At 42.9% G+C, this 57671-nt stretch carries 61 protein-coding genes (1 of these 61 running past the window's edge); 3 read left to right on the plus strand and 58 right to left on the minus strand.

The genetic code is table 11. From position 1 onward, the window contains the following. From BUF11_RS22855 to BUF11_RS24540, 11 genes are all read right to left on the minus strand, one after another. The coding region (locus tag BUF11_RS22855; protein WP_139243491.1) for a hypothetical protein at positions 1-473 on the minus strand (473 nt) is incomplete at its 3' end. A 656-nt stretch (positions 474-1129) separates the two neighbouring features. After that, positions 1130-2188 (minus strand): M28 family peptidase, encoded by a 1059-nt coding sequence (locus tag BUF11_RS22860; RefSeq protein WP_073591192.1) that lies wholly within the window; start codon positions 2186-2188, stop codon positions 1130-1132. Between the two features lie 14 nt (positions 2189-2202). Continuing rightward, positions 2203-3540: a hypothetical protein gene (locus tag BUF11_RS22865; RefSeq protein ID WP_073591193.1), complete on the minus strand. Its 1338-nt coding sequence runs from the start codon at positions 3538-3540 to the stop codon at positions 2203-2205. Positions 3541-3638: 98 nt separating this feature from the next. Beyond that, positions 3639-4373, minus strand: a complete 735-nt coding sequence (locus tag BUF11_RS22870; protein WP_139243492.1) for a YkgJ family cysteine cluster protein — start codon at positions 4371-4373, stop codon at positions 3639-3641. A gap of 64 nt (positions 4374-4437) precedes the next feature. Then, the gene (locus BUF11_RS22875; RefSeq protein ID WP_073591195.1) at positions 4438-6450 is read right to left on the minus strand and encodes a PcfJ domain-containing protein; all 2013 of its coding nucleotides are present in this window, start codon (positions 6448-6450) and stop codon (positions 4438-4440) included. Further along, the gene (locus BUF11_RS22880; RefSeq protein ID WP_073591196.1) at positions 6447-7280 is read right to left on the minus strand and encodes a PcfK-like family protein; all 834 of its coding nucleotides are present in this window, start codon (positions 7278-7280) and stop codon (positions 6447-6449) included. The genes BUF11_RS22875 and BUF11_RS22880 overlap by 4 nt, the downstream gene beginning before the upstream one ends. A gap of 145 nt (positions 7281-7425) precedes the next feature. After that, positions 7426-9129 carry a YodL domain-containing protein gene (locus BUF11_RS22885; protein ID WP_073591197.1) on the minus strand — a complete coding sequence of 568 codons (1704 nt, stop codon included), beginning with the start codon at positions 9127-9129 and terminating at the stop codon, positions 7426-7428. 44 nt (positions 9130-9173) lie between these two features. Beyond that, the gene (locus tag BUF11_RS22890; protein WP_073591198.1) at positions 9174-10247 is read right to left on the minus strand and encodes a hypothetical protein; all 1074 of its coding nucleotides are present in this window, start codon (positions 10245-10247) and stop codon (positions 9174-9176) included. Positions 10248-10339: 92 nt separating this feature from the next. Beyond that, positions 10340-12646, minus strand: coding sequence for an SF1B family DNA helicase RecD2 (recD2, locus tag BUF11_RS22895; RefSeq protein WP_073591199.1), 2307 nt, complete (start codon positions 12644-12646; stop codon positions 10340-10342). A 68-nt stretch (positions 12647-12714) separates the two neighbouring features. Next, positions 12715-13770 carry a YqaJ viral recombinase family nuclease gene (locus tag BUF11_RS22900; RefSeq protein WP_073591200.1) on the minus strand — a complete coding sequence of 352 codons (1056 nt, stop codon included), beginning with the start codon at positions 13768-13770 and terminating at the stop codon, positions 12715-12717. A gap of 3 nt (positions 13771-13773) precedes the next feature. Further along, positions 13774-13932 (minus strand): hypothetical protein, encoded by a 159-nt coding sequence (locus BUF11_RS24540; protein WP_175562132.1) that lies wholly within the window; start codon positions 13930-13932, stop codon positions 13774-13776. 600 nt (positions 13933-14532) lie between these two features. Between BUF11_RS24540 and BUF11_RS22905 the strand changes: the two genes are divergently transcribed. Further along, a complete protein-coding gene (locus tag BUF11_RS22905) occupies positions 14533-16056 on the plus strand; it encodes a Y-family DNA polymerase (protein WP_073591201.1) in 1524 nt (507 codons plus the stop codon). Continuing rightward, the gene (locus tag BUF11_RS22910; protein WP_073591202.1) at positions 16053-16481 is read left to right on the plus strand and encodes a hypothetical protein; all 429 of its coding nucleotides are present in this window, start codon (positions 16053-16055) and stop codon (positions 16479-16481) included. The genes BUF11_RS22905 and BUF11_RS22910 overlap by 4 nt, the downstream gene beginning before the upstream one ends. A 302-nt stretch (positions 16482-16783) precedes the next feature. Here BUF11_RS22910 and BUF11_RS22915 read toward each other — a convergent pair whose 3' ends face one another. From BUF11_RS22915 to BUF11_RS23120, 42 genes are all read right to left on the minus strand, one after another. Next, a complete protein-coding gene (locus BUF11_RS22915; RefSeq protein WP_073591203.1) occupies positions 16784-17224 on the minus strand; it encodes a C-GCAxxG-C-C family protein in 441 nt (146 codons plus the stop codon). A 20-nt stretch (positions 17225-17244) separates the two neighbouring features. Then, positions 17245-17745: a GNAT family N-acetyltransferase gene (locus BUF11_RS22920; protein ID WP_073591204.1), complete on the minus strand. Its 501-nt coding sequence runs from the start codon at positions 17743-17745 to the stop codon at positions 17245-17247. Between the two features lie 15 nt (positions 17746-17760). Then, entirely contained in the window at positions 17761-18204 is a 444-nt protein-coding gene (locus BUF11_RS22925; protein WP_073591205.1) for a MarR family winged helix-turn-helix transcriptional regulator, read from the minus strand. A 108-nt stretch (positions 18205-18312) separates the two neighbouring features. Continuing rightward, positions 18313-18720 (minus strand): arsenate reductase ArsC, encoded by a 408-nt coding sequence (locus BUF11_RS22930; RefSeq protein WP_139243494.1) that lies wholly within the window; start codon positions 18718-18720, stop codon positions 18313-18315. After that, entirely contained in the window at positions 18710-19801 is a 1092-nt protein-coding gene (gene arsB / locus BUF11_RS22935) for an ACR3 family arsenite efflux transporter (protein WP_330393933.1), read from the minus strand. Before arsB ends, BUF11_RS22930 begins: the two co-directional genes overlap by 11 nt. A 17-nt stretch (positions 19802-19818) precedes the next feature. Continuing rightward, a complete protein-coding gene (gene arsD, locus BUF11_RS22940) occupies positions 19819-20193 on the minus strand; it encodes an arsenite efflux transporter metallochaperone ArsD (RefSeq protein ID WP_073591207.1) in 375 nt (124 codons plus the stop codon). A gap of 80 nt (positions 20194-20273) precedes the next feature. Continuing rightward, positions 20274-20564, minus strand: coding sequence for a mercury methylation ferredoxin HgcB (gene hgcB / locus BUF11_RS22945; RefSeq protein ID WP_073591208.1), 291 nt, complete (start codon positions 20562-20564; stop codon positions 20274-20276). A gap of 11 nt (positions 20565-20575) precedes the next feature. After that, positions 20576-21682, minus strand: a complete 1107-nt coding sequence (gene hgcA / locus BUF11_RS22950) for a mercury methylation corrinoid protein HgcA (protein WP_084558842.1) — start codon at positions 21680-21682, stop codon at positions 20576-20578. Between the two features lie 97 nt (positions 21683-21779). Further along, positions 21780-22091, minus strand: a complete 312-nt coding sequence (locus BUF11_RS22955) for an ArsR/SmtB family transcription factor (RefSeq protein WP_073591243.1) — start codon at positions 22089-22091, stop codon at positions 21780-21782. 280 nt (positions 22092-22371) lie between these two features. Beyond that, on the minus strand, positions 22372-22680 hold the full coding sequence (locus BUF11_RS22960) for a hypothetical protein (RefSeq protein ID WP_073591209.1): 309 nt from the start codon (positions 22678-22680) through the stop codon (positions 22372-22374). A gap of 83 nt (positions 22681-22763) precedes the next feature. Continuing rightward, a complete protein-coding gene (locus BUF11_RS22965; protein WP_073591210.1) occupies positions 22764-22964 on the minus strand; it encodes a DUF3791 domain-containing protein in 201 nt (66 codons plus the stop codon). 10 nt (positions 22965-22974) lie between these two features. Continuing rightward, positions 22975-23211, minus strand: coding sequence for a hypothetical protein (locus BUF11_RS22970; protein WP_073591211.1), 237 nt, complete (start codon positions 23209-23211; stop codon positions 22975-22977). Next, a complete protein-coding gene (locus BUF11_RS22975; RefSeq protein WP_073591212.1) occupies positions 23204-23704 on the minus strand; it encodes a DUF3990 domain-containing protein in 501 nt (166 codons plus the stop codon). The genes BUF11_RS22970 and BUF11_RS22975 overlap by 8 nt, the downstream gene beginning before the upstream one ends. Before the next feature lie 295 nt (positions 23705-23999). Continuing rightward, entirely contained in the window at positions 24000-24689 is a 690-nt protein-coding gene (locus BUF11_RS22980) for a hypothetical protein (RefSeq protein WP_073591213.1), read from the minus strand. A gap of 142 nt (positions 24690-24831) precedes the next feature. Continuing rightward, positions 24832-25212 (minus strand): hypothetical protein, encoded by a 381-nt coding sequence (locus tag BUF11_RS22985; RefSeq protein ID WP_073591214.1) that lies wholly within the window; start codon positions 25210-25212, stop codon positions 24832-24834. Positions 25213-25357: 145 nt separating this feature from the next. Beyond that, positions 25358-25879, minus strand: a complete 522-nt coding sequence (locus BUF11_RS22990) for a JAB domain-containing protein (protein WP_073591215.1) — start codon at positions 25877-25879, stop codon at positions 25358-25360. Positions 25880-25906: 27 nt separating this feature from the next. After that, a complete protein-coding gene (locus BUF11_RS22995; protein ID WP_073591216.1) occupies positions 25907-26875 on the minus strand; it encodes a DUF5688 family protein in 969 nt (322 codons plus the stop codon). 22 nt (positions 26876-26897) lie between these two features. After that, the gene (locus tag BUF11_RS23000) at positions 26898-27305 is read right to left on the minus strand and encodes a DUF6809 family protein (protein ID WP_073591217.1); all 408 of its coding nucleotides are present in this window, start codon (positions 27303-27305) and stop codon (positions 26898-26900) included. A gap of 14 nt (positions 27306-27319) precedes the next feature. Next, positions 27320-27799 carry a hypothetical protein gene (locus BUF11_RS23005; protein WP_073591218.1) on the minus strand — a complete coding sequence of 160 codons (480 nt, stop codon included), beginning with the start codon at positions 27797-27799 and terminating at the stop codon, positions 27320-27322. Further along, the gene (locus BUF11_RS24545; protein ID WP_175562133.1) at positions 27789-27929 is read right to left on the minus strand and encodes a hypothetical protein; all 141 of its coding nucleotides are present in this window, start codon (positions 27927-27929) and stop codon (positions 27789-27791) included. Before BUF11_RS24545 ends, BUF11_RS23005 begins: the two co-directional genes overlap by 11 nt. Positions 27930-28305: 376 nt before the next feature. Then, positions 28306-28845, minus strand: coding sequence for a sigma-70 RNA polymerase sigma factor region 4 domain-containing protein (locus BUF11_RS23015; RefSeq protein WP_073591220.1), 540 nt, complete (start codon positions 28843-28845; stop codon positions 28306-28308). A gap of 106 nt (positions 28846-28951) precedes the next feature. Next, positions 28952-29782: a hypothetical protein gene (locus BUF11_RS23020; protein ID WP_139243495.1), complete on the minus strand. Its 831-nt coding sequence runs from the start codon at positions 29780-29782 to the stop codon at positions 28952-28954. 43 nt (positions 29783-29825) lie between these two features. Then, the gene (locus BUF11_RS23025) at positions 29826-30905 is read right to left on the minus strand and encodes a DUF932 domain-containing protein (protein ID WP_073591222.1); all 1080 of its coding nucleotides are present in this window, start codon (positions 30903-30905) and stop codon (positions 29826-29828) included. Between the two features lie 35 nt (positions 30906-30940). Further along, positions 30941-31768 carry a hypothetical protein gene (locus BUF11_RS23030; protein WP_073591223.1) on the minus strand — a complete coding sequence of 276 codons (828 nt, stop codon included), beginning with the start codon at positions 31766-31768 and terminating at the stop codon, positions 30941-30943. Positions 31769-31871: 103 nt separating this feature from the next. Next, positions 31872-32294 (minus strand): single-stranded DNA-binding protein, encoded by a 423-nt coding sequence (locus BUF11_RS23035; protein WP_073591244.1) that lies wholly within the window; start codon positions 32292-32294, stop codon positions 31872-31874. Between the two features lie 258 nt (positions 32295-32552). Further along, entirely contained in the window at positions 32553-33062 is a 510-nt protein-coding gene (locus BUF11_RS23040; protein ID WP_242952445.1) for a hypothetical protein, read from the minus strand. 196 nt (positions 33063-33258) lie between these two features. Continuing rightward, a complete protein-coding gene (locus tag BUF11_RS23045) occupies positions 33259-33768 on the minus strand; it encodes a hypothetical protein (RefSeq protein WP_073591245.1) in 510 nt (169 codons plus the stop codon). 1 nt (position 33769) lies between these two features. Continuing rightward, positions 33770-34456, minus strand: a complete 687-nt coding sequence (locus tag BUF11_RS23050; protein ID WP_073591225.1) for a hypothetical protein — start codon at positions 34454-34456, stop codon at positions 33770-33772. A 54-nt stretch (positions 34457-34510) separates the two neighbouring features. Continuing rightward, positions 34511-35107, minus strand: a complete 597-nt coding sequence (locus BUF11_RS23055; protein WP_073591226.1) for an RNA polymerase sigma factor — start codon at positions 35105-35107, stop codon at positions 34511-34513. A 63-nt stretch (positions 35108-35170) separates the two neighbouring features. Beyond that, positions 35171-35572: a zinc-finger-containing protein gene (locus tag BUF11_RS23060; protein WP_242952446.1), complete on the minus strand. Its 402-nt coding sequence runs from the start codon at positions 35570-35572 to the stop codon at positions 35171-35173. Positions 35573-35667: 95 nt separating this feature from the next. Next, positions 35668-35991, minus strand: coding sequence for a hypothetical protein (locus BUF11_RS23065; RefSeq protein ID WP_073591228.1), 324 nt, complete (start codon positions 35989-35991; stop codon positions 35668-35670). Positions 35992-36086: 95 nt separating this feature from the next. Continuing rightward, positions 36087-36287: a DUF6133 family protein gene (locus tag BUF11_RS23070; protein ID WP_073591229.1), complete on the minus strand. Its 201-nt coding sequence runs from the start codon at positions 36285-36287 to the stop codon at positions 36087-36089. Positions 36288-36405: 118 nt separating this feature from the next. Continuing rightward, on the minus strand, positions 36406-41286 hold the full coding sequence (locus BUF11_RS23075) for an Ig-like domain-containing protein (protein WP_073591230.1): 4881 nt from the start codon (positions 41284-41286) through the stop codon (positions 36406-36408). Positions 41287-41664: 378 nt separating this feature from the next. After that, complete coding sequence (locus tag BUF11_RS23080) at positions 41665-42543, minus strand: hypothetical protein (protein ID WP_073591231.1); 879 nt, start codon at positions 42541-42543, stop codon at positions 41665-41667. 7 nt (positions 42544-42550) lie between these two features. Further along, complete coding sequence (locus BUF11_RS23085; RefSeq protein WP_073591232.1) at positions 42551-43471, minus strand: type II secretion system F family protein; 921 nt, start codon at positions 43469-43471, stop codon at positions 42551-42553. Between the two features lies 1 nt (position 43472). Beyond that, complete coding sequence (locus BUF11_RS23090; protein ID WP_073591233.1) at positions 43473-44840, minus strand: ATPase, T2SS/T4P/T4SS family; 1368 nt, start codon at positions 44838-44840, stop codon at positions 43473-43475. Continuing rightward, positions 44824-45567, minus strand: a complete 744-nt coding sequence (locus BUF11_RS23095) for a ParA family protein (RefSeq protein ID WP_073591234.1) — start codon at positions 45565-45567, stop codon at positions 44824-44826. The genes BUF11_RS23090 and BUF11_RS23095 overlap by 17 nt, the downstream gene beginning before the upstream one ends. Positions 45568-45662: 95 nt before the next feature. After that, positions 45663-46421, minus strand: a complete 759-nt coding sequence (gene cpaB / locus BUF11_RS23100) for a Flp pilus assembly protein CpaB (protein ID WP_084558845.1) — start codon at positions 46419-46421, stop codon at positions 45663-45665. A gap of 15 nt (positions 46422-46436) precedes the next feature. Beyond that, entirely contained in the window at positions 46437-46922 is a 486-nt protein-coding gene (locus BUF11_RS23105) for a prepilin peptidase (RefSeq protein WP_175562134.1), read from the minus strand. Then, entirely contained in the window at positions 46894-48594 is a 1701-nt protein-coding gene (locus BUF11_RS23110) for a hypothetical protein (protein WP_330393935.1), read from the minus strand. Before BUF11_RS23110 ends, BUF11_RS23105 begins: the two co-directional genes overlap by 29 nt. A 274-nt stretch (positions 48595-48868) precedes the next feature. Next, entirely contained in the window at positions 48869-49189 is a 321-nt protein-coding gene (locus tag BUF11_RS23115) for a type II toxin-antitoxin system RelE/ParE family toxin (RefSeq protein ID WP_073587538.1), read from the minus strand. Beyond that, complete coding sequence (locus tag BUF11_RS23120; RefSeq protein WP_073587537.1) at positions 49179-49442, minus strand: prevent-host-death protein; 264 nt, start codon at positions 49440-49442, stop codon at positions 49179-49181. The genes BUF11_RS23115 and BUF11_RS23120 overlap by 11 nt, the downstream gene beginning before the upstream one ends. Positions 49443-50542: 1100 nt before the next feature. Between BUF11_RS23120 and BUF11_RS23125 the strand changes: the two genes are divergently transcribed. Beyond that, positions 50543-50947 carry an accessory gene regulator B family protein gene (locus tag BUF11_RS23125; protein ID WP_073591236.1) on the plus strand — a complete coding sequence of 135 codons (405 nt, stop codon included), beginning with the start codon at positions 50543-50545 and terminating at the stop codon, positions 50945-50947. A gap of 366 nt (positions 50948-51313) precedes the next feature. Here BUF11_RS23125 and BUF11_RS23130 read toward each other — a convergent pair whose 3' ends face one another. The 5 genes from BUF11_RS23130 to BUF11_RS23150 all read right to left on the minus strand — a co-directional run. After that, a complete protein-coding gene (locus tag BUF11_RS23130) occupies positions 51314-52180 on the minus strand; it encodes a hypothetical protein (RefSeq protein ID WP_073591237.1) in 867 nt (288 codons plus the stop codon). 16 nt (positions 52181-52196) lie between these two features. Then, positions 52197-55634, minus strand: coding sequence for an RHS repeat-associated core domain-containing protein (locus BUF11_RS23135; protein WP_139243496.1), 3438 nt, complete (start codon positions 55632-55634; stop codon positions 52197-52199). A gap of 320 nt (positions 55635-55954) precedes the next feature. Then, positions 55955-56347, minus strand: coding sequence for a hypothetical protein (locus BUF11_RS23140; protein WP_139243497.1), 393 nt, complete (start codon positions 56345-56347; stop codon positions 55955-55957). A 5-nt stretch (positions 56348-56352) separates the two neighbouring features. After that, entirely contained in the window at positions 56353-57273 is a 921-nt protein-coding gene (locus tag BUF11_RS23145) for a ParM/StbA family protein (protein WP_073591240.1), read from the minus strand. A 216-nt stretch (positions 57274-57489) separates the two neighbouring features. Continuing rightward, positions 57490-57671, minus strand: part of the annotated coding region (locus tag BUF11_RS23150; RefSeq protein WP_175562135.1) for a fibronectin type III domain-containing protein (this coding region is incomplete at its 5' end). The annotated region continues 1756 nt past the right edge of the window; 182 of its 1938 annotated nt are in view.

Here is a 57671-nt window from a genome sequence, read left to right on the forward strand (position 1 = left end):
TTAGATGTTGAATTTTTTAAACATTCTGCTCCCTTTTGAACGCTGTATTCACTAATATTTCCATTCGCATCAGATAAATAGATATCTTCTAAAAAATACATCTCCTCATAGAAGAATTCTCTATCAAATGATAAAGTCACCGTTGTCTTTCCTGAATATAACGGATTTATTCCTTCATCTGGTGATGCCAAATACTGTAAAGACCTTATCTTTCCACTTTCTTGCCCTTTAAAAAAGATAATTATATTGTTTACGCCTACTCCGTCCTCTTTCAAATCAAAAGTGATTTTCATTCCTTTCTCCGTGTCAATATTATCTGCATTTGAGATTGTTAATCCATTCAGAATTGGCGCTGTTTTATCATATCCTGTATCCGCCTGTACTATAACAGAACTGCTAAAAATTTGTACAATGAAAAGTATTGCGATCAATAACATTCCTAATGATTTTTTAAGTATTCTATATGATCTCATAAAATTCTCCTATAAAGTTTATAATTTACTTTCTTAGACACAAACATTTCACACTCTTGAAATGAATGGTCCCTACAATTATAAAACAAACAACTACTTTAAAAAAGAGGATTATTAATCCAATAATTGTTTTCACATTAATATTGCTTTAATTAATCGCGTTGCTTCATCATAAACGCATAATAAAGCCCATAGAATGTAGACTATTTCAATCTGAGTTTCTTAAAGCTGAAGTACTTTAATAGACCTAATAACAGGCTCAAAAAATTTATTTAGACAAATTAAAATCTATGCACTTCTAACTGGAAATAAATGCATTCCAGTCTTTCCGTTTTGAATCTTGTTATGTAGTTTGTTTATGTTTCTCGCCATTGCAAGAAGTACACTTTCTGCCAGAACATTTGATATGCTTTGCTCAGATATCGTCTGAATTGCATATCCTGTTTTGTCAAATCAATCAGTAAATGGTCAAATTATATCAGAAAATGCGCCTACTAAAATTCAACCAAACGGTTATTTATGTATGAGTTTCCCAATACAAAAAGCGGAAGCAGCCGTCCATTTTGGACTGCATTACTTCCGCTTTCTGTTACGTGCCTTTACTCTGACTGTCCCAATCCGGTACAACCTGGTTCATTGCTGTGAACTATTCCGATCTACTGCAACAGTTCCAAGGCAGTTTCCAATGGAATGACGCTGGTTAGCCGTGCTTCTCCTATCTTGAATTTCAAAGATTGTCCGGCTTCGGAAATAGCTGTGGTATTTTCGGACAAAATAGCTGCATTCAGCTCCGGAATATAATTATACACCTTGCCTTGTGCATCAAGCATGTATCGACTGCATTCCGCCAGCAGCTGTCCATTGATCTGCAGCGTGGCAAAATCCGGCAGGGGCATCAGCTTTTTTGTTTCTTTCTTCTCCGGCTCTCGGTCGATATAATCCCAGAGGCTCATATCCTCAAAGGAATTCTGCCAGAGCCGTCCATAGAATTGCCGTTCAATGTACTCGAAGGCTTCACTGGGGGTCTGCACCATCTGACTGATTCTGGCTATGTTATGCTCCACCGCTTCCAGGTCAATGGATTCATGTTTGTGATGTTCATTATAATAGCCGGCGCTGATATTGACTGCCGCAATTCCCAGCCGGGGAGCAATCACAGAGATATCGCTGAAGGAGCCTATGGCCTCCTCAAAGCCAAAGCTGCAGACAAAATCCACGAACTCAGGGTTGGCGCAGTTATAAAATACTGCGTCATTGGAACCACGCCGATCCATTTCCACAATATAGTTCACGTTTGGCCGGATTTTGCTGTTTGCAAAGTCCCTGGCACCGTGGCCGCCGATTTCCTCATCTTCGCAGAAAAGGACATGGCAGGAATGATTTTGAATAATCTGCAGGATCATGTATACTCCGGCCCGATCATCGCCGCCAATGCCTTCCGGCGACATCATGACATTTCCATCACGGGAATAGCAAATGGTTTTTACAAATTTCTTATGTACCGTATCCAGGTGCGCCACCAACAGAACCGGTACTTCTCCCTGGGCATATACAAAACCATTGGGCGCTTTGATATCCCGATAGCCAAGCCTTTTCAGTTCTTCCGCAAGCTCCCGTTTGAGTGATTTCTGCGACATCCTAAGGATACGTTCCAAATTGTTTGCAAGCGGTCTTTCTGTCACGTTGGACAGTATTTGTTTTTTAATATGCTTCATTCTTCTACCTCCTATTAAGCTGCAATGGTTGTTCTTTGACAGTATCTGCCGCCACTGATTACCGAGCATACGGTGCGTACACCGCATACCTGGCACGGGGCAAGCTGTGCTTCATGGCAAACCGGGCATATCTGAACGGGATTACCATGACGGTTAAATGCCGGAAAGATTTCGCCATGAATCATCTGACCGCAGACCGCACAGATATGCAGGCAGGATCTGCAGTGATAAGCGCCAGCCAGATATCTGGCGTTAGTCGCCGGAACGGTTTCTCCACAATCCTGGCAGACGACCAGATTGACACAATCACACTTGATTCTTCCATTCCTTGTGAGTGACTGACCGCAGCACACGCAGAGGGCGGGGCTGCCAATGACAATTTTTCCGGTATCCTCTGCATCTTTCAGCACGGATAATATTCCATATCCATACTCATAATCCCGGTACTGCTTGCTTTCCGCCGCCGTTTCCAAATATTCATTGACCTGTTCCTGGTTCTTTTGTACGCTCCAAAGGTTCGGCACTCCCAGGCAATCAGCCACTGCTTTCTGCACAAGCCCCCGGTACAGTTCCCGCTGTTCGTCATTGTCAGTCGGATAGAGACGGGACTGGAGCAGCACCTTGTCCGAATAGCAGAAAATCTCTCTGGCAAGCCGCGGAGCCTTATGGAAATCAGACCGCACATTTTCATCCACCGCCATGAAAATCATACTGGTACTGTCCGTCATATAGGACAGGCATCCGGCCTGATAGCTGCCGGCTTCCAGGCAGTGACAGGAAGTCCAGTCGTTATCCCGGTTGGACATCTCCAGAAAATCACAGGGATGAATGGACAGCACTCCGGTCTTTTGGATCTGAATCGGGTTAAGGGAATCGGCAAGACGGGCAAAAACAGAATTGTACCGTGGATGACGTTCAACCCCAAATTGCTGGCACAGCTTATTGATAATGCGGCTGGCCTTTTGCCCGACTGCACACTTGATACCGCCCTGTTCCTGAATTACTTGAATATATGCCTCAGAGGGAAATTTACTGTATTCGGCGGTTGCTGCCTGCAGGGCAGCTTCAAAAGCACTCCGCTGCTCCGGCGTCATATCCACTTCGTTTACCAGCTCCTTCAGGAAAAATTTGCTCTCGTCGACCACATCATGGTCTATCTCTCTTCCTTCGGAAAGATCAAAAACAATTGCCAGCTCCTGTTCATTCCAGTTCGGGTGGTTCCGCAGCAATGCGAGCAACCCTCTCTTGTTCTCCCACCAGGCATCCAGATTGGCTTTTACGCCCTGTTCTGAAAAGTTTTTTTCATACTTGTACATGACATCATAAAAAGCCTGTGTCAAAGTATCCATCATTCTTCCATCCTTTCCTCTTATTAAATGAGGGAGAGAGCCAGTGCCCTCTCCCATTGACTAACATCACAGCGGACAGTATTTATTTGCCCGCCATTGCATCATTTTTCATATCTTTCTTTCAATGAACTCAAAAATTCTTCAGTTTGTGGAACTTTTATACCAAAGTGTTCCTGCAAATATTCTTTTAAGAGCCACAGGTTTCTTTTGAGTTGAGGTGTATATGCTTCCTTGGTATCATACGGAAGCCACAGATAGGCAAATACCGCCCGAAGGATCTGTTCCCGATCTTCTCTATGCCCCAACTTATCAGGATGAATGGCTGGTAGCAGACACATAAGCCCGTCCGTCCACACACGTCCTGCCTGTTCACTTTCCTCGGTCGCAATATCGCCAATCCACTCACGCACTGCGACTGGTTTTGGCTCGTGTGAGCAGGAGGAGCCGTTGAGATAATATTTTGATTCGCCCGATACTTGATAAATACGTGCCAATGGATATACACGGCAGACCACTGGTTTAGCGTTATGCACGAAGCACCGTTTATTTCTTAGAAAAGGGCAGGCATTATCTGGAGGTACCGGGGCAAGCCAGACAATCGGAAAATGAGAGTCCTGTCCTTCGTACACTTTGCAATAGCGACTTATAATTTCCTCCGGGGTTCGACCCAGATAACCGGCAATCCGAAAGACATCAAAGGGCGTAAGTACGATATCCCTGCGGTTTTTGCAGCACTTGCCGCAAGCCTTGCAGGTAAAAGGAAAGGTATCGTCAAGTCCCAATGTCTGCAATTTGCTAATTTCTTCGAAAGACATCTCATGGATTTGTTTACTCAAATATTAAACCTCCTTTGGAACCGGATACGCCCATACAGTGTACCCGGCCTGTTTTCATCAGCGGTTATGCCGCCGTTTTCATATTCAGTGCTTTCTTTTTTGTCCAATGTGCGAGAAATTCCTCTACTTCCGGAGTAGGAGCTATATGACCTTTTCCCTGTACTTGAATGATTTTGTCTCCCTGTACCTCCACGGTAAAGAAGGGTTTTTTCAAGGCTCCTTCCTTGCGGATGAAAAGAATGGCACAGCGGTTTTCAACCACGTCTGTAACATAGCCACCTACACAGTGGTGGAGCGTTTGTCCCTCTACAACGATTTCCTGTGCCGATTTCGGGGGAAGAACCACAAGTCCGCCTTTCCTGAATTGATACAGTTTTGATAACCGCTTGTAAATACCCGCAATCTGCTCGTCATACTGTGCTACCTTTTTCCGGTCTAACAGTTTGCTGGCCTGGTCATGGGCTTCAGGTAAATTTATGGGAAACGAAATAAAGCTGTTTTTCAGGTCATACTCCAGCTTCTCGCAAGCCTTCAAGTAATCCTTGTACTCTGTTAAAACGCTGTCTATACCTTGATAGCGCGAGCCGCCATAGCGTCCCTTCCTGTCCCTCAGTGCCTCGTACCGTTCCTCAAGATATCGGATCAGTTTATGGGGCGTTGTGTACCGCAAAGGAAGGACCAAATCATTCATGGTTTGGATATTGTGCTCTTTGACCCACATAAAAAATGCAGTATCCGGCTGTAACCCCTCTGCCCGCAGAATCTGCAAAAGTTGTAATTCCCGTATTCCTACATTGACCTGCTGCAAAAATGGAATGTCTGTTTTTTCAACACCAAGAACCTCTTTGAGTGTGTTTCCTTTCATATGAAGCACTTCGGAATGCCCATAATAGTTTCTACTGCCGTAGACAGCGTGTGCTGCAAGCCAATAAAGCCGGAGCTTTACCAGATATTCCAGCATGGGTGCTTCCAGATAAGTGCGCAGATACGGCACCGTATCCAGTTCCTTGCGGTCAGACAGATAAAACTCTTTGAGCTGGCAGTATTGCCACGGAGTACCTGCAAGTGCCTGCTCCAGATTTCTGTGATACAAATGTCCGCAGGTTTCAGCATTAAAGTTCTCTTGGTACTGATACATAACCGGAACATAACCTTCTTTCCACGGAGTGATATCTCCACGTTCATAGGAAGAATGATAAGGAGCAGCAGTAAATTTCCCCTGTTCATCCCGGCTGACAATGATTCGCATGTTTTCGTAAATTCTGGTGTCCGGAATATCCTGCTTGTGGTAGGTGCAGTAAATCTTTATAATACGTATCAGGATCTCTTCCGGCCCAACCTGCTGCAGAATCTGTGCGGTCGCCTTGTCGTGAATATAACCACGGCGTCCCCTGGATTTGAACATGACTTCTTTTTTACATCTGGGGCAGCTTCCCTTCTGGTTATGCTTTGCGCCGGTAACCTCAACCTCATGCCTGCAAAAAGTACAATAGCCCTTCATAGGGCCTTTTCCTTTGTGGTAGTTATAAAAGAGATAGGCAGGTAAAACCTCACGGTGAACCCAGCCTTTCAGATCCCTTGGAAGAGCAGGTACAACAGCCATCCGACGGATGATTTTCCGCTGCTTTTGATGACGGCGTTCAAGCTCTTTCTGTGCCTTGATCCGCTGCTGCAGATGGTTCAGAGCCAGAAATCCGGTGGATGCGTCCGGGTCACAATACAGTGTGACCCGCTGCTCATCCTTTGGTGTATAAAACGCACATTTCTTTTCAAAATAATAATCTCGTTCCAAATTTTCAAGCATAGAGGTTTGCCATTTAACCGTACCGTCCCCTCGTTTTGCAAGAGTAATATAATCCTTCCGGCTCTGGAATACCGTCCAACACGGGAGGAAATTTCCTGTCACTGCCTGCTCCCTTGCATAAACATATAGAAGCAGCATACGCTGTCCGTCGATATTTTTTACGGCTGTCCGAATGATATATTTGACCTGCTCTGCATGGAGCAATCCGTTGTTTGGACTCATCCGCAGGCCAAGATTGGAATATTTCCGGTACTCTTTTTTCTTTACACTCATCCGGCCAGCACCTCCATGATAGGAAGCTGTTCAATAAAACTCATCTGTCCGCTTACAACGTCTTCTTCCTTGTGTGGCTCTGCTTTTTTTACAGGCTTTTTTTCCGGAGCCTTTTTGTTTTTACTGGACTTCGTAGAGGAAGCTCCGCCGTAATAGGGCTTTGGAACAAAATCCTCTTCCTTGTCCTTATCCTCTTTCGCATCCATATCCAGAAAATACTCTTCCGCCCACTGATAGCAGAGATCATCGGGAATGTCACTTCCATAGCCCTCAGCAGAGGATTTGACTTCGTTATCCTCCATTTCCTGCTTCACAAATTCAAAGGCACGGCGGTTGATGTATTTGAAACAGTTGATCATATTTTTGCGCGGGTGCATGACCTGCCTTGCAAAATCCACATCCTCCAGACATCTTGTCTGAATGTATTCTGTCACGCACATTTTCATATTTCGGCGCGTGATACGTTCCACGTCGGTACCCACTCGTTTTAGGGAGGCCGTCAAGAGTTCATCATCACTCATGGCAACTGCGTTTTCCCATGCAATCTGTTCGGCTTCCAGCTTTGCCTGCCGTTTTGCCTCCCATTCGGCTTTACGCTGCGCTTCCTTCTCTTCATGCTCTTTTTTCTTTTGATACAGGGACGACCCGCTTTTTTCTTCCAGGTTAGCGAGAACCTCGGCTGCGGCATCGGCCTCCGCCTGCTGTTCCTCCTCATCCTCGAATGCTTCTTTCTCCTGTGCTTCCTCCTCCGGTATGTGTTCCAATGAAAACGGGTTAATTTCCTCCTGCTCGTTTTCCTCTTCCATTGCAATTTCCGAAAATACGCCCATTATTTTATTCTCCTTTCACAAAAAGCACGGTGCGAAAACTTACGCACCGTGCCATTCCTAAACATGTTCTGTTGTGTAAACAAGGGTGCCGTTTTAAACATCCGTAAAACACCCATTCTTCCGGTTTCTGCAATTTCCCCGATTCCTACTGCCTTTTCATAGGCAGCGCCAGCACCGGCGAAAATTTCACTTCGGCAAATCCTGCTAAATCACGATAAAAATAATGCCGTCCCCGTCCGTCATACAGCTCAATGACATCGGAAGGGGATACACTACGCCCGTGATAATCAACAGGAACATCTTCACTGTAGCGGCAATAAAGGAGCTCCAGTATATCCGTATCACTCCGTTCTATGCCACAGAAAAGTGTTCCGTCATACACCAGCCGGTACTGCGCTGCCGGCGGCTGTTCATAGCCCGCTTTATGCAGGGCTTCCAGTCCTGCGAATGCAAAGGGCTTCGGCTGAATGTCATTGCCAAACTCCAACTGGTAAATACGAAATTTCTGCTGTTTTCTCTGTGACAGAAGCAGTTTTTCCAGTGCAGTGTCGTTTTCACGCACATAAACCTCGTATTCCTGCTCCGTCAGGCCTAAATAATCGACCAGGCTATGCCCATCCTCCGGCGTGGTATGCCATGCTTTCACATCGTCATCAATGGCTTCGATTCCACATTCTCCGGAAAGAAAACTTTGTTTGAAATTCATTCTTTTATCCTCCTTTTTTCGTTCAGATTTCTTTTTGAGTGCAAGCTGCCAATCATCTATCCCTTTATAATTGGGGTTCCAGGTCAGCCGTTTCGATTCCATTTTGTACCTGTGCGCCATCAGATAAATCTTTGATGTGCCCTTAACCACATGCTCATTCCGGAATTTGTCCATATCCTCCGCTTCTACAATGAGCTGTGTGCCATTATGGGCCAGTAATGCAAACAAGGGATCAAGCTGGCCCGTATTATTGGCTCCGGCTGTGGCCGCAAAGGAACGGTTCATCAGGCAATGAGCAACATCGGCCTTTAAAAAACCTTCGGTTATATAAACGGTACTGGCAAGGGGATCGCCGATAAAATGAACCGGGCTGCCAGAGGTTACCCCCATGTTCTTGTTGGAAGAAGAGAGCCAGAGGTATTTCGTTCCTTCTTTCTCCGGATCGTCATCCTTGTCTTTAATCGGTACATCCAAACGAATTTGTGCTCCGCGGATCAGCCCATCGATTCCTTTGACCGGTATCAAAATACCTGCTGTCCTCTTGTGAAACTTGACTGTCCATTTTCCGTCTTCATTCAGATAAAAGCCTGGTACACCCTGTACCGTGCATCCCTGTTTCAATAGCCGTTCCGTATAGGAAAGGCAAAGATAGGGGGGAGGGGTGCTTTTATAGCTAAGGCTGTCAATCTGCTCATCGGTAAGACCCCGTTCCCGGAGTTTTTCCCGATGGGCAGCTGACAGTGTCAACATTTCAAGCAGCAGGGACAGAGTTTGATGGATTTCATCGATTCCAGCAAGCTCTGACTGCGGCAAAGCATCCTGCTCAGATTTTACGGCAGACGTTTTCGTCTCATAGTCCGGTGTACGGTTTCCGGTCTGCAATGTGTCGCAGATTTCCCGGTAAGCATCTGAATTGCTGATGCCATACACCCTGGCATAGAGGGCGACCATACCGCCGGATTCTCCGCAGTAATTACAGCGCCAGACATTTTTTACATGATTGAGGTTCATCTTCCCACGTTTATCCCCGCAAAAGGGGCAGTCGGCATAGACGCTGTTCGGCTGTCTACGCCGGATATTCAGCCGCAGGAGGGATGCGACGTCCATGATCCCGAATGGGAAATCCTGCGAGCCTCCCATCATAAGCGGCACCCCCTTCCTTTCCATACGGACAGTTTAGAATACAATCAGCTTGCCAGTTTCGCCTGTTCTCGCTCAAGCAGAAGTCTGGCTCCGGCGCGCAGAATATTGTTATCCCCCGTATAACCATTTAGATACCATTTCAGGCTCGCCGCACGCCGCTGTGCAACCTGCTCCAGCGTCCAGCCATTGCAGGTTCCAACGTCCACAATGATCGCACTGGCCTCTTTCAATGTCATTAGTCTGCAGATGTCTTCTACCGCCATGTCAGAAGTATAAGGCAGAAAATCCTGACCGCTTTCCACAGTAGACTCCACAGCGGAATCCTCCGGCACCGATGCATGTATCTGCACGGTTTCCACTATGGATTCTGGCTGGACTGGTGCTGTTGACTGAACCAATGTTGTCGGCTGCATGGTTGCTTCTGCTGCCCTTGCTTCCTGTAAAATCTCTGTCTGCTCCGTTACCGGACTATCTTCCTGTACAGTGGTGCTCTCCATTGCTGATTCGGCAGGCTGTTTTTGGATTTGTACCACTGGCTCCTGTACCACGGCTGGTGTTACCGGCTTGACAGGCTCTGTCGGGACAATTACAGGAGAAGGATCTTCCTGTATGGAATTTACCTGTACCGGAAGTTGTGCCGCTGTGACTTCCGGAACCTTTGATGTAGCAGAAAGGGGGATGCCATCGTCCAGCAGCTCGGCATCTGAACCAAGGGTTACATCACAGAATTGTAATCCGAAACCTGCATCAATCAGCGCCTGGTCAACCGCTGCATACTGCGCGGCTTCGATATACAGGGAGCCAGGAGTGTCCTTGGCGTTTCTTTGAGCGATAAAGCTGGCCGCCGGCTCTTTGTCATTTTTGTCAAAGAAGATCTTCGCCTCAATGATGGCAAGCTGCTCCGTGATTTTCAGCGCCGTCATTTTGATCCGCCCCTTAGGGCAAGCCAGACGGAACCAGAGCTTTTTGTACTTTAAATCAAGATAAAGAACTTCCTGTCCGGTTCGTTCGGATACTGCCCGGCGCAAAAATTTCTTTGGGTCAAAGCCCTGGATTTTGTTGAGTGCCGTCACAGCAGGAAGGCCCTCATAAATAGTGTTTTTTGTGTTTACCGTCATTTGAATTTGCTCCTTTCCATAATAAACATGGGATACCTCGGCACTTTTCCGCACAAGGCTCCCACATCTTCAAAATTATTGTGCCTTTCCTCTCAACCGGTGCTTTTCAGCCTTTCCGGGAGGGCAATGGCGTTTTTTGTTTCCTGTTTTGCTGCGGACGGCTGAAAATACTGAATAATCCGCTGTCCCAGCAGGGTGTTGCGTTTGGCAATCTTGTTTGTGTGGATCGCAATAAACAACGATTTTTTCTGACCTACCAAACGTACCCTCCGCTTCGCCCTAGTAACTGCGGTATACAATATGTTGCGGTGAAGCAGAATGGTGTGGGCGGAAAGCACCGGAATAATCACGGTGTCAAATTCGGAACCCATCGCTTTGTGAATTGTCATTGCATAGGCAAGCTCCAATTCCAGCGCCGTAATGGGTCTGTACTCAACCATACGCCCGTCCATATCCACCAGCATTTCCTCCGCATAAGTGTCAATTTTCACTACAGTGCCAATATCGCCGTTAAAAGCGCCGCATCCCTTGCTGCCATCCTTCGCAGTCCATATGAGGTCATAGTTGTTTTTGTTCTGCATAACTCTGTCTCCCAGACGAAAGGTACGTGCGCCTACGGTAAACTCTGCCGCGCCCGGTACCGTTGGATTGATCAGCTCCCGGACGGCTTCATTCAGCTTTTCTGCAGAGGCATCTCCTTCAGAACGGAATGGCGACAGAATCTGTACATTCTCAGCACCGCTTTGCGCCACTTCATTCATATATGCTCGCAAAATGATCTCTGCGGCTTCTTTTTGGTTCTGGCAATCAGTCAGCCTGAAATCGTCGCCATAGTAAAGCTGGGTCTTATTTTCATTGATAAACTTAGCGTTATATGCAATCAGACTATCCTTCGACTGGCGGAAAATCTCATCCAGCACGGTTACCGGTATCATCTCGCAGGAAATGAGCTCCCGGAAGACATTCCCCGCACCGACACTGGGAAGCTGATCCACATCCCCCACCAGTATGACTTTGGTTCCTGGCTTCATTCGTGAAAATAGTTTGGAAGCCAGCCACATATCAGCCATAGTAAACTCATCCGCAATAATCAGGTCTGCCTCAAGCGGCTTTTGGTTTTCCCTGAAGGATTCCATTTCATCACCAGATATCAAGCCCAGCGCACTGTGCAGTGTTTTTGCGTCAGGATATCCTGTGCTTTCCGCCATCCGTCGGCTTGCTCTTCCTGTGGGAGCCGCAAGGAGTATTTTCCCATCCTTTTCAAGCTTCCCAAAAACTTTGAGTATCGTTTTTAATACCGTTGTCTTACCAGTACCCGGCGGACCTGTGATGATGGAAAGGTTATAGCGAAATGCCATTTTTACCGCATCCATCTGTTTTTTAGACAAGGTTACGCCAAGCTCTTCTACGGCCTGCGCCAACACCACGGATATATCTATGAGCGGTGCCGGTTCCGTGAGAATTTCGGCCACACGGCGGGCAACCAGATCCTCTGCTGCAAAATACCACGGCAGATAGACAGCGCCATCGCTGGACACCAACTCTCCACGCAGAACAGTTTCGTAAAGCTCATCACTGACCTCCCTCATCTGCAAACGAAGGTGGGGAAGAGGCAGTTTTTCATTGAGGAGCCTTAGTGCCTCCTTACATAAGTCATCCGTTTCCAAATACAGATGCCCGTTTTGTCCGCTGTTTTCGTCTAAAATATAGAACAGCGCACCCCGGATACGAAGCGCATCATTGGGCTGGCATCCGGTCTTCAAAGCAATTGCATCCACCCGTTTAAAACCAAAACCGGGTATACTGCATAGCTTAAAAGGCTGTTTGCGTATAATTTCCAGGCAACCACTGCCAAACTCCTGCTGGATTTTGAGTGCCGTTCTGGGTGTGATTCCGTATGGTGCAAGAAAGGTCATAAGATCCCGAAGCCCCCGGCTCTCCGCATAAGACTCCTTGATATCTTCCAGGCGTCCTTCCGTAATGCCCTTGATTTCCAGCAGCCGCTCCGGTTCTTTTTCCAGAATATCCAGCGCGCCTACTCCGAACCTCGCCACGATTACCTCCGCCAGCTTTTCTCCGATGCCTTTAATTAAGCCACAACAAAGATATGCTTTCACACCGTCGGTAGTTTTTGGAATGACCTCCTGCCACTCCTGCACCGCCAACTGGCAGCCGTGCTTTTTATCCTCGCACCATTCACCGGTCAGGATAAATTCAATCGCATCCGTCTGCGGAAGCCCGTAGCCTGTGGCAGTGAAGCGGATCAGACGGTCTTTAAAGGTATAGTTCCGCCTGGCCTGTACCGGCACATCTGCATCCTTAGTCTTGAACTGGAAGATACAGTAGCCGTTTTCAGTGCTCTTAAAAATTGCCTTTTCATAGGTTGCTATACAATTCATTTCTAATTTGATCCTCCTTTGACACTTCCTGCCCGGACAGGGCAGGGTATCTTCTGGTGTTCTGCCCTCTAGGCCGCTTCCTCTTTTACCTGGCTTATGCTGAACCTCCGGCTCTCATTGGCCGTGACGTATTCTTTATAAATGTCAGGGTTCTGCGCCCGAAGCCGAGCCAGATTATTCTTGCTGATACCTGGCTTTAAGACAGGGTTATAGGCTACATAATAGGAACCTTTGCCGAAGGAGCAGGTTGCAGTGCAGCTGGCACCCATCTCTGCAATGATGAAGCCTTTAATCCGTTCCATCTCGTTTTTAAGCTGGGTAGCTTGTGTGTCAAGTACCCTTTTCTCTTCCTGCAGCTCCAGATAACGGGCAATGGCTCCGGAAAAACCGGTTTCCAGATGTACCTCCGGAGCGGATCGGTCAGCATAGCCAAAATGTCTGCGTACACTCCGGACAATAAGTTCTCCGTCCTCGGTATAGGGAGGAGGGACTTCAGCCAAAACATGATTTACCCAGAAATCTTCTTCCAGGGCAATTAATTCGGATTCATATTCCAGATCGCGCTCCATGTGGCGGATGATTACCTCATCCTCGTTGTTTCCGTAGAGACAGCAGTAAAATATCTGGTCTATGTCCATTACGCACATGTAATGCCGCCCCTGTAAAACGTAGTTAAGTGGGACAATTTCCTCCTTTCCATCCCACCACTTTTCCCTGGCATTGTAGTTGGTAGTTTTTATTTCCAGGATGGCAGTTGTACCATCCGGAAGTTCCACAAAATAATCGAGATCCGCCAGCATAAAGGTGTGAACCGGATGCTGGAACATCTTTTTGATCTGATATATCCGGTAGCCTGTTTTCTTTGCGAAAATACGGGCGACAAGATCCTCCAGAAGATGACCGACCTCAAGCTGAACCCAGTTGCTGTCATCCTCAATAGCGGATACAATGCCGCGCTTGTCGTAATACAAATCTCGCGCCGTGGTAAATGGAGATACCCCAAGTACCGCTGCCGCATCGCTGCCGCCGATTCCCTGTCGGCGGTAATTCAGCCATTCTTCCCGTGTCAGTTCCGCAGTTTCTGCTATTACCAGCGGAGAGCAGGGACTTCGTGCCACTGGCATACGCTACGCCTCCTTTCTTCGATGCCGGGGGATCACAATAGGAATCTCAGGTTCCTCTCCGCTTTTGATGTCAATACCTCTGCTTTGCTTTAAAATCCAATTTTTTGTATTGGACTTCTGGCGTGAGCGGCCTCCCGGCTTCCACATTCTCTGTTTTTTCATTCTGATACCGCCTTCCTATTTGATTTATCCTGAAAACCTGATGGCTTTTAGGCAATAAAAAAGCGAGAACAACACACGGACCGAATACTCGGTTTTTGTTCACAGAACTATGTGAACCGTGGTCATTCTCGCAAAAATAAGGGTAATTCCCTGAATACAATTGAATCAGCAAACTGATTCAATTGTCATGAATAAAAAAATGCCAGTAAGAACCGGCCTGGCTGGGCGCGGTTATCCTACTGACATTTCACTACAAACTTAACAGCGTGTGCATGCATACCTTACGGTCTGCGAATCACGAAGATTATGCACAAAAATCAATTACAGGAAAAGCATAGCACTATATATTGTATTTGTCAACTTATTACTATCTGTATATTGTTATATATAACTTTATATGGCGATAAAATATCAAATGTGTGTCCTTTGATATTTTAGAATTTTACCTTTCAAAAAATAGTTTTACTGGAAGGGGTTACTATCCCCTTGATATTATTTGCTTAACTGAATATAATAACAGTATCCGAATCTATGTTCGGTATTTTGAATAAGAAATTGACAAGCAGATAATTTTTGAAGGGAGGATACCAGAGAATAAAAATGAAGACCAGAACCTATCTCTCAATCGACCTCAAATCGTTCTATGCTTCCGTCGAGTGTATTGAACGAAAACTTGATCCGCTGACTACGAACCTTGTTGTAGCGGATGCAAGTCGTACCGAAAAAACCATCTGTCTCGCTGTCTCTCCCTCACTCAAAGCATACGGTATTCCCGGTAGGGCGAGGCTGTTTGAAGTCGTACAAAAAGTCAAGGAGGCAAATGCGGCCCGGCTGCAAAAAGCACCAGGAAGATCCTTTTCCGGCAGTTCCTATAACGATACGGAATTGAAATCCTCACCAAGTCTCTCGCTGGACTACATTGCAGCTCCACCGAGGATGGCATATTATATAGAGTACAGCACGCAGATTTATAATATTTACCTAAAGTATGTCGCACCCGAAGATATTCATGTCTACTCTATTGACGAGGTCTTCATTGATGCCACCGATTATTTGAACACATACAAGTTTTCCGCCCGTGAGCTTGCCACAAAGATGATTCTCGATGTGCTCAAAACAACCGGCATTACAGCAACGGCGGGAATAGGTACAAACCTGTACCTTAGCAAGGTTGCCATGGATATTATGGCAAAACACATACCGGCTGATCATAACGGTATGCGGATCGCCGAGCTGGACGAAATGAGCTACCGTCGCTCCCTGTGGTCACATCAGCCACTAACAGACTTTTGGCGAATTGGCAGAGGATATGCAAAGAAGCTGGAGGAACATGGACTTTTTACGATGGGAGATATTGCAAGATGCTCTATTGGTAAACCTACTGATTACCACAACGAGGATTTCCTGTACAAGCTATTCGGCATAAACGCCGAGTTGCTGATTGACCATGCGTGGGGATGGGAGCCATGCACGATTGCCGATATCAAATCATATAAGCCAAGCACAAACAGTATTGGATCGGGGCAGGTACTGCATTGTGCCTATACGTTTGACAAAGCGAAGTTGATTGTGCGGGAAATGACGGATTTGCTGGCACTTGATTTGGTGGATAAAGGGCTTGTGACCGACCAGGTTGTTTTAGCAGTCGGCTATGATATTGAAAATCTGACAAACCCGGATATAAAGAAATCATACCATGGGGAAATCACTACCGACCACTACGGACGTGCCGTTCCAAAATCCGCGCACGGTTCCATAAATCTTGGCAGACAGACCTCCTCCACAAAGTTAATCATGGATGCCGTTACAGAATTGTATGAGCGCATCGTTGATAAAAGTCTCTTAATCAGAAGAGTCAACATTACGGCGAATCATGTTGTTTCCGAGACAACTGTTCAAAAGACTGATAGCTTTGAACAGCTTGATCTCTTTACGGATTATGAGGCTTTGCAGGCTAAAAAGGAGGAGGAAGAATTTGAACTTGCGCGGGAAAAAAAGATGCAGCAGGCAATGCTGGAGATAAAAAAGAAACATGGCAAGAACGCCATTCTCAAGGGTATGAATTTGGAAGAAGGAGCTACCACATTAGACCGGAATAAACAAATTGGAGGGCACAAGGCATGACGTGGACATATGACGACATTATCAATCTACCGCACCATGTCTCTGCGACACGTCCTCATATGTCAGCGATTGACCGTGCAGCCCAGTTTTCCCCTTTCGCCGCATTGACCGGTTATGATACCGCCATCAAGGAAACCGCAAGACTGACTGATGAAAGAGTAAAATTGGACGAATATATGAAGGACGTTTTGAACGATAGGCTGCAAATCATAGCAGATCAGATGAAAGAACATCCTGAAATTTCAATCACTTATTTTGAGCCGGATGAGAAGAAGAATGGCGGCGCCTATGTTACTGCTATCAGTACGGTCAAAAAGATAGACGAATATGAACGTGTTGTCATTATGACCGATGGCGCGATAATCCCCATTGATGAAATAATTAGCATAGATGGTCAGATATTTGAGACAATGTGTGATGGATGAATAACGATAAATCAGAATTTTTATATACAGTGAGGGGAAGAAACTATCCTAAAATACGAAAGAGTTATTTCAGTAATCAAGTGATTATTGAAATAACTCTTTTATTTTTTCGACTATGCTATTGGAAATATTGTGAAAGCTCACCAATACTCCGCGCTAAACCCTCTTCGGATAAAATATGCTCTTTAGTACGGTCATGATAACAGTAAATTCTTCTGGAATCATCGCCATAGCAAGTGTAATGCCGGAAAGAATACTTTCAATCAAGCGGGCTCCAAGTGCGTAGTTTTGTAAGTATAGCCTTATTTTGATATCATCTGTTCAAGTATTTCAACCGCATCACTGACATATTTCGGACACTTGGTTTTGAAAACGCCTGACTGCCTTGCAAGATCAAGCTGTAATTCATCGCTTAGATTATAATTGATAAGCTCTGTACAATTAACTGAACCATTACGTTCTTTGAATCTTGCAATAAAATCCTGCGTGATTTTATAATTCTGGACTTTAATATCTCCATTTTCGGGACTTTCCGGCCCGAATTTCAGGCCGATGGTAAGCATAGCTCCTGTCACAGCACCGCACACTTCTCCCGTATGACTTATCCCGCCGCCGAACGGACAGGCTATTTTTAGACCAACCTTGTTATCCAATCCCAGTTCTTCGCAAAATGATGTAAATACCGCCTGTGCGCAGTTACAGCCATTGCCAAAACACTCAACCGCTTTTTCAGATTTGTTCATTCTCACACCACGCTTTCTTTTTAGTTAATACCTACCGTACTGCTTCGTCTTTCGAATAATACTGTGTTTCGCCAATGCCCGCTGACATCACGGCCGATTCTTTCGCGGTAGCCGACTTTTCGGAAACCGCATTTTTCATGAAGATGGATACTCGCAAGATTATCCTCCATGATACCTGACTGGAGCATCCAGATTCCAGCTTTTTCGGACTCCTTTATAAGATAGTCGAGCAGCTTTTGACCAATGCCATTTTTCTGATTGTCCTGCGCTATGTACACGCTTACTTCCGCGACGCCTCGATATACGCCTCGGCTGCTTACGCTGGATAATGCGGTCCAGCCTACAACTTTTCCGTCCGAAATAGCTACAAAGCGGCAAATCGGAAGATGCGACGCATCCCAATCCTTACATTCAGGAATTTCTGACTGAAAGGTTGCTTTGCCGGTAGCGATACCTTGACGATAAATTTCCATCACATCCGGCCAATCCTGTTCATTCATTGGACGTATTGAAATATCCATTATAGCTTTCTCCTGTTACTCTTGGTTTTTTGTTAAAGCATCAATTAGTATCTGAAGACTTTCAAGAACCTGTTCCTGCTTGGACACGGGAATAGTTTCATGGACTTTTAGAAAATAAGTATTCCAGTCTGATTCAATGGAATGAAAATGTCCTTCGCCGCTATCTGTAAGAGATATGGTAACATACCTTCGGTCAGATGGGTCGATGTCCCTTTTCACGAGATTTTGCGCAACCAGTTTATTAACCGTTCGGCTCATCGTACTGCTATCAAGGTTTAGTTTTTCTGCCAGATCATTCAGGGATATTTTTTCGGCACGCCCTACCTCCACAAGCGCATGACATTGGGCCATTGAAATTTTGCCACAGCATGACTGCTGGCTTTCCTGCAGAACACCGAGTTTTCGTTCAAGCTGACGGATTAACTCACGTAGTTGTATTTGGCTAAATGTTTCAATCATAGTATCTGCCTCCTGCAAATATTGTATCATGAAACAGTTGCATAATGCAAGTAATTTATAATTAGAAACGGTTGACCTTTATGCCAAGTGTCAACCGTTTTATTCCAGTTATTTTAAGTTTGGAATTCTGCGCTCCAAGTCTTTAATTTTACCCTCGATAACCTTAGCTGTTTGAATAAAATCCTCTTCGGCTTTATCTGTCGGGTCTTCAAGCCCCCAGTCCTCCCGATGTTTACAGGGGAGATACGGACATTGTACACCACACCCCATAGTTACCACAATGTCGACAGGTGGTATTTCCGACAGCAGCTTGGGACGCTGGCTCTGGGCCATGTCTACACCGTAGAGCTTTTTAATCACATCTATTGCATCCGGATTAATCATCTTTTTGATTTCTGTTCCTGCGGAAAATGCCTCAAAAGCGTCAACAGCAAAAACCTTGCTGATGGCTTCCGCCATTTGTGAACGGCAGGAATTATGGGTGCAGATGAACGCGACCTTCGGCTTAATGTTCATTTTGATACCCCCTTTTATTTATTGGTACGTCATGCGTATCAAAATACTTTCCTTTGAGATACAAGGCCAGCCGAACCAGCAGAATCATCACCGGAACCTCAATCAGGGGACCAATGACAGCGGCAAACGCCTGACCAGAACTGATTCCAAATACAGCTACGGACACGGCGATAGCAAGCTCGAAGTTGTTACTGGCTGCGGTAAAGGATAGCGTTGTGGTCTGTTCATAATGAAATCCGCTCTTGTAGGAAATAAAAAAGCTGATAGCAAACATCAACACAAAGTAAATCAGCAGCGGAATTGCAATCCGTACAACATCCAGTGGCAATTGTACAATCAGATGCCCTTTGATCACAAACATGATGATGATCGTGTAGAGTAGTGCGATCAGGGCAAGCGGTGAGATTTTCGGAATAAATGATTTATTAAGCCATTCCCTGCCCTTGATACGGATGACGGAAAAGCGTGTGACAATTCCGGCAACAAAAGGAATACCTAAATAGATCAGTACACTTTCTGCTACCTCCCAAATAGAAACATGAACCGTTTCGCCACCCCAGGACAGGTGCAAAGTGTTGGGGATTATCGTGAGGAACAGCCAGATGTAAACCGAGTAAAACAGAATCTGAAAGAACGCATTGAGTGCAACCAATGCAGCACAATACTCATTGTCCCCCTTGGCAAGAGTGTTCCAGATGATCACCATAGCGATGCACCGAGCAAGGCCGATGATGATAATGCCCGCGGCATATTCCGGCTTATCCGGTAAAAAAATGATAGCAAGCAGAAACATCAAAATCGGCCCGATAATCCAGTTCTGTAAGAGTGAAAAACTGAATACCCGCTTATTATTAGTCACCTTGCCGATTTCCTCGTATTTTACCTTGATGAGCGGTGGGTACATCATCAGAATCAATCCGACCGCAATCGGCCATGAGATGGTACCCGTGCTGAGACTGTTTATTGTGTTTGCGGCGGACGGGAAAAAGTTGCCGACCACAACGCCGACCGCCATAGCGAGAAAAATCCATAACGTTAGGAAACGGTCTAAAAAAGATAGTTTTCCACCTGTTTTTTCCAATTGTTTCATCCCCCTTTTTAACAGCAGCCTTTTGAACTGCAACTGCATTTGTTGACCTGAACTTTGACAGCAGGTTGAATTGCATCCGAGGATATACCAAGCAGGTGGACAACTTCTTCGTTGGTCGGATAGCCTTCCGACTTAATAATCCTGCCGTCAACCACGGTTATCGGTAAGACATCCGCTCCACGTTGATTTAAGGCATTGCTGATTCCCTCGCTTTGCATGAATGCCTTGGGGTCGGAGGACAGATTGTACCGGGCAACCTCAATTCCTTCTTTTTTTAGATTTTCCAACAGCTCTGCAATTCTTAAAAGCTCAGGATCGGCAGACGAACCGCAAACACCTGTGGAACAGCACATCGGAGGTTCAAAAATTTCAATTTTACTCATGATAAAACAACTCCTTCAAGATTTAATATTATTAGTAGGCAGGTTACATGTATTTCAGCATTGATTGTATTTGAACAATTTTAGCAGCATTCGCCGCCAGAACAGTCACAGGATGGCTCGGAGCCGGTAAGCAGTCCTTTAATAATGGCTGAAGCGCACCCGACACCGGGTGAAACAGTTATTGCTGAAAATGCACAATTTTTCAGGCAGGCTCCGCATTCCATGCAACTGTCCAGGTCAACAATTTGCGTTTTTCCTCCATCCAGTACAAATACGCCATGTGGACAAACGTCCTTGCACCTACCACATCCGACGCACTTTTCTTTATTGAGTTGCAGTGTCGCTACATTTTTTAAGTACTTATGTTTCATCATACACCACCTCACAGAATAGTTTTTATAACATTACTTATTACGAAAAATATCATGCCGCAAACAGTCGCAAGAAGCATGATGGGGATAGCTATTTGCATTTCTTTATTGACTCCCGAAGGAGAGGTATAGGTGGAACTGCCCGTGAAATTCATGGCCGTATAAGACGAAATAGATGGAAGCAAAAGCAAATAAGACAAAGATTCCAGTACTCCTGTCAGTGAAGCATTTCCTACGAAAAGAATGACGGCTGCAGCCCACAAAAGTCCGGCGAAAGCACCCTTAAAAGCAAAGGCGCGTCCCGGTATCCACGGAAGAAGGGTGGGGGTCAGAACGCACCCGACAACGACTGAGCCGAGAAAAGCCAGAAGCGCTGTCGCTCCAAAGCGTCCTAGTCCAAGTGCATTCAGGATAAAGAGTACTCCGAAAAAGATCAGTAATGGCTTCATCCATTGAACAAAGTCAACGGGAGTAAGGACAACCCTGTCTGCAAATGTGAACTGGACTTCTCGCATTTCCTGTGTTGCCTTCATACCGGCATCGAGAAATTCTTTGATATCTTGGGCTTGCACCGGACCATACACAACATGAAATCCGCTCCCTTTTGCAACCTTGTGCGCGGCAATGCCTGTTGCTCCGAGTTGGGGAAGTATCAGCGTTCTGTGCCTTACAACCTCAGAAAGCCGTACCACGCTAACACGCCGTATAAGCTCATCCGTACCAAAAGTACCTTTACCTGCCGCGCACCAGACATTAACACCCTTTGTGTCGAGAACGAGAATCCAAAGATTTAGGTCGGTGAGCTCTTTCCGAAGGCTGTCGAAGGTCAGTTTATAGTTTGCGGTAACAAGCACGGGTGAGTTCTCATCCGGTTTTCCGACACTGTAAAGACCGGGAGATACCTTATAATTCATACGCCCGATTCCCCAGCGAACCTTCCAGGCACCCAAAATGTCTCTTGCGGAAAGCTCTGTGGCGACACGAGGCACCACCCCGGCCATTGTTACATTAAGCCCCTTTATGTAGGGAGCTTTCGGAATGGGTTGGCTCTGAGTTTCGCCGCAGCAGCCGGAGGAACAGGAGCACTCATTGTTTGTTTGACTTTCGTTTTGTTCCATTATATTGCCTCCTAAAAATAAGTAATTTGCTTAACACAACATATCAAAAAAAATTGATATGTTGTATCGAAGAAAAGCCATCCTTGAGATGGCCTTCTTAATTACAACACTCGTTAGGCTGCTGTTCTGCATAAGGAGTGGTGATCTTCATCAAAAGCTCTCCTGCATATTTGCTGCCGGATTCGCTTAAACGGTAGTGAGTCCATTTGCCTTCCTGTCGGCTTTCTACAATACCGGATTCGCATAAGATCTTCATGTGATAGGACAGGGAAGATTGGCCTATGTCCATCTGATCGATCAAGACGCAGGCACACTTTTCACCACTGCGTAAAAGTTCCAGGATTGCAAGACGCTTTTCATCACAAAACGCCTTAAATACCCTGGCGTTTTTTTCGTACTCGGTTTCTATGTCCCTCACCTCACATCAATTTTTTTTTATATGACCATTATATGTATCAAATCAAGTTTTGTCAATCTGAAGGGAGATATTTTTAAATAATAATTTATTCACCATTTTATATGGGCATTATCCCCTTCATCTCGCTTCTTTTAAATCAAAAAGCACATCACACTATACATATTTTTTGTATTTTATACTCTAAATGAAATAAGCCAAGCGCATGCAAGAATCGCACGGCTTGGCTTATTTCATTCTAAGACTTCTGCTGCAGACTTACCGAGAAGTTAGGCTACTGGAAATATTGTGAAAGCTCACCAATACTCCGCGCTAAATCCTCTTCGGATAAAATATGCTCTTTATTAAACACATAAATATCCTGCATTTTGAAAAACTCTTTTATCAGATATTCATTATGTCGCCCTGTCTCAAAGAAACTAAATTCTCGGAGGGGCTTTTCGGCCAGCTCGCTACCGATACGGATTTGCTCCTCTTTCCGCTTGTAGCCAACCATTTTTTCCAGCCGTTCCTGATTGGAACACATCGTCTGAATTTTGGCGTGTTTCAGCAAAATAGATATATCATGCAGATGCTTTGCCACATCAAAATAATCCTGTCTTAAATAATAAAACTAAGAAACGGAAGCCCTGCTTCAAGGCTTCCGTTTCTTAGTACTTATAAAATCTATTGCCTTGCGGCGATAAACATATCAATATCTTCAACGATGTACTTTGCTCCTGTGGAGTGCAGTACATCAAAGAATGACCCCAAATAATTAAATACGCCGTATTCCTTGAATCGCTTCATTGTTTCGGCTCCGGTCATGTTATGCTTATTTTTGTACTGCTCAATACAGAACACTTTAAATTGTAATGTCTGGCTCATACGCTTCACCTCAATAGTCGGGTAGTTCCAATTCTCCCGTCTCTATTTCCTTTCGATACAGATCAAATATTTTATCTGCACTATACTGCCATACCTTTGTATGCTCGTCTTCAAGAAATGAATACAGCTGTGTTGAGTATAGCATCTCAATCGCTGCATCTTCATCCAAGTGGTATGTCGCAGCAATCTTATCCGTTACAGCTGCTGTTATCATAGGCAAAATAGCGGAAAATTTATCTTTATCCATCCTTCTCACCCTCCAATACAATGAATTTCTTAAAAGTACACAGGTTTAGCGCTTTTTCGGTATGAAACAACACCTGGTTATAAAGTTTCTCTACTTTTAGCCGCTTTACCGTTTCCTCTTTATCCAGCACCCCCAGTTCAAACAATTGCACCGTTGCATAAACGTTATCGTCCGCAACCGGTCCAAACACAAGGTCATATTCTTCTCCCGTGGGTTTTCCGCTACGGCAGGCGCAAATGAAATTCAGCCATACCTCATCCGGCTGGTCGAAATGGATTATCTTCAGTTCCTTTTTTGCACACTCATAGTCAAACTCATAAACAGATATATACTGTGTCTCAGTCTTTCTGCGGGCTGCTACTCTGAATGCCCACCGGGTTGCTTGTTCTTCGTTCGTTGTTGTGTAAAAGCCTGACCCAAAATCTAAAAAACGTTCGCTTTGGAAAATCTTTGGTTTTTCCACGACCACAGTACTTCCATGGTAGATAATCATATCTTTTTCCTCCAATATTCTATTGGCAATGGTAAGTTCCCGGTTATCTTTCTCTCATCCTTACCAATATTTTAAGCAACAACCCTTTCCTCCATCACGATACGACAGATAATAATACACGCATTCCCCACATCTCCATCTTCACAGAGTTCCCAGTGGAAGCAATGAGATTTGCCGGCAATTCTATTTTTTACATTATACCCAACATAACTCAAAAAAACAAGCTAGCTATAGGGCATTTCCCTATACAACTACACGGATTCCAGTCCGTTCCGCAACATTCAGCGGCAGCGCTTCAAATGCCTTCAGGTCTGTATGTAGTTTCTATCAATGCCCCAGCAGCAAGCTCTCCGAGCCGCAACAGTACCTCCTTCCGATAGTATTGGCTGGCATAGCCTGCCAGTCTGAAATAATCCAGCTCATTTTGCCGTATATACTCCAAAAGAGTTTGCTCCGGTTCCAGAGCATCCACTGCTATCTTCTCCCTATTTTCAATCACATCAAGGAACTGTAAATAGTGATAGTTTTCATTCGTAACCTCAGCCTGCGGCCTGCGCAGAATAACTCCCAGCTTTTCCTCCACACGGTTGCCCTTTTGCCTGAATGCATTGGTGGCATACGTTTTGTACTTCGGCAGCTGCGTGGTAAGTCCAATCCGATTAAAGAAAGAGTGACCCGTTTCATATCCAATCCTCTGTCCGTCTCTGACCAGATACATATCCCTCATAACCTGCGCGGTATTCAATTTTGTTTTCCCAAATGGTGTTTCCTGCGCTTTATAATAGATTCCTTTTTGATAACGTTCCAGGCCATTATTATCCGCAATACGTTTCAGATTCACATTGACAAGTATTTTTGCCTGGTCAAGCTCTATTCGGAATTGTCCTGCCACATCGCGGGCAATTTCGTCTGTATAGATCGGAACGCCGAAAGGGAAGCTGCGGATATTATCCGCTATATATTGTCCATAGCCTGCCTGTTCCATTTTCTCACCACCTTTGTAATTATTATATGACAAAATCTTAATTATTATACATTTATAATAACATACTTTCAAAGTAAAAGCAATGTATATTGTTGATCCTGCTTTGTCCTCTCACAATACCTTTCCTTCCTATTTCGCCAATCTATATACTGGCTTGACTGGGGTAATGACTTAATTCCTTGAAGCGTTTTTTCAGTATCTGCTCCGCTTCTTCATAGGTCAAGGACTCTCCTTTTTTCCTGACAACACGCCGGATATATCTCAAATACTTTTTAATCCTGGGGCATTGGGCGTCATCCGTGCATTTTTTTACGCGGTAGCCGACCGTATATAAAAAAGGAGCTTCATCGTCTTTTTCAATCGTCACTATAGAAGACAGTTCTTGACTGCCAATAAAACTGGCAATAGACAGCGGATTACCCTCCAAAAAAGAAGTGTATTCTGCATGAAAACCAAATACGGCCAAATAAGCCCTTCCAACCGTATCGCTTGTTTGAGTTATAACACAATTTTCACTATACATAATAAATACCTCACATTCTATATTTTTTATAGTTGCGGCATTACAAAAGAGAAGGAACGCAGCACTCGGCTCACGTTCCTTCCAATCTTCTGTTACTCTTATCAGGTTATAGCCGTATCACTTCACGTTAATTTAACATAGCCTTTTATATTGCAATAGTAGCTCCGAAATCCAGCGTCTGGTAATCATTGCTGCTTGCATAATTCGGGTTAAACAATATTTCGTTATCCCTAAAACTGAAATATCTGCTGTTACTTCCTCCCACAATGATATGATCCAGCAAAGGAATTCCCATTAAACCACAGAGCTTAATCATTCTATCCGTTAATTTAAAATCCTCTGAAGATGGTTTTAAGGAACCGGAAGGGTGACAATGTAGAAGTATGATATTGGCAGCATTCGACAAAATGCTTGTTTTAAACATCTCTCTTGGCGATGCGATTGTCTCGTTTAATGTCCCTACGCTTACAATATGGCAGTTAATCGGTGTACCATCTGTTTTGAGATTAATAACACACAATACTTCCCGATCCATTTCACAAAGCCGACTGCCTATCACATCCACAGCATCCAACGGAGTTTTTATAGGGCGCTCTGAATAAATTGGGGCATCCTTTACAAGCCGGATGGAAACTACGTTAAGTTTAAATGGATTCTTTCTTGGCATACCTGTCCTCCTTTCTGTATTTACTTACTACAAAAAGAATCTGTATGCAGTAGTTCCATCCAATCTTGTGTACGGGGTATCTGTAGCAAAGCTCAACTTTCTTAAATCCTTATCATAATGATAAACCTGGTAGGAGAGCCTTTCATTAAGCGCCACCTGGCTTTGATTAACTTCGTATACCATACGGGCTAACTCATTTGGATCACACATATGAGCCGATACTGCAATGAGCTCATGCACCGAAGACGGAAGAATATAAAAATCAGAGTGCATCTTTTCAGCCACCTGCTGCAATACCTCATCATACGCCATGAGTATAGCACCATGAAGCCCTCTTTGATTGGTAATCACATACATGGCTTTATCCTGGTTGCTTTCAGTGGTTACCATGCCTATCATTTCCTCCTTTTCTTCATCGTTCCAAAACATATCCTCAACAATCTCATGCATGGAACGGATTACTGGTGGGAATAATCGCAAGGTATTTACCTTAGCCAAGGAAAATAGCTGTTTCTCGCTCATATCAAGTCTTTTAAGCAGATTGTAACTTATCATGGCACTTGCAATACCTTCTCGATCCACATCCACCAGCCAACGGTAGATAATAGACAAATCCTTCATCTTTCGATGGGGAAGATGCTCCAACAATTCTTTGTTTTGTTCTGTGTTTATTAGCTGCATTATGATATGATTCTTTACCCGATCAAGAATCGGATAGAATGATATATCCGACATCTGCTCATATCCTTTTTTTATAATCTCTGCTGCCTTTCTCAGTACCACTTCCAGGCTATTGCACTTTTTGTAATATTCGTACAGACCGTCCATACTGATAGTCGGTGGCAGCATGGTTGGTGGTACCAGATTTAATCCGTCGAAGGTGCAATTGACCTTGGTTACCGGTCTGATCTCCGCTTTATAACTCCAACCTTCTGTTAATATATAGTCCAATATTCTCTCTGCCACTACCTTTTTAAATTCTTCATAATTCATCATATTCTTATCCCTCCTTTAACAATCATTCACTTTGCAGCGAACTTGATAGTCCAGCGATTACCATCTTCATAGCCGTTTGGAATCCAGACACAAAGCTCTCTTCTGCATCTAAGTAGTATAAATTGTCCAGCGCATGCCGATATTCTTCGATTTGCTCCCAGAGCTGCGGGGTTACCTGTTCTTTCAGACGCTTCTGGCATTCTATGATGTCATGGGTGTGTTCTTTGATTTTCCCCATATTTTTTTCTGCTTCCTGGTCGTATCTGCCATAATACAAGTCTTTAAGAAAATCTGGCGGCACTTCTACCGGAAGCTGTACCCCCATTGGAGTTTTCTGCAGCGCTTTAGCAATATCCTGTAGCGATGTAATCAGCAACGGCAACTGATGCTCAAAAAACCGGTGTCCGGCATTTGTTTCATAAAAATTCATTCTTCTTCCCTCCTTTAAAATTGGTAGCTGCAAATTCCGCCTATATAATAGGGATTATCCGTCTTCGCGGTTCTTAGGAATTCATCTATTGGCATGAGTTCTGTCATTCCCCATAAAATGTAGGCGTCGTACTTGTCCGCAACCGTCTTTTCCAAATCAGCTATCCGGTCATGGAGCTCGTTGAAATCATCCGTAAATTGGAGCAATGTAAAATTACAAAGCGCCGAGACAGCCTTTTGAAAGGCCGGATAACGCTTTGAAAAATATTCGTTGCGGCCATGTTCGCAAAGTACAAAGGCTTCATTTGCTAAAGTTCCAAGTCCATGTTCTGTCAGCCACTTCTCAAAGCTTTGCAATACAGCACCCCGGTCTCTCACATCATCAATATGGTTGGCAACTGTGCCCCAGAGAGGAGAGTCTGACAAAAAGTCCGCATCCATCCAGTCTTCACAATCCAGGGGTTCTTCATAAATCTGATAAATATTACAATGCATCTGATCCCTCCTGACTTCTTTCCAGCATAATGGCATTCTCCACATGACGACAGCAATCCCCGCAGCAGGTACATTGAAAACCAAGCCACTCGGAGGGTTTGACGGAGCGTATGTCTATTTGATGACTCATTTTGTTTTCCTCCATTCAAAAGGCCACAGGTAGTTATCATTACCTGTGGCTGGAATAAACCGTTTATGCGTACTAAGCGCAAGCCATCTCAGCATAGGAAGGCTGGACTGCCATTTCGGAAGCGGGGACCGGTGCAACGCAGTAAATGGAATTCCGCGTCTCAAACAAAATCCGGTTCCGAGTTACTTCCATTATTGACACAACCGAAGAGGTTCGTGTACATCTGTTTCTGTGATAAATCATTGCGCTTTGGTTAATAATTAGGGGAAGGGCTACTTCTCCACTAATAAATACATATTTCTTGCTTTCATTCATGCTCTTTACCCTCGCTTTCCGTAATTCAAAATCTCTTCCAACAAAGCACTCTGCTTTTAGCTTACCGGCAGCAAACCTCAAGAACTATTCCGTAAACGCTTTCCAAGAGCTCTCGGACATCCCTGATAGAGGTTTTCTGCTCTCTGGCAATTTCTTTCACACCATATCCATCTGCCTTCATACGGATTACATTCATCTGCCTTCTGGATACTCTGGATGCCAGCTCATGGAGCAACAATTCTGTTTCGAGCTGCATCATCTGTGAATCAGGAACAGCTACGGTTTCTTCAACCGGAAGAAAATCTCCATTGCTCAGTATGGAATCCAAACTAAGGATATAGCAATGCCGTTTTTGGCGGTTCAAATTCTTATAATAATTAGCCAAGCTACTGTCCATGCTACGCCAAGCAATTGTAGAAAAACTATACTTGCGAAGTTCAGATTCTTCAAAATATCTCTTAACTGCATGTAAAAATCCAAATACTACAATGTCATAATAGTCATCTTCATGAAGCTTCTTTTTATTAAGAAAAGCATAAATCAGATTATGATACTCTGCTGCAAATTCCTGCTGTTCTGGTGTTAAAACTATTCCATTCATTCTTAATTACCTCCCAAAAAAAGGGATACCCCCAGTACTCTAAGTACCGGATGGTATCCCTTTGAATTGTGGATCACATAGCCTATTCTATGTGATGGTTTCATAATCAGGCGGGCAGGACATCCCTGTCGCCATCAATTTCTGCACCAGGGCTGGATATGACAAAAGAACTGTCATCCCCTGACATCGTATACCCTTCGCATTCTTCAAAAACATCGTCAGGCCTGTTTGCAGCATCCTCAGCCCGCTGCTGGAGCATAATCTTAATCTGCTCCTTAAACACCTCTGCATAAGCCTTGACTTGAGCCAGCTCCTCGCCGGAAAAGTCATACAGCTTACGGAAGGTAGCAACACTGTAGGTATTGGTTCCATTTTCAACACGCTTCAGTCCTATCTGTACAATACTTCCACAAGTGCCGCGACGACGGGCCGCAAAAACTGCGCTGTAAAAATCATTGAACGGTTTGATGCTGGTGGGAGGGAGCGTTATCTGTAAAGGCATATACTCGCCGTCACGCAGCAGATAAAGGATGCGCATATTCTTGCATGCTTTGCCTTTACCATTTTCGCCGCTGCCAAAGCGGTTCAGTGCGCAAACGGCACAGGTTCCACCAGGCTCGCCGATGCCAACTTTTCCATCGACTGAAGAACACAGCGGAGCCGTATTATCGTCCATTTCCCCGTCCAGCCAGTAGGCACAGGAGGCGTGATTAAACAGGATCACACCCTCCAGATATTTTTTATAATCCGGATTCTCAGGGTCATCGCCAGGTATCTCAAATTGAAGGGCACCACCTGCAGGGATTTTAACCCTTAAAAATTTAAGGTGCAGGCCATCCATATCATCGGCCAGTTCGTCAACGGTAAATGCTTCTCCTTCGACCATCGTAGGAAGGTTGAAATTACAGGTTTCCATTAAAGTTTCATTACTACTCATAATAAAATTCCTCCTTATTTTTTAAATGTTTATTGCCATACAATCAGGCTGCTGTCTGTACCTGATTTAAACGATTCCATTGCTGCCGGTTTATGGTCAGCAGATTATAGCCGATAGCTTCCAGGTCGGTAGCACGGTCATAATCTTCAATGTCCTGACTATGTCTGGTAACCGCATTGGAAAGGCCGTAGAGGGTCAAATCATTGGATTCGATGAGCTTCTGCAGTACACCACCGCTTTCATTCTCAGTAATCCCAAATGCGCTGCTGGCAAGCTTCACAACACCGGGAATATCTTCCGTTGCCATCCTGGCACCTTTTGCATTCCGCATCAGTCCAACTACCTGATGAAATTTTGTTTCATCGACTGCCGCCCGCACCGTGTCCTGGATCTTAAGCATAAAAGCACGGTCATCGGCTGCCAGCGTTTTATCGCTGTAGAGCAGAAAATTTTCATCCGCAGCGTTGACCCGACCCACATGATTCCTACGGGTTTGGGCGTCATTGACAACCATTCCGTTCATGCAGACGAGGCGGAGAACAAGCGGCTGGATGCACACTGCTCCTTGCCCGGTTTCACTGTTAGAGATTACGATTCCAGCCTGTACGATATCGCCCGGAACAACCTCAGCTTCCAGCCGTGGATTTACCACTTTCAGATACATACGGCTATCTGTAATCTGGCAGCTTTCAAACCTTGCATCCGGCATTTCTCCGATGATTGGTAAGACAGCCTCAGCAATTTGCAGATTGTCAATACGGCGGTACCGGTTGCTTAAAAAAGCACGGGCAACGCCGTCCAGTGTCCGCACCATCCGCTGGGAAGGTTCTCTGCGGAGCCATGCGTTCACATTGTGAGTCAGCAGATTCGGATAATCACTTTTCATACGATCATAATACTTTGCCGGAATATTCAGATGGGCTCCGATTTGCCGGTGGGCAATGTTGTTGATGTCAAGAGGCTCCACCAGATCGACGCCTTCATCCCCAATCATCCGCAGTACCACACCCGAATCATAGGAGACCAACTCCAGGTTTGAGGTATTGACAATATAATCTTCCTTCGCCTTGCTCTGTCTCATGATCTCTGCCGCCATTTCTTCAATGGTCATTCCAGCTTTCATTCGATGCACTCCTTTCTTTTCAATCACGCAGGCATCTACCAGGATACGGCAATGCCGTTTTCCTCTACCGATGCTGCAAGCCCCGCATTTTCCATAACCTTGGCGATGCCGGACCAGTGAGTCTTGGCAGGAAAGTTCTTAAACCTGTCCTGTTGCACATCAGTATCGTCCTGTCTGATGCAAATATCTCCGCTTTCACGTATAACCAGGCTGCTGTGTCCTCTTGAATTCAAATCGGCAACCAGATTCTCAAGTACCTGCCTGCCCTGAAGGTCATACCAGACCGCCGGGTCTACCGGCTGCTGGGGCAGTGTCCTGGCTGGCTCGCTCTCACTCTCTGAGACATTTAGCTTGGCAAGAGGTACGATACGCAGCATATCGCAGTCGATATTCGCATGTTGGTCAAACATAACCTCCGCAAAATTAAAATCAGGAACACCGAACAAACGGATTCTGGTTGTGCCCCCTTTTGTGATAATCTTTTCCGGATGCTTTTCCTGCCACTCCCAGGTAACATCCGGATAAGCGGATTTCAGATAGGCAGAAATACGGTAGCTCACATGCCTTAGCAGCACCAGACCTACAGAATCCGGTTTCTCTGTATTCTGTAGGTTCTGTGGTTGTATGAAGGCAGTCCTTTTGTTTTCTGCAATGCGACGCTTTTTCTGCCGATATGCACGGATTCTTGCCTGAATGGCGGTCTTGTTTGAAAGCAATGCCGCCACAATCATCCATATACTCCAAACTGCAAAGGCTGCGGCCAGAAACCATATCTGGTGCGCGCCCCGGACAAAGGCCATGATTGCCAGCACTGCTACAAGCAGGAACGAAGTGGCTGTGCCAAAAGTGTTTTTGTGTTTCATTCGTTTACCATCCTCTCTTCAATGAAATAAAAAAAGGACCTGAACAGCATTCTTCATCTCTGATAGAACGCTGAACAGGTCCTCTGTTGCACCGGATTGTTCATCAGTCCGGCATGTTTTCTTTGTCTCCGTTGATTTCCCCACCAGGAAGCATATGTTCCGTGGGCGGGGAGGTGGCTTCTTTGGGTTCCGTTTCCTTTCCGGTATTGTCTTTACCGGAGGCCACGTAATCCCAATTGTCCAGTTTCACTTTAAGCCGTTTGTCTTTGCTTTCACCATCCTGCCGAGTATACTCTTCCAGCTCAATTGAACCGGACACCCAGATCAGGCTGCCTTGCTTTACCTTACGTTTAACCAGATGCTTTGCGTCGGTTTCCCACGCCCACACCTGATAATACTGCGTTTTTGACGCTTCTCCATAACCGATGTTTTCTGCAAGGCCAAACCTGACATAGCTGTTTTTGTTTGAACTTATCTGCAGTTCAAAGTCGGCTGTCACTCGGCCAATAATGAATACTTGTGCCATGATACTCCTTTCTGCCTGCTGGCTGAAATATCTATATAAAAAAATGCCAGCAAACAACCCATCCATAAACGGACGCGGTTATACTGCTGACACTTATATACAAACCTTACAACGTGTGCAATGCGAGCTTCACTCGCCATACAAACCCAAAAGGTTTGCAAATCCCGGAGGATTACGCACAAAAATCAATTACAAGGAGAGTATACCACTATATATTGTATGTGTCAAGTGCAATATACAGTATATATAGCATTTCAATCAAGGGCGGCATGGGTCTTTTTTGATACCCTTGCCATTCATGTAACGATAATAGTCATCCTGTAAATAAAAAACGTATTCCCTCTTGTTGGGCTTGCTGTATCGAAAGATTACACCGTACAGGTTTCCAGTACCATCTACCCCTAAAGGCCCCAGCCAGTTATCCGCCGTATTGCCGTTTCGATACCAAAGCCGTATGCCAAGGTATTCTTCCTCACTTACCACGCCGCAAATCACAATCCGGCAAACATCTTCGGTATCATAAACCTTATGGCTGAGATAATGGCGGTACAGATCATCTGGAAGCCCCACAGCCTGTTGATGGCTCAAAGGGTTTGCATGGGTAAGCCACCAGCGGGTCACTTCATCTAACGTATGAAGCATTGGATGATGAGGATCGTTGTGAAAGGCCTCCACAAAACGCTTTACTACTGCCGGACTTGCTTGCGCTGGCTCCGGACACTCCAAGATTTCTCCATTACGGTATTCAAAAACCAGCCGATCACCCATTTTATCTTCCACCATCAGGGCGGAACGGGAAACCGGAGATAACAGGAACTGATTCATAATAAAGTTTTGCTTGAGAAATTGCCAAACCTTATATTGCTCTATCGTATGTGGTTTGTACATAAGAGATACCTCCTTCTGTTTTATACTCTATAAACATACGGAACACTTCTCAAATTCTGCAAAACTGGTTATAAATTTACTGCTTAACAGATTGTTCCGGGATGGTGTTCTCTCCATCCTGTGCCGAAAACTCTCTCAACTCCTCAAAGCCAAGAAAATGATCTGTGGACAGGACGGTATCCAGATACTCACTGCCAAGAGTTAATTGCCCATTCTGCTTAAAATAAAAACGGTATCGGAATCCAATTTTTACTTTTGACTGTTTTCCGATGCACAAGGTTGTTTCTACACCGTTCTGATCCAGAAGCCGTACCCTGGTTTGCTTTCGGAAAGGTTTTACCGATATACTGATACAGGTGCCTTCAATGATCTCATATTTTTCTCCTGCTGCCGTCCGATAAAGCCCTGCGCTTCGCATTAGGCTGAATACAAACATAAGGACGCTCAAAACAAAAAATATTCTGTCTTTCGCATAAATATAATACGTCACGCCCACAAGCAGGAATCCCAGTCCAAGTAAAACAGTGAACAGTGCTTTTTGCAGCAGGACCCCCGGAATATTTTTATATGTATTCTTTTTTTCCATGTCAAATCCTTTCAAGAATGATCTGCTTATGCAGATACAGATTCGCCACCGCTAAGATAACCGGCTGTCGGCTTTCAAAATATTTCGCCAGGCTTCCGATGTTGTCGCAGGTGGTGTATTCATCATCGTACAATATATTCAGTACCTTTTGGTTGGTAGACAGGTCATAAGCCTTCTGATCCACACATTTAATGATTTCCGCGGTTGAAAGGAGCGCCTGTTTTGCCAGACCGATTACTCTTTGTTCGTCCGCCGTCATCGGCTCTGTCTGGAATACTCTTCTTGTGACATGCAGGGGCATTCCATCAAAAAAGGTCAACTTCAAAAAGGATACTACTTTTATGAAAAAGCTGCTGCAGACAGGGATAAGATAAAGCCCATTCAGTAAATCATACAGGGCATCCGCACCTTCGTCTCCGGTTCCTGATGCAATCAGTCCTCGTTGAAGCATCCGATTTAGGCATTGTTCAAAGCTTCTGTTCGTGGGCAAATTTATCTCCCGTGATTTCTGCTCATATACGGACTTGATTTGCGGCATACTTAAAAAACGCCAGCTTAAGCCTGACCAAAGAATCATTTCTTGAATATCTACCAAATGCTCCTGATCCTTTACCAGAATGACAGGGCAATACTGCCCGTTATTATTCTGGCGTACAAATTTACCTATGGCTGTATACAGAGTATTCATTGCGTTACCTCCTAAATTCACTTTCTTATTCTATACGGTTACCGGAGGCATTTTTCAACAACGACTTCGTTGAAGTGTCATGAGAAAACGGTCATTCTTGCGAAGCTTTTCAGATGCCCGGGAAATCCAGGCTCCCACATGGTTTGGCGCAACACCGTAGAGACGGGCAATTTCGCTCCCGGAAAATCCTTTCACTTTTAGTTCCAATGCTTCAATCCCCAGACGTGCCACTCCGCTGTACTCCTCTTTGACCGATTCCAGCAGATCAAATGCCGTTAAATCAGAAAGTGCTGCATCCGTAAAATCCCCAACCGAAAGGAAGTCCAGAAAAGTGCTGCTACTCTCGCCGGAATCCACCAGTTCCTGCAGGGGAAGCTGCCGTTTGTGTCCCATACACATCGTTCTGCAGTAATTAAGCAGACCGTTTTTCACGACCACCTTGGCATAGGTTTCAAATTTAGCAGTCTTGCCGTCATAAGTTTTAGCTGCCTTGCATAAACAAATACAGCCTTCCTGAAATAAATCATCATAAGAAAGTCCAAATACTGTTTCATTGACCTGAATATGCTTATAGATAGTCCAACGAACGACACCTATGCTTTTTTCCACCAGTTTCCGCTGCTCTACACTGAGTATTTCTGTCTTTTTCATAAATCACACCTCGCTTCCGTATCCTACTTTTGTCCATAGTCAAACTACCCTTACACTCTGGTATTAAGATGCCAGCCTGTTATTTTCAAGAGCCTGGTCACATACATGGATGAGCTGGTCACACATATACTCTGAAAATTTAGCGATGTGTGCCTGTTCGCTGCTTAGTCCGAATTTGGCCTGCATCCACTGGTAAGCCTGCCATTTCTCCATAATCCCGTTCTGCCAGAGCCGGTCAAAGGCTTTGTGCGCCTGAATCCGTTTGTTGCGTAAATCGCCATTTGCTAAGGAGCCCATAGGAAGCAGGCTTTTTCGGTGTGCTCCTACATAGGAATCACAGGCCGGATATCTGGAACACACGTATAAGGACTCGCCGGGACGAGCATTTATACCATAGACTGCAGAGGACGGGCGTAAGAAAGCCTGGGCTCCACAATACGGACATTTGATTGCTTTTCGTTTCAAAAAATCACCTCCAGTACACATTAACTATATTTTTACAGATACAACCGACAGCGTTGCTGCTTGAGCAAGACTGCACCGATAAGTTTTGATTCCATCTATGTCTGTTTCTGAATGAGCTGAAGCACAGAGCATTCCCTGACAGAGTCTGTTTGCCAGATGAGCCAGAGAGAATAAAGAGTTTCAAAATCGGAACGCTTCCATATGCTCCGGCATTCTTCCTTTTGTATATCCTCATTGGTCTGCTTCCGGAATTCATCTGCAGAGACCAATAGTGGCCGTCCCTCTGAGTCCATCGCCAGCAGATAGCCACCGCACAATGAATATCCATAAGGACAAGTGCCACACTCGATAAAGATGGCATTTCTCCAATCGCCCTTTACTGCTTGAAGAAAAAAGTACAAGGAATTTTGTTTTATCATTTCATCTCACCTTCATTACCTTACATTTGAATTTCTAAAAAAATAAAAGGGGCGACCGATTTTCTACATCAGCCGCCCCTTTGACTACAATATTCTTAACCAAATAGCTTATTGATTTCCTGTGTGATACGAGGGATAATCGTATCGTTGAAAATCAATGTCATGGCACCTAAAAGCAATGCGCCTAAAACGACTGCAATGATGACCTTGACACCATCACTGATATAAAAATCACCACGTTGGTTGCAAAGTGCAATTTTCACTTTGATGTAACTGTTTTGAATAGTACGTTTCATATTTTTGTCCTCCTAATTTTTCATTGATATTTTTTTACAAAATCTGTCCGATGCAAATAATAATGCACATTCAGATTTCATATTTGTTTTATCTGCTAATTTATCATTTAAGAAAATTTCAGGCTGCTATAAGATAATCCCACATATCAGAATCTCTCGTACCATCATCAACCCTGATTTTAACATAATAGATGTAATGTAGATTCCCCTGTGTAACGATTACCCATATATCTGTATCTCCTTTATTTACTCCAGAGATTACGCCATCCTTCGAAATAATCGCCACATTGGAATCCATATTTATATAAGTTACTTTAGCACCTTTGTCCAATCCGCTTATCCTTAGCTTCGTACTAGAGCCCTTCTTTACCTGCTTATACATAAGGAGCACTGGGTTTTCATCCATTGTTTGTATTTTTGGTGTAATCAAGTTCAACGTTGCCAACCCCTTTCCATCAGCAACAGTTACAACAATTTTACAAACATAATTGTTACCAGCAGTACAGGTTATAATTGCTTTTCCATTTTTGATGGTTGTTATCAGTCCTGTCTTGCTCACTTTTGCCACCATATTATCGGAAGAACTGAAAGAAAGCGCCTTCCCATCGGCATTGTTAATTTGTATAAGATAGCTATATCCAAAATAAACTGTTTTGTACATCGTAAACACCGGGGTATTTAATTTATCCGGTTCTTGATTATTTTCTGTTATACCTGCTCCATCAGAATTTTCCGGGGTACTGTCATCAGGAGTGACCACAATTACCGGGATTTGTTTCAAATCTTCCAGCTGCTGTTGAAGATTGCAAATGACATTCTTCGCCTTATCTAGTTGATCAGTAAGTTTAGTAATTTCAGCTTGACTGCCGTCTGTACTATCTAAGTCAGCAATTTGATGATTCAGATTACCGATTTCATTATTTTTTGAAGCTAACTGGGCATCAAGCTGATTAATTTGAGTATCCTTCTCGGCAATATTTCCGGTTAGTTCTGAAATCCTCACATTAAGCGTATTTATCTGGCTCATCAAATCATTTACTTGCTGTGTTAATTTTTTAATTTCATCATTACCTCCGAATAATGTGTCAATCGTAGTTTGCAATGTCTGTATTTTATTTTGCAAATCATTAATTATTGTATTCTTACTACTGATTTCCTTATCCATGTCGGCAATTAATACCAGTAGCTCAGCAATCTTTGCATCTTTATCATTTAATTGGCCAGTTAAAATATCAATTTGCTGTTGCAAGGATGATAACTGTATATTTGCTGTGTCCAACTGTGAATTCAGACTTGTGTTTAAAGCACTTGCCTCATTTAAGTCTGCTGTTATATCTGACTGCTTCGCTTTTATATTTTCAATTTTTTCTACTAAATCATTACCTTCATACTCAGACAACTCTGATAAGGCGTTGTTAATCTGAGTTTGCAGATTTATAATTGTAATATTCAAACCTGCTATTTGACCGGTAAGGTCTTGAATTGTTTTGTCGGCTTCATGCAGTTTGTCGGATAAATTAGATAAATCAATCTGTAGGTTAGCTATCTTCTGGCTTAGTGTATCTTTATCACTGTCAGACTGATCTAACTGTTGTTGTAATTCATTTATTTGGTTATTTAATGTACTAACCTGTGCTTGTAAATCATTACTTTTCGATATTTCGGTTGCCAAACTGCTTTGTAAGTTGTTAATAAGCTCCTCGGCTCCTTGCAGCTGTTGGGATAGAGAGGTATTCTCATCCTGCAGTCCCTGGATTAAACTGTTTAATTCAGGAATCTGATATAATAAATCTTCTCTTTCCTGTATCAAGGATGATAAGCTATCTTTTAACTGTGCATTTTCTGTAAGAACCTGATTAATCCTGTCCTGTAAAGCCAGCCCCTCATATCTAGATAAACTTTCCATAGCCTGGTTTACTTCCAGCTGTAGATTCACTATGATTTCATTCAAATTGACAATTTGCTCATTTAAAGCTGAAATCTGTTCTTCCTTCTGGTTAATTACAGCAATTTGATTATTAGCCTGCGTAGTCAGGGTACTTATTTGTTGCTGTAATTCGCTGGTGCCTTCTCCTCCCTCACCTAATTGTTTCTGTAATTCTGCAATTTGTGATTTCAAGTCATCGACCTGACGCTCCAAAGATATATTTTGTGTGGAAAGAGAAGCCACCTGTCCCTGTAAATTAACAATCTGGTTAAGTGCAGATTCTAACTGCGATTTCAAATCATCGTTTTCGCTTGTTAAATCAAGTATTTGCTGCTGCTGGCTACTGATTGTGACATTAGCAGTATTCAGTTGATTTTGCAGGGAATCACGTTCGGAATTCAATGTAGTTATCTGGACATTCAAGGATTCAATCAGGGTTGTCATATTAATTATCTGTTCATTCAACACAGCTATTTGACTTTTAAGCTCGTCATTCTCATTTTCACTGGCATCCAATAGGGATTGAAGATTCATTATCAAATTACCTTTATTGCTAACCTCTATGGTTAATTCATTGATTGTCACCTGGAGGCTAGCCTTTTCTGCATTAACAACATCCAGTTCTGTCTGTAGATTGGATTTCTGTACTTGCAAGGCAGTAATCTGACTCTGTAAATCAGCAACATTTCCACTCAAATTATTTATCTGTTCCTGCAAATCTGCTATTTGATTATCCAAATCTGTTATCTTACCTGTTAAAGTATCAATTGTATCTTGCAAGGAAGTTACATTAATATTTGCTGTATCAAGCTGACCTTGTAACGTATTAACCTGTATAGTTAATGCATTAACTGTATTCTGCAGATTACTGATATCACCGGAAAGCGGATTCGGTTCTACTGTCAGGACGATAGGATTAGAGGTTATTTCTTCACTGCCTCTTGTAAGTACACAGGTATAAGTGCCTTTAGCTACCTGTTTTACAGACTCAATTTCATAAGTTGCTGTGATTGCCTCTGCTATATCGGTGCCATTTTTCTTCCATTGATAGCTAATGCCATCTATGGTATTTGGTATTACATAAAACTCAACTTTTGAATCTTCCGTAACTGTCTTATTACCTGACTGAGCTGCAATTCCAAACACCGTTTCTTCTGGAAGCCCATTTGTGATGGATATTGCTATTGGAGAAGAGGTGGTACTTCCGATACCGTCTTCCGTAACAATGCAAGTATACATTCCTTCATCTATTTCATCCGGATTTTTTATAGCAAGAACATTGGATGTTTCACCTTCTAACAGGCTTCCATCCTTATACCATTGGTAGTCCAGAGCAGCACCTGTATTTACCGGACTTGCATTTACATAGATGCTTCCTTCCTTATCCTTGAGGAGAGAAACATTGCCTGGAGACTGGGATGTAATTTTCGGCTTTAACTGGATGGCATCAGAAGGATTGCCTGATTCAACGGTATCTATTGAATAAAGAGAACCATTATATCTTAAATAAATTTTCCTGACTCCCGTAGGAAAAACAACACTGAAGCTACAATTTGCGTCTGTAATAGTCGATATCCAGCTCACTCGGTCAAAAGAATATTCAATGTTGGTGTTGGCATAAGGGGAAAATGTGACCGTTGTCGGTTGAACAGTTACAGCAGGCACACTGGCTGAAGTATCGTTGGCCGTTATAGCCTCAAAATCCAAATCGTAATTCCCATAATTTACATTTCCTGTTTCATTGGTTATTTGAAATTGTAACGTAGTGTTATTTCTTGGTATATATGGATACAGGTAACCATTCTCATCCGTAAGCAGCTTGGAAGTAGAACCATCCTGAAAGGTAGTCAGTATATAGGTATTCGGATAATCTCTGAATCTCACTTTCTTTAGAAATAAATCATTCCCATCAGAATCTGTTGGGGTTTGATTTAAAATCCAATTCGTCCCATAGGAGTTAAAGCTGGAATGATTAAATGAGTATACTGGTACGGATAAGGTGGTTCCAGAGTTAGCAGCAGTGCTGCCATCTAAATATAGCTTTTGTTTAGTTATTACTGCTGCTTTTAACACGGAGTTTTTTAATGATACCGTATCAACGTTTGAGTCAAAAACAGCATTATTAATAGTTGTGTTTTCTGCTGTGACTGAAAATGTATTTGTATAACTCATATAGGTACTGGCATATATTTTAGCAAAAGAAACCGATGAAATTTTTGAATTGCTAATTATAATAGGCTTTAAACCACTGGTACTTGTTGCCCCCTCATCGAAAGCAATACTACTACTAACGGTGCTATTCTCTATGCTTATGCTGCCATTATCTGTAGCTACATAAGTAAAATAAAATTTCCCATTTTCATCGGTGGTTGCAGTACTTTGAGTTATTTTTGAATTTTTAATTGTTAAATTATTTAGGAATACAGCCCAGTAACTCATATTGCCACTTGTGCCGGAGGAAGTAATTTCTGTTATCTTATTGCAACTTACATTTACCCCATCAATTAATAAAGTACCTATCCTTACATTCTTACCAGAGGTAGAACTCATAAGATAAGTTGCAGTTAGATTGGAGTTCTCATTATATCCATGGACTTCGATCACTTGCTTACTAGTAGTAGTGGAATAACTCGACTTAATTAATCTGGCGCAGGAAACATCACCTAAGATAACAATTTTTACGGAAGCTGTATTGCTGCTACTACCGAAAATTATGTTACCTAACCATTGAGCCTCTAATAAATAGATGGTAACCGGATAGTTTGTTGTATTAATTGTTATAGAATTCGTACTGGTTCCTTGCCCTTTGATTACATATGCATCCTCATTCGCATCCCAACTCTCAGTTAATCCATTTGTCTGGGTGTAATTAGAATCTGTAATAGTGATACTGCCGGTGTTAATATTTAACTGTTTCACATATTCATGCTCCAATGTATATTGAATACCACTTGCCCCTGTTACTACCGAGCCACCGCTGGCGGCTTGTGCTTTTATCATCTGCATAGGCTGGATTATTAATGTGAAAAGCAATACTATTGACAATAAACGATAACTTTTCTTGATTTTCATTTGGATTCCTTTCTATTATTCTTATATTCAAGGTATAAAATCAAACTTCATACCATAGGTTGCTCTCTTAGGCTGTGTTATGCCCGCTTAATTGGTCGCAGAAACTTATTCTTTTTACTTAAAGGTTTTTCCGGATATGCAGTTGGTTTATACTGCTGCACATTATGATTCCGAAAGGTAACGAGATAAAATCTAAATAGTTTCTGCCTGTGTTTCGGTTTTTTCATAGAGCCTCCTTATCCGACAAAATAAATAACCCCACCAATACTGCCGGCAGGAGCTATTTTGTGCAGTTTATAATTTGCGCTAAGTAAATCCACCTTGGTACAAGGCACTCATCCTCCTTTTTGAAAAGATATCTGAAAATGTTAGATGGAATTATCCAAAGAAAGCGCCAAGTGAGCCAATCACCTCTGTACACATAACTACGGCATAGATGATAATAATACAAAAGAGCATCATCATGGAATATTTCTGGATCTGTTTTGGACGCTTAGCCGCTTCTTTTTTCAGGTTGTTTTGCTCGATTTGCCTCATGTCAAAGCAAACCATTTTGAAGTACATATGCTGATCGTCGCCACGAAGGGTACCAATCAGTCCACGTATTACATCAGACAGCAGAGTGCTCCCTACCCGTGCCTCCAAATGGAGCAGGGCATTTTCATAGTTACCGGTTTTCATGTCCGCGATAGTCTGGTCAAGTTCATATCCCAGTTCTTTGCCAGCGATACGACGGTAAGAGGTAAGGATTTTCAATACGTCGCGGTCATTCTCCAGATTCTGCGCTATGGTCAGTGCCAAACGTGGAATCTCTAATTCCAGGATCTTCTTACGCTTTTTCACAAAATCAAATGCAGCATAATATGTAGAGAACCACAAGGTTACCGCCAGTCCAATCACTACAATGGCAAACAGCGGCTGGATAAAAAACAGGGGAATGGAACATAATGCCGTCAACCCGGCAGTTACATACGCCCTTAGGACATATACCTCCGGTGTCAACGCCACCCCGGCAATCGTTAAGACCGACTGCAGCTTGGCTCTCTTTAAAGAATCCAGTTTCACAAATCGCTCAAAATAACCGGAAATTTTAGTAATATAGACCTCCAGCAGTTTTTCATTTCTCAGTCCCCGCTGCTTCCGGGTTAAAAGCATCGCCTTGGAAGTCTTCCCTGTGGGAACATCCACAAAGGCACAGCTCAGGTTATAAGCCGCCATACCAAAAAAGGTACAGGCCAAAATAACAAGCATGGTCATTTTTCCGTCACCCCCTGTACTCGATTGGCTTTGAAAGCTTCATGATCCGTGCGATAGCAAACAAGATAATACCGGCACAAAGCGCCAGAGCAATCTTGCCTGGCGTAGAAAACATGAGCGCATGAAACCAATCTTTATTTAAGAAATAAAGCAGTGGTATGTTGGATACCACCAGAAACATCATGGTAATCGCTTCACGACGAGGGCCGTCCATCATTGAATCCAGCTCCGACTGCACCACACGGATGTCGGAAAATTTCTGAATGGTTGTAGGCAGCGTATTTTTCATGGTACGGTCAGACTGGCATTGGATAAGCGTATTGCACCATTCATGGAACACCCGGTTCGGTACTTTCATCTTCAGCGTATTGATCGCAGAAATAAGATTTGCATTAATCATCTCCGCCTCGTACACAAAGCTTTCAAATCCAGCCTTAACCGGTGGATTGATGAACGGCAGATTTTCTTTAACGGAACGCATCAGGTCATCTGTCCTCAGGTAAGAGGTTGTGATGATGGAAATAGCTGTTTCCAATTCTTCATTGAGGTGCTTCTTATAAACATTTGCAGTGGAACGGATATACCAGACCGGTACCAGTGCAAACCCAATTCCCATGACAGGAATCATATATACATTATCAACAAGAAGCGCCAATATGACACCTGCCATAAACAGAAGCACCGATGACTTTTTGATGAGCTCAAACTTATCCTCCCTGTCTGTCGCCTTTAAAAGCTGCTCAATCTCATAGGATTCTCTATTGAAAAATCCCTTTGCCGGGATACCGGTTAACACGTCCAGTTCCTCTCGCAAGGTAACACGCTTTCTTTTGGATAATCCTGCAAGGATATCTTTTAGATGGATATCAAACAGTGCAAATAATCCTGCGGAAATCAAAACAAAGCAAATCAGATAGACCCATTGCATATCATCCGTCCTCCCTTTGGGTTATAAATGCGGACAGTTCCTTGGCGGAAATGCCGTTATCCAGAAACCTTTTTCTCAGTACATCAGAAATATTTCCAATTTTCCGGTGCTGTCCGATAACCGTAGCTGTTCCGTCTGCGTCCGTGTGGTTATCCACCACATCATATTTATAAAGAGAACGGCAGCGGAGCTTTCCATCCGTGAAATCTTCTCCCTCGATAATCTCCATGATCTTGCGGCTACGGTCCTCCAACTGCTTTGTAAAAACTACAATCGGATAGGCTTCGACCATGATCTGCATGAGTATTTCATCTTCAATGGCATGCCTGGTCTTGCACATGGTCATCATACGGCGGTAGGTGGCAAAGGCACTGTTGCTGTGGATGGTGGTAACTACCGTATGTCCGGTTCGGCTGGCTTCTGCAGCTGCCAGTGCTTCTTTTGCAGAACGCATTTCGCCCACGCCGATGACATCCGGATGCTTCCGTAGGATACGCTCCAGCAGAAAGCTCTGATCAATATCCATGCTGGGGTTTTCATGAGGGCGGGTCAGCAGATGGACAACACTGTTGATGATTTCGCCGTCCTTATTCTTTTTGACCAGATTGAATTCCCGGCTGCCCTCTTCAACAGTAATCAACCTGCGGTTATTAGGCACCTTGGAAAGCAGCCATGCCATAACGGTAGTTTTTCCGGAGCCAGTGGAGCCCGCGATACACACAGATACCCCATAGCGGATACAGGCAGTGAGGAAGTCCAGCATCTCATCAGTAGCACTGCCGGAATTCCGGAGCTTCTCACGACTCACGGTCTGCTGGTTGACAATACGAATGGAAGCATTAATGCCTACTTCCGGGTCAACAATGGGCGTTTTATCCACGGAAATACGGATGTTCTTGTCAAGAAATCCGATGATGGAGGGCATGGTATCGTCAATTACCATCCCGCAGGCACTCAGCATTCTACGTGTCACATCAATGGCCTGTTGGGGGGAAGTGAATTTGTCCGGTATTTTCATACTGCGGTCACCGCTGAAAATGACTTCAATATCGTTATAAGCATTGACATTAACCTCTTCCACATCGGGCATATAAATCCACTTTTTGAGAAAAGAATAGCCGGCCATGTCCTCAAACAGCTTGTCACAAAGCTCTGTAGTCGTCAGTCCCTCAACGGCATACTGCCGTTTAATCAGGTACTGCTCAATGAATTCCTTCAGCAAAGTAACTGCCTGCCCGGAATTTTCATCTCCCGCCAGCTTTGAAGCATGATTCGCAGTACAGTAACGCTGTACATCCTCCAAAATCTGTTCATATGTAAGCCCTTCTTCGCTGGCGGCGGTAAAGAAAATGTCACTCAGCTTGTTCATCGCACACCACCTCCATGATCTTCCCTAGCGATTCCATGTACCTTGGATTACAGTAGTCGATAGCCTTAAATAAATCTCCGCTGGTAGCGCAACGGTCAATTTCTTTGCCATATGGAAGCAGTCCGGCAAAACCACCGATGAGGTGGTCCATTTCGTCAATGGCATGGAATGGCCGGGCCATACCTGCAAAGGTCATATGGCTGCCAAGCCGGAACCTTGCATCCTGTAACAGCGGCTGGTTTGCTTTCATATAATGGACTCCCCGAAGATCCGGTGTCAGGATACGGATGATCTGGTCTGCTGATTCAATTGATGCCGGAGTAAAAAGATTGGTCATACTGGAGCAGCAGTCCAGGATCACGTAATCTACCAGTTTCGCGGCAGCATAAATCAATTCTCTAATCTTTTCAAATTTCAGTTCTGGGTAGCTCAGAGGATTTTCACCGGTGGCGTAGCCCATCAGCCCGATAAAGGGATAGGATTTCAGAACAGAAACATGGCTTGCCACCAAGGCAGTATCAATGTCCAGAGAAGATAATACCTGTCCAACAGAGCTTCTGGTCTCAATAATCTCTCTGGGCAACCAGACCGGCAGCATGGGTAAATCGGAATCTGCGTTGATAATGATGGCTTTTTGTTTGGAGCGGGTAAGGGCTTTTGCAAGAATACAGCAGAAAATTGATTTTCCACTTCCAGAATTGCCCCATACCGCGATGATTTTTGACATAAGATTAATACCTCCTTGGGTTTTAATAAAAAACAAATGATAATATTGGGAATTAATTTGATATCCCTTTATAACTGCTATTATTTGGAAGTAATTTATTTTAATTGCTCCGGTTTAGGTGTTACGACAGTGTTCGGTGGATATAATGCGGCTAATGTCTTATCCTGCGTTGCCAGCAGTTCCTCGGCCAGTTTATCGTTGTTTCTGGAAATAAGTGCTACGTGGCAGGTTCCGTCATTTTCTAATCCGGTAATAATCTTTGCCTGTTCTGGACTAGCCAGTACCGTGATTGTGGCTGACTGCTGCTTTTCCTCATCTTTGGTGGGTTCCTGGGTATTGTCCACGTTGACGCCTTTGGAATCGGTAACTGAAAGAACTTTCACAAACTGCAGTTCCGGAACATCTTCCGCTTCATCCAGAAAATGATAGATGCGGATAATATCGTTAGGCTGCAGCTTATCCGAGAGCCCGCTGGCAAGTGTCTTGATGCTAAGGGAAATAGCCATTTTCCCGGACGGTATATTGCTTAGTTGGACATCGGAGGTAAGGGGGGTGGCACTAACCTTGGACGTCAGAATATAATCTCCCTTTGCCAAATCGGCCGTAGTGTATTTGCCGACAACATCATCTTTTGTGTGGGCAATATTTTCCGGCAGGTTATAACTGCCTACCTCTACCACCTCTACATCTTTGTCCGTAAGCACATCTCCTTCTTTGATTAGCGATTGAGTGATTCGGACAATCTCTGTTTTGCCGTTGGTTTTTGAAATAGTGGTCGGAATTGCAATAAATGCAATGGTACCCGCCAGTACAAGGCTGATAACGCCGAATGTGAATCGGTTATTGAACTTCATGTTGGTTTTCTCCTTCTATTGATATAGTTTTAAAATGGTAACCGCATAACAGCCAATTGCCAAAAATGGAACAAAAGGCAGACTAAAAAAGCGGTTTCCTGTATACTTACGTTCATATAGACCAAACAGAAAAGCCAATGGAACTGAAAAAAACAATGCGAGGAGGATGCCATAAGGACCGTACACAAATCCCAGCATGGCAGCTAATTTGATATCACCGCCCCCAATTCCCCCATTTGTTATCATTGCCGCTGATAACAGTATTCCGCCGCCAAAGATCGCCCCTAACGCTGGTAACATCCAGGTGAAAAGCGGATATCCGCTGTCCGCTCCATCATTTATGAATAGAGACAGCAGTACAAAGGGCAAAAAACAAACGAGTGCCAAATCAGGCACCCGCTTATGTTGCACATCATATACGGCAAAGGTTGTGAGAAACAGGATGAGCAGTGAGTAATAAAACATTCCCCGGCTACTCACGGCTGGTGTACCAATCGTCAAACAGACTGCCCTGAATCGATACATAGTCACTTAGATTGACCGACAGCATCCCATCAGGCGTCCAGGTATCCCAGACCTGTGTGTAGACTGTAAACCGTGTTCCGTCCGGAAACCACACCGGTACGAAGTGTACGTTACGGTTATACGTTGAAAAATTATTTGGCTGGAACTGAAATTTTACGTTGTACCCTCCGGTAGTCCGCTCAAGGAGGCGGAGATAAGTCTGATAATTAAATTCCGGAAAGGTGGAAAAGGCTGTCTGCGTGTAAGTGTAATGGCTGCTGGGAGCGGAAGTAGAGAGTACCGTTGATACCACCGTCTTAACTCCGTACCCGCTCTTCATCGTTTTTCCGTTGGCGGTCGGCACAATATCATCGGGCATAAGGCTCATGGTTGCGGAAAGACTGGCAGAATAGCCTGTGTATTGAAAAGCCCAGTAGCCTTCATCCATCCAATAACCAATTTCTTCTCCATCTTCGTTGGTTCCCAAAGAGCACCAAACCCATACAGGTACCCAGTAGCAGTTCCATACGCCCCAGTTGGCCGTTGTCTTTTGGGTATTAGAGGGAAGTGATGGAACCACATAACCTGGTTTTGTATCCGTAGCCAGAGGATCTGGCGGAATTTTGTCATTCAGAGCCACAATTTTTGCCTTCAAAGTATCCTTGGCGGTATAAGCCCCGCTGACCGAGACACTAATGGTAAGGGTGGCCGGTGTAGAAGGGGTATGCCATTTAACCCAGACAACCTGGGAGTCTCCTGCAGGAATCACAACATTTGTGACCGTGTACGTGTGACCTTGGATATTGAAGGTTACCGAAGCTGGATTATCCGGTGTCAGATTTGCGGTTGCACGAAGTGTGACATTGGTAATGACATCGGTGTCTACACGGTACTCCACATCTGGTGCATCAATATCACCGGAGATTTCAGGTTCTTCCTTGTACTTGACAATTCCAAGTCCAAGGCTGCTGATAATCTCTGCATTTGAAACCTTTAATGTCGTTGGTCCGTCCCAGGCAGGAAACCCCAAATCCGGATATTCTAAAAAGAGGGATAAAGGAAGATTTTTGTGCGTCAGACTAACCATCTTCGACCGTAGCCTGCCGTTGACAATTTGATCATACAGTCCAGCTTCCGTTGCTGTCATGCAATATTTAATTCCATTAAATGTAAAATAGGCAATTGGCTCAATCAGCAACTTATATTCTCCATTAATTAAGTTTTGATAACTGATGCCTGTGGCATCCGCTACCATTTTCGCAGCATATTCCGAACAAAAATATTTTTTAATTGCTTCGATGTAACTTCCTCCATTGCCACTTACGATGCGTGGCATTGGCTGCTGCGGAATGATACTGACATAAGGAGATCCACTTGGTTTCAGCTCCTTCCCATCACGGTAATCCAGCTTACTTACTTTTCCAAAATGTGCAACAGTATATGATTTGTTGCTAAAATCAACCGATGCTGAGGCTGCCGAATTATTATTGACACGGATAACAGTAATGCGAACACCATCTTCACCACCATTCCAATAATTGTCCGAAGTACCCTCGCCCATGCCCCCGCCTCCAGCATCCATATTGCCGTCGCCCTCTGCAAAGGCTATTTGGCTGCCCATGGAAAAGATTAAAATCAGGCATAGAAATATTGCCCATAATTTTTTCACGCTAACTACACCTCCAAATAAAAAAATACAGTTCGCTGTGAACTGTATTTTTTTTTAATCCTATTAATTTAAAGTAACTAATTGTCCTGTTTTCTTATTGGAATCTTCTTATCTACTGGCATATTCATGACTTTTGATACAATTGCTCAGATGAAGACCAGGACATATTACTGTTTGAAACAGGGGTACTGAACGTATTATTTCACTGATCAGATTCCTGTTATCGAAAAAACGCAGCCAATTACGGCTGCGTTTTTTGTATAATACTACTGTCTTATAACAGATTATGATATTCACGTGCTCCGTACAGAACCCGCATAATAACAACCTGTTTTTGTTCCGGATTGATAAGATGGAATACCAAATAGTTTTGAACGACCAGCTTTCGGTAGCCTTTAGAAGCCAAATATGGGTCAGCTACTTCGGAGCCGATATATGGAAACTGCTCAAGACGGCTGATGGATTTTTCCATCTCATTCATCAAATCTTCTGCTGCCTGTGGATTTACAAGTATTTCGCTGATGTAGGTATCAATTTCATCCAGATCTTCATAGGCCAACGGTGTATAAAGGATATGAAAAAAATCATTTTCCATGTTTTTTCCTCAGTTTGTCAAACACTTCACTGCCTGTTAATAGCGGAACACCATCTTCTAATTGCTTTTCTGCAGCTCCCAGTTTTCGATAAACATCCAGAAGACCAAACTGTTTTTCGTAGGTGTCCAAGCTCATAACGACGAGATGACCACTTCCATTCTTAGTAATAAAAACTGGTTCATTTTTTTGATAGCACAGTTCGGAAATTTTTCCGGTATCTCTAAGGTCCGCCATAGGACGAATAGTAGGCATAAAATCAACTCCTTTCATGCCTATATTATACCATGGAATATGAGCAATATTCAATGCAAATTATGACTAAACATTGTGCAAAAGTCCATGCTATCAATTTGCTTATCCGGGTCCCCACTATTATCGGTTGGAGTCCCCATACTGAACAGCCTTGGCAAACGAATTTCATTAAATTCCCGATATCCGGCGTTCATTATTCTATTTCACCATATACCTCGTCAACCTACCATTACCAACTTTTTTATAAGCTCTTTTTCCAGCAATACTGAAACCAATCCACCTAATGAGATGATCTCTAAACGGTCAGAATATAGGTTAATAATTGTACTACCACTAAAGGAATAGTCTCTGTGGACGATGGCATTTAATAATGCTTCACGAACAGCATCTTCCGGGTAATTATATCTGGCGTATAAATTCCCTTCAATTCAACGGGTTCACTTTCATACAGATTCATAGTACCACTCCTTCTATCATCTTCTATCATTTCTAACACGATACTATCACAATGAGTGATAGAAAGCATGGAATATCATGGGGTATTTCAACCCGGCGGGTGGCGATTTTATGCAAGGAAGGCAGAATACTCGGAGCACAGCTTGTCGGCAAAAGCTAGATTGTTCCGGCGAATGCAATAAAACCTCTTGATGCACGAATTTGCAGAAACAAATTTAAAGGATATGCGTCAATTTTATTTGGCGTTTCTAATTAGTCACCCACTGTGTGACTAATTAAACTGGTCTCATTATCGGCTACTGATGCGCACTGAGGATGAAAAGAAGTGGAATTTTTATTTAAAGGAATTTGCCGAGTGTACGTCAATTTGAACGGCAAATCAACCGCTTCCAGGGCAGTTATACGTGTTCAAGTGTTCAAGTTTTAAAGTCCAAAAATCTGCGACTTTCGCAACTTTCCAAACTCACAAAGTTTAAGCCTTGATATGATACCAACATGTCCAGGCTTTTATAAAAGACGCTTTTTATTTGCCGCTTAGTTTTGTAAGTGGTAAACTATAACCAGCAGATTTAGGCAAATAAAATCCAGCAACTATTACGAAAGCATCGATGAATGATATACTGTCATTCGGAGGTGAAGAAAGGATGGTTGATTGGATGAATTATTCAAAAATCCAAGAACAAAAGAGAGCTTGCCTAACTTTATCATGCCTAACATATTTAGGAATATTATTAATTGTCAGGTTAATAAAAATACCCATATATTTATCTGTGTCAGTATTAGTATTTCTTATAATAGCAACCTGGCTTTTATATCCGGCAGAGAATATAAATCGTGCGCTGGATATAAAAGAAATACAATATTTTAAAAAACGTTTAAAATTATTTTTGGTTGTAGACCTCTTATTATCTATCGTATGTCTAGTTTATAAAAAAGAAAAATATGTATTTTTGATTATGCTGACATTTCTTCTTATAATTATAACGATGATAATTGATAAATTTAGGATTCATAAAAGGACTTGGAATAGAAGAAAAGTTCGGCAATGAAAATTAGTTATGTACTACGAGCGAGGATAAACTTTTATAATAGTATGATGTTTTGATGAAACCGCAGTAATTACACTACTTACTGTTCGGATTAAGGAAATTAAATTGAGACCGTTTCAAATTCGGTGTTTTGGAACTTTTAAGCCTTAATTATTTTATAAAATCCATGAAGCCCTTGACAGCGTTTCATGGATTTTATATGTTATCATTAAGCTCAAAATGGAGTATCCTGTAAAACGAGTTTACACGAAATAATAAACGGAGCCAAAACGACAATTAGCCATAACCTTCTATCTTCTATCTAAGTATACAAACAAGTGGCAATCTCTCATTTTTCTTCTTAAATTATATTCCTTAGTAATATAATTATTTTGCTTTTAAAGGATGATATTCATATACTCCTTCAGAAACCGTATCATACTCAATATCTTTCCACCTGTCCATAAATTCCCATGTGCAATTAAACGTATACCATCCCCATTCAGTAAGTCTTCTACAAGTGTTACTGGGATGTGGGACATTACCAAGATAGGTTAGATATTCACTTGGATACTCTTTATTATTATACTGTAATAACGAAACACACATAATTATTCCAGTTTTTTCAATACTAGGCCGCTGTGGAAAATCCAAAGGCAATATTCGTAATTGCTTTAAATCTTCTATTGATGGGATGCTATCAAACATACGATCATATATCTGCAATACCATAGTTTTTCCTGTTAGGCTAGTTGTGTCACGTATTTCCCCTACTTTATGTAGGACAATGTACTTACCGCTATACTCCGGATCTCTATCACGCCATCCATGCATTTGAAATACATACATATCATACATCTCCCATGGATTCTTATCAGGCAGTACGGGTTTTCTGAATTTTTTCTCTTTCGGCATTGGAGACTGCAGTTTTGTTTTCAACTTCTCAAGTGTCTTGGTCCATCCTAGTGCACCTTTCGGGCTTTCTTCCCAACCTTCCAGTCCACCAGCATTCTCAATCCAGTAAAGCGCCTTTTCCCGTACTTCAGGCATGAGCCTGCCAGTCTTCCATTGCGTCTCAGCCAATGCAAACCAGAACAGTGCTTCCTCCTCATCATCTATCATTTTTTTATAATCATTCATAATTCTTTCGTATGCCTCTGTATTCCCAAGGCCGTCCTGAAGATACTTTATATATCTATCCCGTACATCGCAGGTTGTATCATTGCCATAAAGACTTGTACTCCAAAATCCCATATAGATTCTTCTCCTTTCAGTCCACAACGCATTTCATCAGAGTCAATAGTCTGTTATACTCATCTTCAAATTTATTAATCTTCCCTTTTGCAATAGAATGTCTCATATTATCAAGAGCATCTTTACTATAAACAAGTATAAGTGCTTCCTCAAATATATGTGCTTTAGTTTTACTCAAGCCTGAGTATACTGGTATCATCTTGAAATCTTTTTCTGGGTATCTTGGCGTTGTTTTTCCTGTTTGTGGATATACCTGGTGTTCTTTTTGTCTTCTAGCAAAATCGTTGGTTATTCCAACATAACGTACTTCCTCATCAGATCTCCTATAAATAACATATACGGTATTACCACTGTTTTTTTTCAAACCTCCCTTTGTGATAGCCTTTTCTACCACTCCCTTAAAATAATCAACTTCATTGTCTATCGCTTTAAATAATAGAACCGTTGTAGCTATCGTAGCTGCTATCCCTACCAATCCTAGAGCAACGGCTCCTGGTATCCAGGATGTGGCCAGGGTTGCTGCAATTTCATCACAAAGTGCATATATACTTGTTTGTATTGCTACCAAATAGGCAACAATTGAAGCTGCCATTTGATATTCCGTATCAACAAAACCATTAGGATCTACGTTTACAACTGGATTATTGCCACAATAGGAAAATAAATTTGCGCTTATTGAACTAGTTCCTATTAATGTCAACATTCCCGGTTCATCCGCATTCAAAAACCTCTGTACCACCGGATTGTAATATCTGCTCTGCAGATAATAATATCCCGTCTCCATATCCTCGTAATATCCTCGGTATCTCATTGGGTTAAGCTGTCCGACGGTATTTGCAAGGCTTCCACTTATACTTTCTATCTTGCCCCATGCATCATAGGTATAAGATACAACCTTGTTCCCATCTGCGTCAAGTACCCCAGTGATATCTCCCTGTGCATTCTTAACATAGATATATTCTGTTCCATTCTGGTTGAATCCTGTTAGATTGTTATTCTTGTCATAATGGAAATACAGCATATTGGTTCCGTCATTCTGGCTGGTAATCCTTCCCTCAATACTAGTATAGGTAGTCTTTACACCATTAACGGTCTTTGATGTCCTAATACCGTTATCATCGTAGGCAAAGGTAATGTCAGTGGTTCCATTTTCCATCTCAGAAAGCCTTCTTCCAGCTTCCCATGTCATATTGTAGCCAAGATAAGATAACGGATTGCCTAGTGCATCATAACTAATTTCCTGACCATCATAAGATGCGAGTTCATCCGGGAAGGCACTATTTTCATAGTCATAGCTGACTGTGTCCGTCGGTGCAATTCCAACAAGGCTACCAGTAGAGTAGTCGTATACACTCTTTTCAAGGATATTACCGTTTTTATCATAGCTGTAAGTTATTGTCTGGTTTTGTACTGCATCATCCACTCTAACCAACTCATCTGCGATATTATAATAGTAGTGGTACTTCTGCACATCATTAATACTGATTGTCTCGATCTTACCATAACTGTCATAAGTGTATGATGTCTTATCCACATCTGCCCCATTGGTATTAATCAAACTGGTTACGCTGCCGTCTTTACCATAGGTATATCCGGTTGTAAGTATGTTTCCGGCAGAATTAGATATTTTTTCTTCTGTTGCTTTACTGTCAGAATTAATAACATATGACTTTTTATAGATTTCCGAACTATTTGAAATAAAACTGTCTACGTTTCCTATACTGTCTATGTTCAGACCGTAGGAACTGGAACCTATGTTGTCTACGAATCTTGCAGAATCCTCTGATAGGGTGTAACTATCAGATATTACGCTTGTCTCATCATCTTTGACAGTTACAGTAGTGGATCCATCTGCATTTGTTACATAGGTAGTAGTGTAATTTTTATCAACATTACGTTTGGATAACAGCTTTCCGTTTTCATCATATGCATAGGTATACTTAGTATCACCATCCACTGACATATCTGTCTTATTCTGATTGGAATCATAGTTGTAGGAAATGTTAGCTCCATTTGCATAGGATACACCGCTTAATAGTTCCTTTTCATTACTGGTATACTGGTACGTTGCAAGCTTATTTCCTGCAACCTTGACACCTGCAAGATTTCCTTGGGAATTAATTGCTATGTCATAGTTGCTTACTTTTGTTTCTATCAATTTTCCCGTGCTAGGATCATAGAAATATCTAACTCCAGCTTCTGTATCAATGTAAGAATCTGTTGACGCGATACCATTACTATCTACTGTAAGACTGTCAAAAGAAGCGTTGTATTCCGAAGGAGTAATCTTTTGAATTACATTTCCCTTTTCATCATAGACGATTCTTGAAATCCTTACTTCAGAGTTACCATCACTTATGGACTGTTTTAATACATTACCTAAGATATCATATACATAACTATAATTCAATCCTCCGCTGATATCTTGCGACTGCAGTAATCCAATCAGATTATAATTGTAATCAATTATAGATACTTCTTTGTTCGGATTTTCTGCTTTAATACGCTCCGGATAACCGTACACATCATAGAAATAGGTCGTCACAATCCCTTCTTCGTCGATTGAAGTGTTAACAAGACCATTTGAAAGATATGTATATACAACTGTTGTATCTATATCCTTATCCTGTTGTTTTGTCAGTATATTACCATTTATATCATAAGTTGTGGTCGTTATAGCCGTTTCAGAAATTGCTGTTCCACTTTCATCATAACTGGTGGTTACATCTGTTTCCACACAAATCTTTATCTTAACTATGCCTGTAAAATAAGTATAATTATATGTTATAGCTTGAATTACACGACCAGAATTATCCTTAGTGGTTTCCGTAATGATATTTCCGTATTGATCATAGGTGTTTATTGTTGAATTGCCATCTGCTGTAACTTCACTGGTTACATCGTTATACAAATTTGCATATATAGTCCGGCTTCCATCACTAGTCACGATGATATTTCCATAGTTATCATAAATAACATTATCCGTTCCATCGCCTACTACCTGATTTCCAGCGGAATCGAATGAGTAACTGTATAAACTTTCACTGCCTTCTGTCTTTAATGAAATCAAACGATTGTCTGAATCATATAGCATGGTGTAAAGATCAGTTCCATAGTTATCCTTTATGTTCTGCAACAAACCGTTGCTATCGTAACGATATTGGTTTACCAATGAACCTGATGCTGTATAAACATCTGTTAGTTTGTTCCCTTCGTAGTTGTATCTAATGACTCTTCCTGCCGGGTCGGTAATGGATGCAATGTGATCTCCTGAATAAGCAATTGTATAGGTTCTATTAACGCTGTCTATAATTTGCATCGGGAATCCATTCTCATTTATACTGATTTGAACCTGGTTACCATTCAGATCAGAAATTTTAATAAGATTACCATTATTATTAAACTCATACAAAAGTGAACCGGATGTTAACAGGTAACCATTCACGTTTGCCACTAGAGTACTGTCTTTGTATAATCTTTGACTGCACGCTCAACCATATCATTTTTATTCACAGCATTTCCCTCCTTTACTAATAATACAATTAACAGAGGCTATATTTTGCAATTATTTGAAATTTTTAAGAATTTTTTTAAGAAACAGATATAAACCTCTTTACTTATCAATAGATAGGTTTGTAGGCAAAGTTATATGTTTTAGTTAAGAATAGCATATTTGTACATAACCCTCAATAATTTATAACTCTTTTAAATGCTCTTTTATAAATGCACTACGTCTCTATAAGACTAAAAGTTTGTTATAGTTATAGAAGGAAGCTATTTCTTTTTCCGAAACGCTTCAATGGACTCAGTAATAGCAGAAAGACTATTCTCCCCAGGCGTATCCAAAATTGATTCTTCAAAGTCAATCCTTTCTAATAGGTATGTTTCCATTTCAATGCCCTTTGCAGCTGGACTCACCGGTTGCTTTTGCGGTAAAGATTTACTAGTAAGTATTTGATCTACAATGTTTTCAATCATCTGATAATTAACCGGGGCCGACTCTGCCAAAGTCAGCCCCGTTCCGTTTTCATAGGTACACACGGCATTTACAAGGTATTGGGCTTTACGACGTCCCTGGCGGTTTAAAATTCCTGCTACTTGTTGATGCGATGGATCGGCAGGATTGAATTGTATTGTGAAACGATATTCCTCTTTTTTCTCTTTCATAAACATCACCTTCCAGCCTTGTGAGCCCGATACAGAAGCTCATATCCTCGAACGTTGGCAGATATATCATCTACAAAAATGCCTTGCCCTACCTTACCAGAGCCTTCGAGGTATTTGCGAAGCAGAATCGAGCCACCTCCCACAAAGATGACTATTCCATTTTTCAGGTCAATCATACGTTCGCGCAGCCTGCTAAGAAGATCCATCGTAAAAAAATTTATTTCGTTCTCTACCATATGCAGAATTTTATCCTCATAAGTGGTGGTTTCACCACTTATGATTACATCTATGTCGGATTCCTCCAACAATATGTCATAGGTAGCATTGACCTTGGATTTTATCTTGTTATAAAGGGTAATAACACCATCTTCCAATGAATCGCATACTGATAAATCTGCTTTGCCTTTTTTGACCTGCAGATAATCTACCGTAAACCCGCCGATGTCAATAATGGTAGCTTTCGCTACATCCCGGATTCGGCTGTAAATCGGCATGGCAGCGGCATAGGCTTGGGGGAAAGATAAAACCTCGCTGATATAGATGGAATATGGCTTATTCCGAAATTCAAACTCAATAATATCATTACCGCCCATAAGGTATTTCTCGAAGCGTTCGTACTGCGCACCGTAGTGGGCGGGAGGCAATCCCACCGCAAGCTGGACATCAATGATATTATTCGCTGAATAAGCCCCTGCTGCAAGGATTTCATGAGCAATAGCAAATAAGGTAAGAGTAAAAAAACGGTTATCCAAGGTTTTATCCCTCATGTAAGGGATGCGCTGATTAGAGATTGCATAATAAAAGCCTCCACGTTTTAGGATATCATCTCCAAGAAGTGGATAGACCTTGCTCTCTATAAGCCCGGAAGTAAAGGTTTTGTGAATACTTTTCATTTGTTTGTTTCCATGATCAATTGCAATTAACATAGTAATTTCTCTCCTTTGCGTATTAGATATGTATTCTATACGTTTTAAAGAGTGCTTTTTTCAACAATATGGGCAAAAAAGGAGCTGTCGCTTTAACGATTGATAAATCAATCGTGAAGTGGCAGCTTCCTTTTCTCCATAAATCCCCTTTCCTTATCTACATTCGGGGAGGTAGAAAAACTTAGACTTTCAATATACTTTTAATTACCATTTTGATTACTTTGTAGATACAGTAATTACCTTACTATAGGCACCATAAGCAATCTTTTTATTACTTGTTTTATATGCTCTAATCTTAAATTTATATGTTGTTTCGGACGCAAGTCCTTTCATTGTACTTGACGTTGTATCATAATTTTTTATTGTTTTTATCTCAATCCACTTTGAGTTTTTATATT

It is taken from the genome of Anaerocolumna xylanovorans DSM 12503 (genome assembly GCF_900143645.1).
GTDB classification, from domain to species: Bacteria; Bacillota; Clostridia; order Lachnospirales; family Lachnospiraceae; genus Anaerocolumna; species Anaerocolumna xylanovorans.

Bases quoted from the DNA above. Each gene is read 5' to 3' on its own strand.
- BUF11_RS23000 (WP_073591217.1), bottom strand. From the start codon at position 27,305: ATGAATTTTTATGAAACAAATGCCGGACACCGGTTTTTTGAGCATCAG.
- BUF11_RS22965 (WP_073591210.1), bottom strand. From the start codon at position 22,964: ATGAGCCAGACATTACAATTTAAAGTGTTCTGTATTGAGCAGTACAAA.
- BUF11_RS23045 (WP_073591245.1), bottom strand. From the start codon at position 33,768: ATGGAAAAAAAGAATACATATAAAAATATTCCGGGGGTCCTGCTGCAA.
- hgcA (WP_084558842.1), bottom strand. From the start codon at position 21,682: ATGGAACAAAACGAAAGTCAAACAAACAATGAGTGCTCCTGTTCCTCC.
- BUF11_RS23035 (WP_073591244.1), bottom strand. From the start codon at position 32,294: ATGGCACAAGTATTCATTATTGGCCGAGTGACAGCCGACTTTGAACTG.
- BUF11_RS23090 (WP_073591233.1), bottom strand. From the start codon at position 44,840: ATGAACAAGCTGAGTGACATTTTCTTTACCGCCGCCAGCGAAGAAGGG.
- hgcB (WP_073591208.1), bottom strand. From the start codon at position 20,564: ATGAAACATAAGTACTTAAAAAATGTAGCGACACTGCAACTCAATAAA.
- BUF11_RS23120 (WP_073587537.1), bottom strand. From the start codon at position 49,442: ATGCCTACTATTCGTCCTATGGCGGACCTTAGAGATACCGGAAAAATT.
- BUF11_RS23070 (WP_073591229.1), bottom strand. From the start codon at position 36,287: ATGAAACGTACTATTCAAAACAGTTACATCAAAGTGAAAATTGCACTT.
- cpaB (WP_084558845.1), bottom strand. From the start codon at position 46,421: ATGAAGTTCAATAACCGATTCACATTCGGCGTTATCAGCCTTGTACTG.
- BUF11_RS23050 (WP_073591225.1), bottom strand. From the start codon at position 34,456: ATGAATACTCTGTATACAGCCATAGGTAAATTTGTACGCCAGAATAAT.
- BUF11_RS23030 (WP_073591223.1), bottom strand. From the start codon at position 31,768: ATGAAACACAAAAACACTTTTGGCACAGCCACTTCGTTCCTGCTTGTA.
- BUF11_RS23130 (WP_073591237.1), bottom strand. From the start codon at position 52,180: ATGGGATTTTGGAGTACAAGTCTTTATGGCAATGATACAACCTGCGAT.
- BUF11_RS23095 (WP_073591234.1), bottom strand. From the start codon at position 45,567: ATGTCAAAAATCATCGCGGTATGGGGCAATTCTGGAAGTGGAAAATCA.
- BUF11_RS22990 (WP_073591215.1), bottom strand. From the start codon at position 25,879: ATGCCAAGAAAGAATCCATTTAAACTTAACGTAGTTTCCATCCGGCTT.
- BUF11_RS23080 (WP_073591231.1), bottom strand. From the start codon at position 42,543: ATGACCATGCTTGTTATTTTGGCCTGTACCTTTTTTGGTATGGCGGCT.
- BUF11_RS23025 (WP_073591222.1), bottom strand. From the start codon at position 30,905: ATGAAAGCTGGAATGACCATTGAAGAAATGGCGGCAGAGATCATGAGA.
- BUF11_RS22905 (WP_073591201.1), top strand. From the start codon at position 14,533: ATGAAGACCAGAACCTATCTCTCAATCGACCTCAAATCGTTCTATGCT.
- BUF11_RS22930 (WP_139243494.1), bottom strand. From the start codon at position 18,720: ATGAACATTAAGCCGAAGGTCGCGTTCATCTGCACCCATAATTCCTGC.
- BUF11_RS22995 (WP_073591216.1), bottom strand. From the start codon at position 26,875: ATGATGAATTATGAAGAATTTAAAAAGGTAGTGGCAGAGAGAATATTG.
- BUF11_RS23055 (WP_073591226.1), bottom strand. From the start codon at position 35,107: ATGAAAAAGACAGAAATACTCAGTGTAGAGCAGCGGAAACTGGTGGAA.
- BUF11_RS22890 (WP_073591198.1), bottom strand. From the start codon at position 10,247: ATGACGGTAAACACAAAAAACACTATTTATGAGGGCCTTCCTGCTGTG.
- BUF11_RS22860 (WP_073591192.1), bottom strand. From the start codon at position 2,188: ATGAAGCATATTAAAAAACAAATACTGTCCAACGTGACAGAAAGACCG.
- BUF11_RS23040 (WP_242952445.1), bottom strand. From the start codon at position 33,062: ATGGGTGATCGGCTGGTTTTTGAATACCGTAATGGAGAAATCTTGGAG.
- BUF11_RS22915 (WP_073591203.1), bottom strand. From the start codon at position 17,224: ATGAACAAATCTGAAAAAGCGGTTGAGTGTTTTGGCAATGGCTGTAAC.
- BUF11_RS22900 (WP_073591200.1), bottom strand. From the start codon at position 13,770: ATGCCAGTGGCACGAAGTCCCTGCTCTCCGCTGGTAATAGCAGAAACT.
- BUF11_RS23075 (WP_073591230.1), bottom strand. From the start codon at position 41,286: ATGAAAATCAAGAAAAGTTATCGTTTATTGTCAATAGTATTGCTTTTC.
- BUF11_RS23140 (WP_139243497.1), bottom strand. From the start codon at position 56,347: ATGAAAGAGAAAAAAGAGGAATATCGTTTCACAATACAATTCAATCCT.
- BUF11_RS22920 (WP_073591204.1), bottom strand. From the start codon at position 17,745: ATGGATATTTCAATACGTCCAATGAATGAACAGGATTGGCCGGATGTG.
- BUF11_RS22875 (WP_073591195.1), bottom strand. From the start codon at position 6,450: ATGAGTGTAAAGAAAAAAGAGTACCGGAAATATTCCAATCTTGGCCTG.
- arsD (WP_073591207.1), bottom strand. From the start codon at position 20,193: ATGAGTAAAATTGAAATTTTTGAACCTCCGATGTGCTGTTCCACAGGT.
- BUF11_RS23015 (WP_073591220.1), bottom strand. From the start codon at position 28,845: ATGAATGGAATAGTTTTAACACCAGAACAGCAGGAATTTGCAGCAGAG.
- BUF11_RS22885 (WP_073591197.1), bottom strand. From the start codon at position 9,129: ATGATGGGAGGCTCGCAGGATTTCCCATTCGGGATCATGGACGTCGCA.
- recD2 (WP_073591199.1), bottom strand. From the start codon at position 12,646: ATGAATTGTATAGCAACCTATGAAAAGGCAATTTTTAAGAGCACTGAA.
- BUF11_RS22985 (WP_073591214.1), bottom strand. From the start codon at position 25,212: ATGTATAGTGAAAATTGTGTTATAACTCAAACAAGCGATACGGTTGGA.
- BUF11_RS23145 (WP_073591240.1), bottom strand. From the start codon at position 57,273: ATGTTAATTGCAATTGATCATGGAAACAAACAAATGAAAAGTATTCAC.
- BUF11_RS22980 (WP_073591213.1), bottom strand. From the start codon at position 24,689: ATGGAACAGGCAGGCTATGGACAATATATAGCGGATAATATCCGCAGC.
- BUF11_RS23005 (WP_073591218.1), bottom strand. From the start codon at position 27,799: ATGCATTGTAATATTTATCAGATTTATGAAGAACCCCTGGATTGTGAA.
- BUF11_RS22910 (WP_073591202.1), top strand. From the start codon at position 16,053: ATGACGTGGACATATGACGACATTATCAATCTACCGCACCATGTCTCT.
- BUF11_RS24545 (WP_175562133.1), bottom strand. From the start codon at position 27,929: ATGAGTCATCAAATAGACATACGCTCCGTCAAACCCTCCGAGTGGCTT.
- BUF11_RS22880 (WP_073591196.1), bottom strand. From the start codon at position 7,280: ATGGGCGTATTTTCGGAAATTGCAATGGAAGAGGAAAACGAGCAGGAG.
- BUF11_RS22970 (WP_073591211.1), bottom strand. From the start codon at position 23,211: ATGGATAAAGATAAATTTTCCGCTATTTTGCCTATGATAACAGCAGCT.
- BUF11_RS23020 (WP_139243495.1), bottom strand. From the start codon at position 29,782: ATGAGTAGTAATGAAACTTTAATGGAAACCTGTAATTTCAACCTTCCT.
- BUF11_RS23115 (WP_073587538.1), bottom strand. From the start codon at position 49,189: ATGGAAAATGATTTTTTTCATATCCTTTATACACCGTTGGCCTATGAA.
- BUF11_RS23065 (WP_073591228.1), bottom strand. From the start codon at position 35,991: ATGATAAAACAAAATTCCTTGTACTTTTTTCTTCAAGCAGTAAAGGGC.
- BUF11_RS24540 (WP_175562132.1), bottom strand. From the start codon at position 13,932: ATGAAAAAACAGAGAATGTGGAAGCCGGGAGGCCGCTCACGCCAGAAG.
- BUF11_RS23085 (WP_073591232.1), bottom strand. From the start codon at position 43,471: ATGCAATGGGTCTATCTGATTTGCTTTGTTTTGATTTCCGCAGGATTA.
- BUF11_RS22925 (WP_073591205.1), bottom strand. From the start codon at position 18,204: ATGATTGAAACATTTAGCCAAATACAACTACGTGAGTTAATCCGTCAG.
- BUF11_RS22865 (WP_073591193.1), bottom strand. From the start codon at position 3,540: ATGATGGATACTTTGACACAGGCTTTTTATGATGTCATGTACAAGTAT.
- BUF11_RS23125 (WP_073591236.1), top strand. From the start codon at position 50,543: ATGGTTGATTGGATGAATTATTCAAAAATCCAAGAACAAAAGAGAGCT.
- BUF11_RS22975 (WP_073591212.1), bottom strand. From the start codon at position 23,704: ATGATTATCTACCATGGAAGTACTGTGGTCGTGGAAAAACCAAAGATT.